The organism is Streptomyces lasiicapitis (assembly GCF_014646335.1).
GTDB lineage: Bacteria > Actinomycetota > Actinomycetes > Streptomycetales > Streptomycetaceae > Streptomyces > Streptomyces lasiicapitis.
This window is the reverse complement of the sequence record NZ_BMNG01000003.1, coordinates 393,560-451,230: the sequence shown is the minus strand read 5'-3', so window position 1 is coordinate 451,230 and position 57,671 is coordinate 393,560. Positions and strand designations below refer to the sequence as shown.

Annotated in this window: 43 protein-coding genes (1 of these 43 cut by a window edge); 30 read left to right on the top strand and 13 right to left on the bottom strand. The window is 73.8% G+C overall.

All coding sequences use genetic code 11. The features are described from left to right. The 9 genes from IEY91_RS07545 to IEY91_RS07505 all read left to right on the top strand — a co-directional run. Positions 1-234, top strand: the 3' end of a protein-coding gene (locus IEY91_RS07545) for a tetratricopeptide repeat protein (protein ID WP_189173320.1). The gene continues 2,019 nt to the left of window position 1, outside the view; the window shows 234 of its 2,253 coding nt (coding positions 2,020-2,253); its start codon lies beyond the left edge, outside the window; it ends in the stop codon at positions 232-234. Positions 235-243: 9 nt separating this feature from the next. Beyond that, entirely contained in the window at positions 244-6,612 is a 6,369-nt protein-coding gene (locus IEY91_RS07540) for a CHAT domain-containing protein (RefSeq protein WP_189173319.1), read from the top strand. Beyond that, entirely contained in the window at positions 6,609-6,983 is a 375-nt protein-coding gene (locus IEY91_RS07535) for a hypothetical protein (protein WP_189173318.1), read from the top strand. Before IEY91_RS07540 ends, IEY91_RS07535 begins: the two co-directional genes overlap by 4 nt. Positions 6,984-6,994: 11 nt before the next feature. Then, complete coding sequence (locus tag IEY91_RS07530; protein ID WP_189173317.1) at positions 6,995-7,513, top strand: nucleotide exchange factor GrpE; 519 nt, start codon at positions 6,995-6,997, stop codon at positions 7,511-7,513. Further along, the gene (locus tag IEY91_RS07525) at positions 7,510-9,651 is read left to right on the top strand and encodes an Hsp70 family protein (RefSeq protein WP_164319309.1); all 2,142 of its coding nucleotides are present in this window, start codon (positions 7,510-7,512) and stop codon (positions 9,649-9,651) included. Before IEY91_RS07530 ends, IEY91_RS07525 begins: the two co-directional genes overlap by 4 nt. After that, positions 9,648-11,696 (top strand): Hsp70 family protein, encoded by a 2,049-nt coding sequence (locus tag IEY91_RS07520; protein WP_189173316.1) that lies wholly within the window; start codon positions 9,648-9,650, stop codon positions 11,694-11,696. The genes IEY91_RS07525 and IEY91_RS07520 overlap by 4 nt, the downstream gene beginning before the upstream one ends. 127 nt (positions 11,697-11,823) lie before the next feature. Beyond that, positions 11,824-13,305 (top strand): methyl-accepting chemotaxis protein, encoded by a 1,482-nt coding sequence (locus IEY91_RS07515; RefSeq protein ID WP_189173315.1) that lies wholly within the window; start codon positions 11,824-11,826, stop codon positions 13,303-13,305. Further along, positions 13,302-13,802: a hypothetical protein gene (locus IEY91_RS07510; protein WP_229696770.1), complete on the top strand. Its 501-nt coding sequence runs from the start codon at positions 13,302-13,304 to the stop codon at positions 13,800-13,802. Before IEY91_RS07515 ends, IEY91_RS07510 begins: the two co-directional genes overlap by 4 nt. A 3-nt stretch (positions 13,803-13,805) precedes the next feature. Continuing rightward, the gene (locus tag IEY91_RS07505) at positions 13,806-16,052 is read left to right on the top strand and encodes a hypothetical protein (protein ID WP_189173314.1); all 2,247 of its coding nucleotides are present in this window, start codon (positions 13,806-13,808) and stop codon (positions 16,050-16,052) included. Positions 16,053-16,071: 19 nt separating this feature from the next. On the opposite strand, the gene IEY91_RS07500 is transcribed toward IEY91_RS07505, so the two are convergent. The 4 genes from IEY91_RS07500 to IEY91_RS07485 all read right to left on the bottom strand — a co-directional run bounded on the left by IEY91_RS07500 (position 16,072) and on the right by IEY91_RS07485 (position 21,753). Next, the gene (locus tag IEY91_RS07500) at positions 16,072-17,424 is read right to left on the bottom strand and encodes a protein kinase domain-containing protein (protein ID WP_189173313.1); all 1,353 of its coding nucleotides are present in this window, start codon (positions 17,422-17,424) and stop codon (positions 16,072-16,074) included. A 19-nt stretch (positions 17,425-17,443) separates the two neighbouring features. Then, a complete protein-coding gene (locus IEY91_RS07495; protein ID WP_189173312.1) occupies positions 17,444-18,364 on the bottom strand; it encodes a protein phosphatase 2C domain-containing protein in 921 nt (306 codons plus the stop codon). Next, positions 18,361-19,017: a vWA domain-containing protein gene (locus tag IEY91_RS07490; RefSeq protein WP_229696799.1), complete on the bottom strand. Its 657-nt coding sequence runs from the start codon at positions 19,015-19,017 to the stop codon at positions 18,361-18,363. Before IEY91_RS07490 ends, IEY91_RS07495 begins: the two co-directional genes overlap by 4 nt. 126 nt (positions 19,018-19,143) lie before the next feature. Beyond that, complete coding sequence (locus tag IEY91_RS07485; RefSeq protein ID WP_189173311.1) at positions 19,144-21,753, bottom strand: GTPase-associated protein 1-related protein; 2,610 nt, start codon at positions 21,751-21,753, stop codon at positions 19,144-19,146. 144 nt (positions 21,754-21,897) lie between these two features. Between IEY91_RS07485 and IEY91_RS07480 the strand changes: the two genes are divergently transcribed. The 4 genes from IEY91_RS07480 to IEY91_RS07465 all read left to right on the top strand — a co-directional run bounded on the left by IEY91_RS07480 (position 21,898) and on the right by IEY91_RS07465 (position 27,820). Then, entirely contained in the window at positions 21,898-22,722 is an 825-nt protein-coding gene (locus tag IEY91_RS07480) for an alpha/beta fold hydrolase (RefSeq protein ID WP_189173310.1), read from the top strand. Next, positions 22,719-23,990 (top strand): cytochrome P450, encoded by a 1,272-nt coding sequence (locus IEY91_RS07475; protein WP_189173309.1) that lies wholly within the window; start codon positions 22,719-22,721, stop codon positions 23,988-23,990. The genes IEY91_RS07480 and IEY91_RS07475 overlap by 4 nt, the downstream gene beginning before the upstream one ends. Positions 23,991-24,118: 128 nt before the next feature. Beyond that, on the top strand, positions 24,119-25,381 hold the full coding sequence (locus IEY91_RS07470) for a DUF1266 domain-containing protein (protein WP_189173308.1): 1,263 nt from the start codon (positions 24,119-24,121) through the stop codon (positions 25,379-25,381). Between the two features lie 132 nt (positions 25,382-25,513). Beyond that, the gene (locus IEY91_RS07465) at positions 25,514-27,820 is read left to right on the top strand and encodes an ATP-binding protein (RefSeq protein ID WP_189173307.1); all 2,307 of its coding nucleotides are present in this window, start codon (positions 25,514-25,516) and stop codon (positions 27,818-27,820) included. Positions 27,821-28,164: 344 nt separating this feature from the next. Here IEY91_RS07465 and IEY91_RS07460 read toward each other — a convergent pair whose 3' ends face one another. After that, positions 28,165-28,698, bottom strand: a complete 534-nt coding sequence (locus IEY91_RS07460; RefSeq protein WP_189173306.1) for a hypothetical protein — start codon at positions 28,696-28,698, stop codon at positions 28,165-28,167. After that, a complete protein-coding gene (locus IEY91_RS07455) occupies positions 28,695-29,948 on the bottom strand; it encodes a hypothetical protein (RefSeq protein ID WP_189173305.1) in 1,254 nt (417 codons plus the stop codon). Before IEY91_RS07455 ends, IEY91_RS07460 begins: the two co-directional genes overlap by 4 nt. Before the next feature lie 376 nt (positions 29,949-30,324). On the opposite strand from IEY91_RS07455, the gene IEY91_RS07450 reads away from it, so the two are divergent. After that, entirely contained in the window at positions 30,325-33,657 is a 3,333-nt protein-coding gene (locus tag IEY91_RS07450; RefSeq protein ID WP_189173480.1) for an AfsR/SARP family transcriptional regulator, read from the top strand. 280 nt (positions 33,658-33,937) lie between these two features. Here IEY91_RS07450 and IEY91_RS07445 read toward each other — a convergent pair whose 3' ends face one another. From IEY91_RS07445 to IEY91_RS07425, 5 genes are all read right to left on the bottom strand, one after another. Then, on the bottom strand, positions 33,938-34,420 hold the full coding sequence (locus IEY91_RS07445; RefSeq protein ID WP_229696768.1) for a hypothetical protein: 483 nt from the start codon (positions 34,418-34,420) through the stop codon (positions 33,938-33,940). 96 nt (positions 34,421-34,516) lie between these two features. Continuing rightward, positions 34,517-34,924, bottom strand: a complete 408-nt coding sequence (msrB, locus tag IEY91_RS07440; RefSeq protein ID WP_189173304.1) for a peptide-methionine (R)-S-oxide reductase MsrB — start codon at positions 34,922-34,924, stop codon at positions 34,517-34,519. Between the two features lie 13 nt (positions 34,925-34,937). Continuing rightward, positions 34,938-36,308: a UDP-N-acetylmuramate--L-alanine ligase gene (gene murC / locus IEY91_RS07435; RefSeq protein ID WP_189173303.1), complete on the bottom strand. Its 1,371-nt coding sequence runs from the start codon at positions 36,306-36,308 to the stop codon at positions 34,938-34,940. Between the two features lie 100 nt (positions 36,309-36,408). After that, positions 36,409-36,882 (bottom strand): indole-3-glycerol phosphate synthase, encoded by a 474-nt coding sequence (locus IEY91_RS07430; protein WP_189173302.1) that lies wholly within the window; start codon positions 36,880-36,882, stop codon positions 36,409-36,411. A gap of 193 nt (positions 36,883-37,075) precedes the next feature. Beyond that, positions 37,076-37,894: a pyrimidine reductase family protein gene (locus tag IEY91_RS07425; protein ID WP_164319342.1), complete on the bottom strand. Its 819-nt coding sequence runs from the start codon at positions 37,892-37,894 to the stop codon at positions 37,076-37,078. Between the two features lie 233 nt (positions 37,895-38,127). On the opposite strand from IEY91_RS07425, the gene zapE reads away from it, so the two are divergent. Continuing rightward, positions 38,128-39,222 carry a cell division protein ZapE gene (zapE, locus tag IEY91_RS07420; RefSeq protein WP_189173301.1) on the top strand — a complete coding sequence of 365 codons (1,095 nt, stop codon included), beginning with the start codon at positions 38,128-38,130 and terminating at the stop codon, positions 39,220-39,222. 115 nt (positions 39,223-39,337) lie between these two features. Continuing rightward, the gene (locus IEY91_RS07415) at positions 39,338-40,768 is read left to right on the top strand and encodes a PhoX family protein (RefSeq protein WP_229696767.1); all 1,431 of its coding nucleotides are present in this window, start codon (positions 39,338-39,340) and stop codon (positions 40,766-40,768) included. 18 nt (positions 40,769-40,786) lie between these two features. Here the strand turns inward: IEY91_RS07415 and IEY91_RS07410 are convergent, their stop codons facing one another. Then, positions 40,787-42,001, bottom strand: coding sequence for a methyltransferase (locus tag IEY91_RS07410; RefSeq protein ID WP_189173300.1), 1,215 nt, complete (start codon positions 41,999-42,001; stop codon positions 40,787-40,789). Between the two features lie 367 nt (positions 42,002-42,368). On the opposite strand from IEY91_RS07410, the gene IEY91_RS07405 reads away from it, so the two are divergent. The 14 genes from IEY91_RS07405 (at position 42,369) to IEY91_RS07340 (ending at position 57,221) form a co-directional block, all read left to right on the top strand. Continuing rightward, positions 42,369-43,268: a polysaccharide deacetylase family protein gene (locus tag IEY91_RS07405; RefSeq protein ID WP_373287901.1), complete on the top strand. Its 900-nt coding sequence runs from the start codon at positions 42,369-42,371 to the stop codon at positions 43,266-43,268. A 10-nt stretch (positions 43,269-43,278) separates the two neighbouring features. After that, positions 43,279-43,476, top strand: a complete 198-nt coding sequence (locus tag IEY91_RS07400; RefSeq protein WP_164319347.1) for a hypothetical protein — start codon at positions 43,279-43,281, stop codon at positions 43,474-43,476. A 236-nt stretch (positions 43,477-43,712) separates the two neighbouring features. Further along, positions 43,713-44,513, top strand: coding sequence for an aminoacyl-tRNA hydrolase (locus IEY91_RS07395; protein ID WP_189173299.1), 801 nt, complete (start codon positions 43,713-43,715; stop codon positions 44,511-44,513). Between the two features lie 208 nt (positions 44,514-44,721). Then, positions 44,722-45,405, top strand: coding sequence for an HAD family hydrolase (locus tag IEY91_RS07390; RefSeq protein ID WP_189173298.1), 684 nt, complete (start codon positions 44,722-44,724; stop codon positions 45,403-45,405). 201 nt (positions 45,406-45,606) lie between these two features. Continuing rightward, complete coding sequence (locus IEY91_RS07385; RefSeq protein WP_189173297.1) at positions 45,607-46,644, top strand: monodechloroaminopyrrolnitrin synthase PrnB family protein; 1,038 nt, start codon at positions 45,607-45,609, stop codon at positions 46,642-46,644. A gap of 10 nt (positions 46,645-46,654) precedes the next feature. Further along, a complete protein-coding gene (locus IEY91_RS07380; protein WP_164319355.1) occupies positions 46,655-47,728 on the top strand; it encodes a GHMP family kinase ATP-binding protein in 1,074 nt (357 codons plus the stop codon). Next, a complete protein-coding gene (locus IEY91_RS07375; protein ID WP_189173296.1) occupies positions 47,725-48,450 on the top strand; it encodes a class I SAM-dependent methyltransferase in 726 nt (241 codons plus the stop codon). The genes IEY91_RS07380 and IEY91_RS07375 overlap by 4 nt, the downstream gene beginning before the upstream one ends. Then, the gene (locus IEY91_RS07370; RefSeq protein ID WP_189173295.1) at positions 48,443-50,920 is read left to right on the top strand and encodes a pyridoxal phosphate-dependent decarboxylase family protein; all 2,478 of its coding nucleotides are present in this window, start codon (positions 48,443-48,445) and stop codon (positions 50,918-50,920) included. The genes IEY91_RS07375 and IEY91_RS07370 overlap by 8 nt, the downstream gene beginning before the upstream one ends. Next, complete coding sequence (locus IEY91_RS07365) at positions 50,917-52,494, top strand: glycosyltransferase family 2 protein (RefSeq protein ID WP_189173294.1); 1,578 nt, start codon at positions 50,917-50,919, stop codon at positions 52,492-52,494. Before IEY91_RS07370 ends, IEY91_RS07365 begins: the two co-directional genes overlap by 4 nt. A gap of 68 nt (positions 52,495-52,562) precedes the next feature. Next, a complete protein-coding gene (locus tag IEY91_RS07360; RefSeq protein ID WP_189173293.1) occupies positions 52,563-53,732 on the top strand; it encodes a hypothetical protein in 1,170 nt (389 codons plus the stop codon). Then, positions 53,729-54,754, top strand: a complete 1,026-nt coding sequence (locus IEY91_RS07355; protein ID WP_229696766.1) for an ABC transporter ATP-binding protein — start codon at positions 53,729-53,731, stop codon at positions 54,752-54,754. The genes IEY91_RS07360 and IEY91_RS07355 overlap by 4 nt, the downstream gene beginning before the upstream one ends. After that, on the top strand, positions 54,751-55,623 hold the full coding sequence (locus IEY91_RS07350; protein WP_189173292.1) for an ABC transporter permease: 873 nt from the start codon (positions 54,751-54,753) through the stop codon (positions 55,621-55,623). The genes IEY91_RS07355 and IEY91_RS07350 overlap by 4 nt, the downstream gene beginning before the upstream one ends. 13 nt (positions 55,624-55,636) lie before the next feature. Then, entirely contained in the window at positions 55,637-56,509 is an 873-nt protein-coding gene (locus IEY91_RS07345) for an ABC transporter permease (RefSeq protein ID WP_189173291.1), read from the top strand. Between the two features lie 19 nt (positions 56,510-56,528). Then, positions 56,529-57,221, top strand: coding sequence for a DJ-1/PfpI family protein (locus tag IEY91_RS07340; RefSeq protein WP_229696765.1), 693 nt, complete (start codon positions 56,529-56,531; stop codon positions 57,219-57,221). Here the strand turns inward: IEY91_RS07340 and IEY91_RS07335 are convergent. Beyond that, positions 57,169-57,671 (bottom strand): hypothetical protein (locus IEY91_RS07335; protein WP_189173290.1); only part of this gene is annotated, 503 nt, incomplete at its 5' end. The genes IEY91_RS07340 and IEY91_RS07335 overlap by 53 nt on opposite strands.

Genomic DNA, 57,671 nt, shown 5'->3' with positions numbered 1-57,671 from the left:
CCGCGCCAGCGCCGCGCCCAGCTCAGCCTCGGTATCGTGCTGCGCGTCCTCGCCCTGCGACGCTGGGGCTCGGGCAGCCTGTCCGGCGCCCGCGCCACCCTGGAGGAGGCCACCGAGCGCCTGACCGCCGCGCTCACGCACTTCCCCGACGACCCCGAGATCACGGAGGAACGGAACCGGGCACAGTCCGAACTCGACTTTGTACGAGGGCAGTTCGACGAGAGCGGGAGGTGAGCGGCGGCCGTGCTGCAGTACGAGGAACTACGCATCCGGGTACGCCCCATCGACGCAGCCCACTGCCTCGTGGCGGTCAGCGGTCCCGTCTGCACCCTCGGGGTGATCGCCGTGAACGGCGAACCGGCCGCGTTCCGCGCACGCTGGGACCGGCTCGTCGCCGCCGACCTCGGCCACGCGCCGATGGGCGAACGGCACACCGCGGAGCAGTTGCGGGACCTCGGGCGGGATGTGTACGGGTTGCTTTTCGGGGGTGGGGACGGGGGCGGGAGTGGGGGTCAGGGCGGGCCCCTGGGCACGTCCGCCGCCTCGGACGCGGAGTGCGGCCTCCGCGGCGAGCGCGGTCTGCGCACGGAGTACGGTCCGGGCACGGAATGCGGCCTGGGCACGGCCGACGGCCTCGACGCAGCCGGCAGCCTCGGCACGGGCGGCGACCACCTGGACGCGGATGGCGCCGCGCGGCGAGCCGGCGGCACCGGGGCCTGCCTCGCCCACGCCCTCGACTTCGCCCAGCGACTACGCCCCCCGCGCGCCCTGCGGCTCCGCTTCGACCTGCCGCCCGGCCTGCGGGAACTACCGCTCGAATCGCTGTGCGCGCCCGCCGGGCTCCCGCAGCAGTCGCTCGCCCTCGGCCCCGCCTACTCCCTCGCCCGCTCGCTGCCCGGCGGGCCCCTCGGCCGCCGCCTGCCGGACCCGGCGGACCAGCCGAGCCTGATCCGCCTGCTCGTCGCCTGCGCCTCACCGTCCGGAGCGGGCCGCCCCCTCCGCGTGGACACCGAACTCGCCGCGCTGCGGCAGGAGTTGCCGGAAGTCGCCGTACGTACCACGGTCCTCGAACGGGCCACGCGCGAACGCCTCGAATCGGCGCTCGGCGCGCACGGCGACCTGCCGACGGCCGTGCTGCTCATCGCCCACGGGACGTACGACGAAGACCTCGGCAAGGGCGTCGTACGCCTGGAGACGGAGGACGGCGGCGTCGATCCCGTGCCCGCCGATCTGCTCAGCGGCATTCTCCTCAAGGCGCCGCGGCTGCGGCTCGTCGTGCTCAACCTGTGTTCCGGGGCGGACAGTTCGGGCCCGGACGGCGTGCACGCGGAGCCGTTCTCGGGGCTCGCGCAGGCGCTCATCGGCGGCGGTGTGCCGGCCGTGGTGGCGATGCGGGGGCGGGTCAGCGACGTATCGGCGGGCCGGTTCAGCCCCGAGCTCCTGAAGGGCCTCGCGGCGAACCGCACCATCGACGAGTCCATGGCCGCGGCGCGCCGCCGCATCTCCCATCTGCCGCAGCACACCGCCGTGGAGTGGGCGACGCCCGCGCTGTTCCTGCACGAGGGGTACCGGCACGGGTGGCTGTTCAAGGCGCGGGAGGTACGCGACGACGACGGCGCGGTGGCCGACCCGCTGCGCTCGGGCGCGGACGCGCTGCGCGCCTACCACAACCCCATCGGCCACGTCGGCACGGCCACGCTGATCGACGCGGCCCGCTTCGAACGCGACCGCGGGGGTTGGCGGCAGGTCCAGCAGATCCTCCGGACCCAGACGCAGACGCGTTCGTACGAGGACGAGCAGCGCCAACTCCGCGACGAGGCGGCCTTCGAACTGGCCTGGCCGAAGCTGGAGCGCTTGTGCGCGGTGCTGGCGGCGGGGCGGGGTGGGGGTGGCGCGGGGGCGCCGGAGGCGCCGGGGGCAGGGGTGGTCGGCGCGGCGGGGGCCGCTGGGGTGGTGCCGGGGGGTGCGGCAGCCAACACAGCGGGGGCCGCCGCGCCGCCGAGGGCGATGGTGGCGGCTGACACGGCGGTGGCCGCCGGGGTGGCGCCGACGGAGACGGTCGCTGACACGGTGGCGGCTGCGGCGGCGCCGGGCGCAACGTTCGCCGACACGACAGCGGCTGCGGCTGCGGCTGCGGCGAGGACGGCGGAGACCGACGCCACGGCCTCGGGGTCGGGGTCGGGGTCGGGGTCGGGGTCGGCAGCAGCCCACAACGCGGCGTCGGCAGCCTCAGCAGCGCACGCGGCCCGCCCATCGGCGCCGAGCTCAGCGCCGGCCCACCCGGTCACGACCGACGCGGCGCTGCCGTGGTCGGCGACAGCCGACGGCGGGGCGTCGATGTCGGCGACAGCCCATGCCGAGGTCGGGGTGCCGAGGTCCACCGCGGCGCATGCCGGGGTATCGAGGTGGTCGACGGCAGCCGATGCCGAGGTGCCGAGTTCAACGGCAGCCCAGGCCGGGGCGCCGGCGGCCGCCCACGCCGAGGTACCGGGGACAGCCCACACCGGGGCGCCGAGGGCCACGGCAGCCGATCCCGTGGTGTCGGGCACCGCGGCCACCGCCGCGGCCACCGCGCTCGAAGCGGTGCGCCAGGCCCTGCCCGCGCACCGGCTGCCCGCCGCACTCGTCGACCGCGTCGACCGGCTGCGGCGCGCCGCCGAGCTGGCCGAACAGGCACGCGCCGCGGAGGCCGCCGCCGACTGGCCCGCCGCGATCGCCCTGTACGAACAGCTGGTCGTCGCGGCCCCCGACTCCCCCGCCGCCCGCACCCGCCTGACCGCGGCCCGCGCCGAACTCCGCCTCGCCACCACCCTCGCCACGGCCACCCACGCCCACCACCAGAACGACTGGCCCACCGCCGCCCACGCCTACGCCGAGGCCCTGACGCTGCGCCCCGGCGACCCGGCCCTGACCGCGCGGGCGGCGTACGTCAGCGGCCGGTCCGCCGAGAGCGCCAACGACTGGCAGGCGGCGGTGGCGGCGTTCGGGCACTGCGCGGACGCGACGCCCGCGCAGTCGACGTACGCAGACATCTCGGACGCGGCCCTGCGATGCGCCTACGCGCGCGGCCGCGTGGCGTCGGACGAGGGCGACTGGGCCACGGCGGTCAGCGCGTTCGGGGTGTGCCGCGAGGCAGTAGCCGGTGGAGGCGCGGACGGGTCCGGCGGGGCGGGGGAAGTCCCGGCGGGTGCTGGTCGTGCGGGCTCAGGCAGCACCGCACGTCACGACGTCACCCTGCGCTGGGCCTACGCGCAGGCGCGGCTCTGTCAGGAGCGGTCGGACTGGGGCGGCGCGGTGGCCCACCTCGCCGCGCTCCCGGCGAAGTTCGCCGACGTGCCCGTCCAACTCCTCTATGCGCAGGGCATGTTCGCCGACGCGCGGGGCGACTGGGAAGGTGTCATCGACGGCTTCGGCGGGCTTCCGGACGAGTACGCCGGTGGCGAGGTGAAGGTGCGGCGCCTCTACGCCCGCGCCCGCTCCGCCGCCGACCGCCGCGGCGACTGGACCGCCGTCTCCGCCCTCCTCGCCGACCTCCCCGACACTGCCCGCGACGGCACCGTCGCCCCGCTGCGCCGCAAGGCGGAGGGCCGCCGCGCCGAGGCCGGGGGCGACTGGGCGACCGCCTGCGCCGTCTACGCCCGCGCGTTCACCGGCGGCACCGTCCTGCCCCCGTCCACCGCGTCCATCGCGTCCACCGCGTCCACAACCACCGGCACGCGCCAAGCGCCCGCCGGGGCATCCGCACCCGACGGCTCGACGCCCGCCGACTCGCCTCACACCCCCGCCACCCACCTCACGCCCACCACCCCCGAACCCCTCCACCTCCACCTCTACGCCCTCGCCCGCACGCACGAACTCGCCTCCCGGTGGGACGACGCCCTGCGGTTGTTCCTCGTGCTGCCGGACGGCTGGGCCGACGTCGCCGTGCGGCGGCGGTACGCGCGGGCCCGCGTCGCGGAGCAGGGCGCCGAGGGGGCGCGGGACTGGCGGGACGTGGCCGACGCGTACGACGCACTCGCGGGCAAGGACGTCCCCCCGGGGAAGGGCTCTGCCTCAGGGAAGGACGCGTCCCCGAAGGAGATCGATCCCCCCGGGAGGGGCACACCCCCGCAGAGCGACGCGCCCCCGGGGAACGGGGACCCGGGCAGGGAAAGCGACTGCGCCCTGCGGGCGCGATACGCCCGCATCCGGGCCGCCGAAGCCGACGCCGAATGGACCGTCGTCGCCGGCGCCGCCGAAGCCCTGGGAACGTACCGCGACGCCCCCGCCCTCGCGGCCTACGCCCGAGGCCGCCTCGCGGACGCCCACCAGGAGTGGCCGCGGGCCGCCGAGGCGTTCCGGAAGTGTCCCGGTCACCGCGACTCCGCGGCCCATCTCGCGTACGCCGAGGGCCGGTTGCTGGAGGCGGAGGGGCGGTGGGCCGAGGCGGTCGGGGCGTACGAGCGGGCCGCGGGGCGGCTCGACCGGGCCGATGTGCGGCGGCGCCGGCTGCGACGCCTCATCGATCTGCTGCCCTGGGCCGACGGGCCCACCCACGCGCCCCTGGCCGCCGACCCGTTCGCGCTGCGCGACGAGACGTACCCCTATCGGGCGCTGCGCACGGCGGGCGTGCATCCGGGGGTGTCCATGGCCGCCGTGAGCGACGCCTCGTACACGCTCCTGGAGCGCGGCCGCATGTCGTGGTCCGAGCGCGTCGCCTGGGACCGGCTGCGGCTGCCGGGCAGGCGGCTGCAGGTGGACGCGCTGCTGTACCGGTGGCGTGATCCGGACGGGCTGCGGGCCGAGTTGGCGGGGCTGTCGCCGGACGACGAGCACGCCGGTCCCGCCTTCGTGGACGTGCTGTGCGAGCGGTTCCCGGACGACGCGCCGCTGCTGCTCCTGCTCGCGCGGGGCCGGGACGCGGCCACCGCCGAGTGGGCGCGGCGCCTTGCCGCCGCGCCGGGCGACATGGCCGTCGCGCACGGCCTCGCCGTCGCCCGGCTGTGGCAGGCGCAGGAGCTGGAGCAGAGCGGCGCCTGGGAACACGCCGTGCGCGCCTGGCAGTCGGCGCTCGCGCACTGGGCGACGCTGCTGAGCGACGACGTGTACTGGGACGGCTGGCGCGCCGAGCGGGCCGCCTGCTACGAACGGGAGCTGACCCACGAGGACATGACGCGGCTGCGGTGGGAGCTGAGCCGTCATCTGTTCGCGCTGCTGTCCACTTACGAGCAGCGGCATACGGAGCAGGGGCGACCTCAACAGGCCGCCATGTACGAGGTGTTGGGGGAGCTGCTTGAGGGAGAGCTCGCGGGGGCGCGGGTTCTCAACGACGTCGGCGGGCTTCCTGGTGTGCCCGGCGCCCGCACCGCCCTCGCCTGCGGGCCCCGCTACGTACGCCTCCTCGACCTCCAACTCCCCCTCGCCGAACTGGCCGCGGACCTCGACGCGGCGGCCAAGGACGGCAAGGACCCGGGCGAGTACGCGGTGCGCGAGCTGCGCTGGGCGTTCTCCGAGCTGTCGCGCAGCCTCGTGCTGTGCGCGGTGCACAAGTTCGAGCCCGCCCTGCGCGCCCTGCCCGCGTTCCCGACGCTGACCACGCTGCCCGCGGACTGCGCGGGCCCGGCCGCCGCCCCCGACCCGCGCCGGCACCTCGACTCCTGCGCGCACTGCCAGGACTTCCTGCGCCGCAATCCGGCGTACGTCCATCTGCCGCACCGGCACGCGCGGCTGCTCCAGGACGGTGTCGAACTCGCCGTCCGGGTACGCCTGGAGCTGTCCCGCACGGCGCTCGCCGACGGCGCGGGCGGGCTCGGCCGGGCCCTTGAGCAGTGGGAGCGGACGGTGACGGTCGCGCGCCGGGCGGGGATGACGGCCCGCGCGAAGAAGGCGCTCGTACGGACCGTGCTCGGCCGTGTGGAGGCCCTCATCGACGAGGAGCGGGCGCGCCGCGGCGACGTCCTGGACGAGGCGATCGCGCTGGTCGAGGCGGTGCCGCCGGTGCTTCACCCGCTGGAGCGCGAGGTCCGCGACCAGTTGGAGGGACGCCTCTCGTCGCTGTACTCGATGCGCGGCGTGTGGCGCGGCTACACCCGCACCAAGCACGGCATGCGCTCCGACGTCTACGGCGCGGAGGCCGACCTGCGCCGGGCCCTCGCGCTCAACCCCGCCTCCAACCACGCCCGCGACAACCTCGCCCGCGCGCTCGTCTTCACCCTGGACGCCCGCAGCGACGAACTCCCCGCCCGCCTCGGCCTGTTGCACGACGCCCTCGGCCTCCTCGACGTGGGCCTCGGCCAGGCCCTCACGCACAACTACCGCGAGACCCTCGGCGAGTGCCTGGAGGAGCTGGACCGGCTGCTCGCCACCGACCTGGGCGTCGTGGGCGTGGGCGCGCTGATGCGCAGCGACGGCGCGGAGGAGCCGCCCGACGAGAACGACCTGGCGTCCTGGGCCGCCGAGCTGACCGACCGCGCGGAGACCGAACTGGCGGGCGGCGACGTCCGCAAGGCCCTGCATCACCTGATCCGTGCCACCCGCGCCGACGTCATGGACGGCCGGGTGCGCAGCGCGCTGCTCGACGCGGTGAGCCGCTGGCTCACGGCTCTCACCACCGAAGGAGGCTCGCCGCCGTGATCAAGGACCCCGAGAGCGCCCCGGGCCCCTACGACGCCCTCGCCGAGGCCGGCGTGACCCCGTGGACCTCGCACGCGGACCTGCGGGACGTGCCGTTCGAGCTGCTCGCCCGGCACCTGATGACCCCGGCGACGCAGGCCGCGTGGGACGAGCTGCGCACGGTCCGTGGGCGGCTGCTCGTCGACTTGTTCCTGTACGACGTCGACCTCGACGCCGAACTCCCGGGCGCCGTCGAGGAGATCGACCGCGAACTCGACGCGCTCGGCGCCCACGAAGGGTCCGACGGCGCCGGGGAACCGCTCTCCGGGGAGCCGCTCTCCGCCGAGGCCGCCGCCCGGCTCATCGCCGACCTCGTCCGCTTCGACGTCTGACAGGGAGAGCCATGAACCCGATGGACCCGGATCCCGCCGCCCCGACCGCTGCCGCCGCCCTCGCCGCGTACGAGGGCTCGAAGGCGCTCGCCGCCCGCGACGCCGCGCACCGCGCGCACACCGAGCGGCTGCTCCTGGTGTGCGCGGACACGCTCGACGCCTGCGGACGGCTACTCGCCGAAGGGCCGGGCTCGGACCCGGCGGCGTACCACCACAGCATCGAACTCGTCGCGCGGCAGCTGGAGTCGGCCGTCGCCGGCGAGGGCCTGGAGGTGCTCGGGCGCGTCGGGGAGCGCGCGGACCCGGCCACGCACCACGTCGTGCGGGTGCGCGCCGCACCGCGCGGGGCGGGCGACGACGAGGTCCTTGAGGTGGTGCGGCGCGGGTATCGATACCGGGGGCACGTGCTGCGCGCCGCCCGGGTCGTGGTCGCCGCGGCCACGGGCCCGGCCGAAGGACCTTCGGCGGACGGGGCGACAGAGACCGGCGGGACGAGTACGCGAACCCAGGAAGGGACCACGCACGGATGAAGGCCATCGGGATCGACCTCGGCACCACGAACAGCGCCGTCGCCGCCCACGATCCGCACCGCGACGACATCGCGGTCCTCACCAACAGCAAGGGCGACCGGCTGACGCCGTCCGTCGTCGGCCTGGTGCGGCGCGACGGCAAGGAGCAGACGATCGTCGGCGACGACGCCCTCAACTGGGCGGTGCGCCAGCCCCGGGACACCATCGTGTCCGTGAAGCGGCTCATGGGCCGCGACTTCGCGGACACGTCCGTGGCCGAGGCCCGCGACCGGCTCAGCTACGAGATCGTGCCGGGCCCCGACGACGACCCGCGCGCGCACGTGACGCTCGGCGGCCGCACACGCACACCCGCGGAGATCTCCAGCGTCATCCTCGACAAGCTGGTGCGGGACGCCGCGCGCACCCTCGGCGAGCAGGTGACGCACGCGGTGATCACCGTGCCCGCGTACTTCCGCGACGCGCAGCGGGCGGCGACCCGGGAGGCCGCGGAGCGCGCCGGCCTGACCGTGAAGAAGATCATCGACGAGCCGACGGCAGCCGCGGTGGCCTTCGGCCTTCACAAGCCGGACGGCGCGCGCAGCCGCGTCCTGGTGTTCGACCTGGGCGGCGGCACCTTCGACATCTCCGTGCTGAACACGGTCAAGGACCGCGAGGGGAACAGCCAGTTCCAGGTGCTTCGGTCCGCGGGCGACATCTGGCTGGGCGGCGACGACTTCGACCTGGCGATCGTGGACCGGATCATCGCGTGGATGCGCGCGGAGCGAGGCGTCGACCCGTCCGGCGACAAGGAGTTCCTGTTCCAGGCGAAGAAGGCGGCCGAGGCGGCCAAGCGGGAGCTCAACGAGCTGCCGGAGACGTACATCGTGATCCCGGCCGCCTACCGCGGGCCCGAGGGCATCGTGGACGTCGAGATGGCGCTCACCCGCGACGAGTTCCAGCAGATGATCGCGCCCCTGGTGGCCCGCACCATGGACCTGGTCAAGGAGACCCTGTCCGGCTTCGAGCTGACGCCCGCCGACATCTCCGACGTGCTGCTCGTCGGCGGCGGCACGCTGACCCGGCCCGTGTACGAGGCGGTGGAGGCGTTCTTCGGCACCGACAAGGTGCGGCGCAACATCAACCCGATGGAGTGCGTGGCGTACGGCGCGGGCGTGCTCGCGGAGACCCTCGACGGCGTGGAGTGCCCGACTCCTGGGTGTTTCAAGGCCAATGAGTACTCCGCCCAGTTGTGCGCGGACTGCGGGGAGAGCCTGATCAACGGGCGCCCTGTGGGGTCGACGGGCCTGTTCGAGTCGACACCGATGGCCATGGGCATCGCCGCGGTCAAGGGCGCGCAGCGCGACGTGTTCGTGCAGATCATCCCGGCGGGCTCGCCCTATCCTCTGCCCGAGCCGCGCCAGCGCACCTTCCACGCGACGGACAGCCGGCTGATCCGGGTGCCGGTGTACGAGGGCGACAGTCATGTGGCGAGCGAGAACCACGAGCAGGGCGTCGTGGAGTTCGAGCTGCCGCAGGAGATCGAGATCAACTGCCATGTGGACGTGTCGTTCAACTACTCGGCCGACCGCATCATCACCGTACGGATCAGCGTGCGCGGCACCGACATGGTCCTGGAGGCGACACCGAAACGGGAGAAGCCCCGCACCCCGCCGCCCGAGACGGAGCAGGAGGTGGACAGCGCGGTGCTGCGCGAGGAGCTGGGGCTCGCCGTGCGGGAGGCCCAGCGGTTCCTGAAGCAGTACGGCGCGTACATCGAGCAGACGCAGGAGATGAAGGCGCGCCGCGACATCGGGCAGGCCGAGCGGGCCGTGGAGATGGGCGACAGCCGCGAGTACAAGCGCCTCACCGAGCTGCTGCTCGACGACATGTACCACCAGTGCGGGCTCGCCAGCCAGTTCCGGCAGGCCGAACTCGCCTCGGACGGGGCGCCATTGGAGACCGTCAAGGCCATCAGTGAGGCCGTCGAGCAGGTCAAGGCGGCCCACCGGCAGGGCAACCGCATCCAGACCGCCGAGCAGTCCAAGAACCTGCGCAGCATGATCGCCGTCGCCTATTCGGAGCGCGCGGTGGCGACGCTGCCCAGCAAGAAGGACTACGGAGGCATCCTCCAGGTGCCCGACGACACGGCCGGCGGATGACGGCAGCCAGGGCCGCGGCGGACCGCGTCAGCCTCGGCGTGGACTTCGGCGCCACGGGGGTGCGGGCGCTCTACGCCGGGCCGGGAGAGCGGGTGCACCGGCTCGACGTGCCCGCGCGCGGCTGGCCGTGGCTGGTGTGCGCGCCCGCCGGGGCGGGGGTCCTTCCGGTGGCGTTCCCGAGCCTGAAGTCCCTGCTGTCCGGGGGGCGTTCGGTGCCGTGGCGCGAGGGCACGGCCGACGCGGACACGGTGGTGACGCGGATGCTGCGGGCGCTGCGGGAGCGCGTCGAGGAGCAGGCGTCGGCGTTCGTCGCGCAGACCGTCATCAGCGTGCCCGCGTCCTTCCTCTCCTCGCAGCGACAGGCCCTGCGGGACGCCGCCCGGGAGGCCGGGCTCGCGCCCGTGCGGCTCATCAGCGACTCGATGGCCGCGGTCATGGGGCACACCACGGACCGCGACAGCGGCACGTTCCTCGTGTACGGGATGGGGTACGACGGCTTCGAACTCGGCCTGGTACGCGGCGTACGCGGGCACTGCCGGGCGCTGCGCTACGACGGCGCGACCACCTCGGGGGGCCGCGCCTTCGACGAGGCGGTGCTCGCGTCGGCGGTGCGGCTGCTGCGGGCGCACCGCGGGCCGGCGTCCGTGACGGGCGCCCCCGCGGAGGTGTGGCTCGGGCATCGCGAGCGGGCGCAGGCGGCGCGCCAGGCCTTGAGCGGCCCGGAGGACGCCGACGCCTCCGCGGCCACGGACTTCGCGGCGCTCACCCTCGACCTGGGGACCGGGCCCGCGCTGCGCATGGGTGTCACGCGGCCCAACATGGACGCGTTCCTCGAACCCCACGTCCGCCGCACCGTGCGGCGCGCGCAGACGCTGCTCGACGAGGCCGGGGTGGCCGGCGCGGACGTGGACACCCTGCTCCTCGTCGGCGGCGGCACGCGGATGGAACAGGTGCGGGCGGGCGTGGCGGGGCTCGGCCGGCGTACGGCGTACGGGGTGCCGGAGCTGCTCGCGCTCGGCGCCCTCAAGCACGCGGTACGCCTCGGGGGCGGCAGCGCGTCCTCCTCCGGATCCTCCGGCGCGGCCGCCCTGGAAGAGGGCCTCCTGGAGCCGGCCGACCCCCACCGCGACACCCTCGCCGACGCGCCCGCCCTCACGGCGACCCTGTTCCCGCCCGACGACCCGCCGGACCCGCGCCGCCGCGACGTCGCCCAGGCAAGGCACCTCGCCGAGCAGGGGCGCAGACAGGAAGCGGTGGCGCTGCTGCGGGACATCGTGGCGGAGGCGCGGGAGTTGTTGGTGGGCCTTGGGGCGGAGGTGGACGCTTCCAGGGACGCGGAGGCGTCCGCAGGAGCGAGGGGCGCTTCCGCGGCGGAGGCGTATCCGGGGACGACGTCCGGCGGCACCGGGACGTACGCGGGGCGGGAGGCAGCCGATCCCGCCGGGGTGCCGGAGCAGAGGGCGGAGCCCGAGCAGAAGCCGAATCCCGAGCCGGAGCGGAAGCCGGATACACGATCACAGTCGGAGCAGAAGCCGGAGCCGGAGCAGAAGCCGGACTCGGAGCCGGAGAGCGCGCCCACCGAGGCTCCCCCGGCGCCCATGAGCCGCCGTGCCGTACGCCAACTCTCCCGTGCCCGCGACCTGTTGGGCCTCGGCCAGTACGAGCACGCCGTCCAGACCTCCCACGCGGCCTGGCAGGAGGCCACCCCGCACGCGTCCCGCGCCGACCTGCTCGACGCGATGATCGACGTGCACTGCGCGGCCGCGATGGCCGACATGGCGCCCGAACGCTTCGCGGACGCCGAGCGGTGGCTGCGGTGCGCGTACGGCCACGATCCGACGAACGAGCGGGTGCGGGGCCTGCTCGCGCGCCGCACCTTCCGGCACGCCGAGGAACTGCACCGGATCGGTGCGCGGGATGAGGCGATTGAGGCCCTTGGCAAGTGCCTCACGTGGGACCCTGAACACCCCGGAGCCGAGGCGCTTTCGCGCCGGCTCGGCCGCGACGTCAGGAACCGGCGCGGCAGGGGGGACGTCCTCGACTGACGAGGCCCGCCAGTTCGCGTGCGAGACGGGCGAGACGGGCAAGACCCGTCAGTTCGAGACCGGCGTGACGGACGTGACGGACGAGACCGGCTGAACAGGCGTGACCGGCGAGACAGGGAGTACGCGTTTGACGCCCGCGGAACTGCTGGACAAGCAGGATCTCATCAAGCAGCTTCAGGACCTCGCGGGACGCCCGGCGCTCGCGCCTCGCGCTGCCGAACTCGGCGTGCTGGCCGACGACTTGACGCACAGCAGGCGACTCGACCGGTGGGCCGAGCTGGACCTGGTGCACGCCTACGTACGCCCGGAGAGCGTGACCATGGCCGACACCCGGCCGTCGGCGCGCCGCGACGGCCTCCTTGAGGCCGCGCTCGGCGTCCTCGTCTTCATCCCGCTGCTCATCACGTGGTTCGGGCTGCGGGACGCCGTGCGCGCGTACGGCGAACTCGCCAAGGACGACCGCGAGGAGGCCACGCGCCCCTTCCTCCAGTTGTGGCAGTCCGGCTTCGGCGGCCATCTGTCGCCGCTCGGGCGGTTCGAGAACGTGGCGCTGACCGCGGTGGTCCTCATCGCCCTCCTTGTGCTGCTCTCCGTCGTCCACGCGCGCGTGCGCTGGCGCGCCGACAAGGAGGAGGCGGAGCAGGAGACGGAGCGGGAGCGGCTGCTCGCCCGGCTCGCCTCCGTGCTCACCCGGCTCCAGTTGCTGCTCGCCCCGCACCGCAGCGCGTCCCCCAAGCAGTTCGCTGCCGAACTGACCAAGGCCGCCACGAAGATGAACTCCCTCGCCACGGAGGCGGAGAAGAACCACAAGGCGCTGAGCAGCACGGCCGGGGCGGTCACGAGCGCGACGACGTCGCTGCGCGACGCCGCGTCCCGGCTCACCACGGAGCTGCCGAAGCTCAGCGGGGCGGGGGACCGCATAGAGGCCGCGGTGCGCGAGAGCCAGGCGGCGACGGCCCGCGCGAGCACCTCGTACGCCGCCACGACCCAGGTCGTCGCCGACGCGCTCCAGGAACTCGTCGCCAAGTCGGAGTCGGTCGTCCGCGCCACCGAACAGGCCTCCAAGGCCCTGGTCACCAGCACCGGCCGCACCACTGACGCGGTCGACGGCATGCGCGAGGCCACCGAACGCTGGGACGCCGCCGCGGCCCACTGGCAGGACGCGGCGGCCCGCGTGGAGTCGGGCGTACGGACGCTGGCGGGGACGCCCGGACACAACGGCACGGCGCGTCCGGCGCCGGATCCTCACGGTCCGACGGCCCCTGCGTACGCCTCGGCGGAACCTGCGTACGGCTCGCCGGAACCCGCGTACGGCTCGTCGGCGTCCACGTCGGCCCACGATCCTTCGACGTCGGCGTACGCGTCGACGTCCGCGTACGGCTCCCAGGAACCCACGGAGCCGTACGGAACTCCCGCGCCGGGCCCCGGCAGCACCAACGGCACGCCCTTACCCGGACCCAGGGCCGAAAGCCCCCGCCCCGCGGCCGCCGACGAACCCAGGGACGCCGTCCCGGACGGCGGTTCCGACGTCGGCTCGCACCGCACCCGTGCCCTGCGCCCGCCGCCCCGGCGCCCCGCCGCTCCCCCGCAGGACGGCGGTGACGTGTGAGCCGACCACGGCGGCGCGGGCGTGGCGGGGGCCGGGTCGCGGGCGTCGTGCTCGCGGGGTGGCTCTTCGCCGACCTGCTGCTCGTACTCGCGCTGGTGTCGATGGCCGACCGGCCCGACCCGCTGGCAGCGCGCGACCCGAAGCCGTCCAACAGCGCGGACGCGTCCTCGAAGCCGAAGAAGCCGAAGCCCACGGGCCCGCGCTCGGTGGAGCGCAAGCCGGAGGAGTTCGAGGTGAAGGGCACGGACAAGGGCGCGCTCGCCGACCAGATCGGCCGGTCCACCCAGAAGTGGCGGGGCCGCACGGCCGCGCTCGTGCTGACCTTCGGCGGCGGCCGGGACGGCACGGTGTACGCGCACCGCGTCAACTCGCTGCTCGGCAAGGGCCGTCCGGAGATGTTCACCAAGAAGACGGCCACGGACGACTTCCACGACCTGAGCACCGACGTGTCGACGGCGCTGGTCCGCGTGTACTTCTTCACGGAGCCGGGAGGCTGACGGGTGGCGACGACCTGGCGGCCCGGCGTCCGCGCGACCGACAGCGGCACCCCGCCCCCGCTGCCCGTCCTGCCACAGTTCCCCGGCATGCGCGGCTACACACAACTGCGCACCGCCATCCGCGACTTGGGCTTCCGGCACGCCGCCGAGCTGCTGCGTGAACCGGGGCGGCAGCGCGCGGCGAGCGGTGTCTTCGGCACCCTGCCGAAAGCGGAGACGGACGACGGCTTCCGGGTCCTCGACGGGCTGTGGTTCCCGGGGCGCGGCGGCTTCTGGCAGCGCGTGGACGTGCCCTTCGTACGGCGCGCACGGGACGCCTGGCAGACCTCCGCCGACCCGCGGGCGCTCACCGCGGCGGCCGTCACGGACACCCTGGAGACGCTGGCGCGCGACGACCCGATGGGCCTGCGCCGGGTGGTCCTGTGGGAGCTGTGCTGCCTGCTGAAGGACGGGGCCACCAAGGGAAGTGGCCCCAACGGAGGCCGCACCGAGCAAGGCAGCAGCAGGAAGGGCGGCGCCAAGCAAGGCGCGGCGACCACCGCCGACGACGTCGCCGCCCTCGGCGTCCACCGCAGCGAGGCCCGCCTCCTGGCCGCCGCCGTCGACGCCGTGTTCCCCGCCGACGGCGAACCGCGCCGCGCGGCCGAGGAGTTCAACGACGTCTGGCCGAGCCTCCGGCTGCGCCGGGCCGAACACGTCGCGGACCTGCTGCCCGCCGCGCCGGACGACCACGTCCTGGCCGCCCGGCTCGGCGGTCTGCGGGCCCGCTCCGCGAAGGTGCGCTTCCTCGCGTACGCGGCCCGCAGGTCGCAGGAGTGCGGCGACCCGCGGGCGGCGTCCGCCGCGTGGCTGCGCGCGCTGCGGCAGGCCACGGACGCGCCGGAGCTGAGGGCGGGCCTGCTGCGGGCGGCCACCGCGCTGGCCGACGCGCCGTCCACCCCGGCGGAGGCCGCCGTCACGGTGACGAAGGACGACCGCCGCGTCGGCCTGACCTGGCGGACGGCCCACGCGCCCCGCACCCACCCCGCCCCCGTGACGTACACCGTCCTGCTCTTCCCCGACGGCGCCCCCGAGCGAGCCACCAAGGTCGCGGAGGTCACTCAAGTCGATCCGCAGGCCCAGGCCTTGACCGTCCATCACCCGGACGCCCCGGTGGGCCGCGCCCTGCGCTACGCCGTCCTGCCGCTGCGCGGCGACCGCGTCGCCGGGGTGCCGCGCGTCACCGCGCCCGTGGTCATCGCTCCGGACGTCAAGGACCTGACGGCCGCGCCCGTGCCGGGCGGGATCCGGCTGCGCTGGCGGCCGCACCGGGCGGCCGTCGAGGTCGAGGTGCGGCGCCACGGCCTGGCGGACGCGGGCCCGCCCCACGCGCCGACGGTCGTGCCATGCGCGGGCGACGGGGCCGTGGACTCCGCGGCGGCCGTGGGGACGTACACGTACGAAGTGAGATGCGGCTATCCGGCGCCGGGCGGCCGTCGTGCCTGGTCGGACGGGGTCCGGGTGACCGCCCGTGTCGAGGAGTGGCCGACGCCGGTCGAGAAGCTGACCGCCGAGCGGGTCGGCGAGGCCGGGGACCGCGTGCTGCTGCGGTGGAAGCCCGCGCGGCGCGGCCGGAGCACGCTGCTGCCGTGGCCGGAGGGGCCGGTCGCGGCGGGCACGGACGTGTCGGAGCGCTTCGCCCGCGTCGCCACCGGCCTCACGGCGGGCGGGGACGCGCCGGACCTGCGGCCCGAGGCGCCGCACCCGCGCTGGTGGGACGCGCCGGCCCAGCAACTCGAAGCGCCGCCCGTGCCACCGGCGGGGCGGCTGCGGATGACCGCGGTGAGCGTGCTCGGCGACCGCGCGGTGGCGGGCGCGAGCGTCGTGGTCGAACACCCGGATGCGGTAAGGGATCTGACGGTACGTCGTGTATCGGCGGACCGCGCCCGGGTGCGGTTCTCCTGGCCCGAACCGGCCGTCCTCGTCCTCGTCTCCTGGCACGACGCCACACGGGGCGTCGCCCACCGCGTGGCCCGCAGCAGGCATCGCGCGGAGGGCGGGGCCGTCGAGCTGGTGGTGCCGGAGACGGCGTGCACCGTCTCGGTCACCCCGCTGCCCCGCCCGGACGCGGTGGCCGTACCGACGCCGCCCGCGCACGCGGAGCTGCCCGCGCTGCCACCGCCGCCGCCACCGCCACCGCCCGTGGCCCCGCCGCCCCCGTCGTGGTGGGACCGCTGGCGCCGCTGGCTGCCCCGCCGGCCGCGGGCCTGAGCGTTCCGGCCCGGCCCCGCTACTCCTTGACCTCCGCCTCCACCCCGCCCCCGAACTCCAGGAGCAGCCCGGACTGCAGCGCGATGGTGCGGCCCGGCTCGATCTCGCGAACCGAGCCGTCCTCCTTGCGGACCGTCCACACGGTCTGCGTGCGGTTGGTCAGGCCGTAGCGGCCGCGCTGCTTGGGGTGTTCGGTGACCTCGCCGACGACGGCCCGGAAGTCGTGCCGGTCGGGGTCGCCGTCCAGGTGGTGGGCGTAGACGCGGGCGCTCGGGTCGAGGCGGATGCCGCGGCGGGTGCGCAGCGTGGTGCCGGTGGCGGTGACCAGTTCCAGGCGCGGCGGGAGCTGGAGGGGCTGCCGGCACTTCCAGCAGTCCGGCGCGGCGCCGTCGGGCTGCGTCAGGTTCTGCTTGCCGCACTGGCGGCACTGGGTGATGGCGTCGAGCACCTGGCTGAGCGCGTCCCGCCACTGCGTCTCGCGCACCCGCTTCGCGGGGACCTTCAGGCCGTCGGTGAACGTCTGCGCGAACAGGTCCCGCAGGATCTGCGGCAGCGCCGCCCACGTGGCGATGACGGTCGGCTGCTCGCCGACGACGGGGCGGTTGCGGGTGTCCACGGGGTCGTACACGAACACGGGGTCGGTGCCGTACAGCTTGCGCTTCGCGGCCTCGCCCATGCAGTGGATCCGCATGGCGAGCGCCCCGTTGAAGGGGTGTTCGTTCATCAGGATCAGGAAGAGCAGTACGGCGAGGGAGTGCAGGTCGGTCTGGGTGCCGGGCTGTGCGCCGCGGTCGCCGCGCACCAGCTCGGGTGCCATGAAGTCCATGGTCCCCGCGACGCCCGCGGTGCCGCCCTCCACGACCGCGTTGTCGTTGTCGCAGACCAGGACGTCGCCGGTGCGCGGGTCGAAGAAGATGTTGCCCCAGTTGATGTCGCGGTAGGCGATGCCCTTGGAGTGCAGCGCGCGGTAGGCCTCGACGGTGTGCAGACAGACCGTGACCAGCGTGCGCATGGTCGCTTCCTTCACACAGTCGTCGCGCTTGAAGAGCGCGGGCAGTTCCTGGAAGCGCGCGGGGCGTACGTCCATCAGGTAGCCGAATCCTGGCTCCTTGCCGTCCGGATCCATGACGATGGACTCCGGCCACAGGAAGCGGTCGTCGTCCCAGCCCTTCTCGATGAGCCCTTCCAGGATGTGCCGCTGGCGGGCGTCGGCGAGCTGCGGGTAGTACCACTTCACGGCGCGGTCGCCGCGGGGCGTGGCGACGCGGTACACCTCGCCCTGGCCGCCGGAGCCGAAGAGCTCGCCGACCGTGACCCGCTCCCCCGCCTCGGTCACCAGCTGCTTCCCGCTGGCGAGCATGCCGTTGCTCATAGGGTCCCCGTTCCTTCCCTCATGCCGGTGTCGTTCCTTCCTGCGCTGTCTGCTCGGGCGCGCCGTCATGCTCCGCCGCGAAGGCCGCCACGAGTGTGGTGTCGTCCCCCGAGTACCTCGCCGCCCGCTCCAGCCAGTCCTCCAACTGCTTCTGTACGGCGGCCACGCCCTGCTGGGCGGCCCGTTCGCGCACGCCGGTGGCGAAGTCCAGGAAGCCCTGGTGGTCGGCGAAGCTCTTGGAGAGGCCGTCGGTGGACAGCAGCACGGCCGGCGGCGGTCCGCCGGTGATGGGCTGCCAGTGGGTGCGGGTCTTGCGCCAGGGCTCCGGCTCGCACAGCGAGTCGGTCTCGTCGCCCATGTCCGGACCTGTGGACAGCGGTGTGTGCGGTACGCCGCCGTCGTCGATGACGACTATGTCGCCGTCGCCCAACTGCCAGCACAGCAGCATCTGCCGGGTCAGTACGGCGCCGATCAGCGTGCTGCCGTACGCGGTGAAGTCCCAGGTGCCCGCGGCCCCCTGCCGCTCGAAGCGTTCGCGGGCCGCGGCGCGGCGGGCCGGAGAGGCGCCGTGCGCGGGCGCGTTGGCGTCGTGCAGCAGGGCGCGCCGCTGCCAGCGGTGCCCGACGGCCTGCGGCAGGCGCCGGGCCTCGGCGCGCAGGCCTGGCCAGAGCGCCGCGTCCGCGCCGACCCGCACCGCCTCGTGCGCGAACGCCTCCGCGCAGGCGGTGAACTCCTCGACGGCCCAGCGGGCGCCCATGTCGCTGCGGAAGTGCGGGGCGGAGCCGTGGCCGTCGGCGACCGCGAGCACGACGGCGCGGCCGCCCGCGGTGGCCTTGGCGGAGCAGCGGTCCTGGCTGTACTTCTTGGCCACGCCCTTGACGGCGCCGCGCAGCAGTTCCCAGTCGCCCGCCGGGGCGGGCGTCTCGCGGACCGCGGTCACCAGATCTCGTCTTCTCCGTCCTTGGTCAGCGGCGGGCCCACCGGTGTCGCGGGCCTGGCGTCCTCGATCTTCGGGGTGGACGCGTCCTTCACGACGGCCGTGGACATCCAGCGGATGGCGGCGGCGAGCTGCCGCGGGTTCTTGGCCTGGAGCGGCTCCAGTTCGGGGTTTCCCAGGAACTCCTTGAGCATGCTCTTGTCCGCGTCGTCCCCGATGGCGACGGCGACGCGCACGGCGCGCTTGCCCCACGGCGTGCTGTCGATGGCGCGCAGTCCGGCCCGCCAGTCGTCGGTGGGCTGCCCGTCGGAGGCGAGCGCGAGCACCGGGGGCAGCGCGCGCTGGGGCATCGGCGGGGTGTCGAGGGCCCCGGCCACGAGCTTGAAGGCGGCGCCCATGTCCGTGCCGCCGTACGTGTGCACGTCCTCCCAGGAGAAGCTGTCCACGGGGGTCGGCTCGCCGACGTGCCAGCTCGCGCCGCTCGCGAACGAGATGGCCCGCACGAGCAGCGAGGCCGCGGGGTTGGCGTCGGCGGCCTGCTGCATCTCCGGGATGGCCTCGCGGATGGCGAAGTTGAGCTGTCCGATCTTGCCGTTCACGCTCATGGAACCCGAGCAGTCGAGCATCCAGATGAAGTGCACGGGGCGGCTCGCCATGGCGCCGCCGGGGAAGTTGTCGGCGGCCTCGCTGCTGCCGCTGACGCTGTTGGTTCGGCTCACGCTGGTCCTCTCCAGGTGGATCAAGTCGGGTCTGTGTGGGGGGGTGTTGGGTGCCGGGGGGTCCTACCCTTCGCGGAGGCTGTCGCGCCAGGCGTTCCACTCCCGCAGGCGGTTCTCGCCCTCCGGGAGGTTGGCGATGACCGTGGCCACGTCGCTCAGGGCACGCTCGTCCAGGCCCCGCACGACGGGCACGAGGATCTCGCGGAGGAGTTCCTCGGACACCTTCCGCCAGTACGGGTCGACGCCCTCCTGCCGCGCGGGCCGCCACAGGAAGTAGTACGCGCAGATCTCGGCGGGCTGCCGCGGCAGCGCGTGGTCGAGCTCGTCCCGCTTGCCCTCGTCGAGCATGAACTGCCGGTAGGGCTTGAGGAGTTCGGGTCCCGAGGAGATCAGGTACCGGTACAGGGGCGAGCGGGCCAGTTGGTCCGCGGGCGCGCGGACGAGCGCGAGCGCGACGTACCGGCCCACTCCGTGGCGCACGCTGTCGGCCAACTGCTCCGCGTCGACCTGGAGCGCCCTCAGCTGATGGACGCCCTGCGGCAGTGACACCCTGTGGTCGGCCAGGTCCTGGGCGAGGATGAGCAGACTCGCGGTGGCGCGTTCGCTGCGCTTCAGGTGGGGGTCGTGGAGCAGCTCGCGGGCGAAGGAGACCGTCTCCTGGTCGACCCGTTCGGGCGCGGTCACGACGGCCTTGACGTGCCGGCCGAGCCGCGCCTGGACGAGCAGCCGGACGGTGCAGGCGCGGACGACCCTGGGCAGTTCGGCGGGGGCGGGCGCGCCACTGCGCCAGACGAGGCGCCACACCAGCTCCAGCGTCTGCGCGTCGGTCACCTGCCGCTCCGGAAGGAGCTCCGTGAGCCTGCTGAACAGCTCGAAGCCGCGCAGTCCGTCGCCCCGGCCGTGCCAGCGTGCGGCGGCCTCGGCGAGGCGCAGCGGCAGCGGGGAGTTCTCGTCGAGGTGGCGGCGCAGCCAGTCGCCGTGCTCGGACGCGGCGAGGTCCCGCAGCAGGTCGAGGCGGCGGACGCCGCTTTCGTCACCGAGCAGTTTCAGGACGCGCCGGGTCAGCGGGGCGAGCCCGACTTCTTCCAGGACGTGTACGGCCGCCGCGCGGGCGCGGTCGTCGGTGTCCCGCAGGTCGCGGGCGAGCCGGGACATCGCCGCGGTGAGCCCGCGCCCGCCGTCGGCCCCGACCGCGAACGCGATCCTGAGCGGCTCCACCCAGGCCGCCGGGGGTTCGAGCAGGGCGCGCCGCAGCGCCTTGTCGGCGTCACCGCCGTACTCCGCGCGCAGCGCCCGCTTGGTGTCGTCACTGAGGGGCAACTCCGCGCAGACGGCGGCCAGTTCGCCGGAGAGTTCGGGCGGGGCCACGCTGTTCAGCCGCCGCCGGGCCAGGGCGAGCGCGAGGGGCGCGGCGGCGGCCGGGGCGTGCGCGTGCAGATCCTCGCAGAGGGCGACGAGACCGGGGAGTGGGCCGTCGTCGCTCACGGGTGCCGTCACGACCAGCGTGACCAGGGCGTCGACGGCTGCCCGTGCCTGGTCGGCGGGGAGCGCGGCGAGCTCCTCGGCGGAGAGGAGGCCTGCTTGGAGGAGCGGGGGGACGAGGCGGCTGGGTGAGAACGGGTCGGGTTCGGGGTCGCTTTCGGCACTGTTCGCTTCGGCGCTTGCTTTGGGGTCGCGTTCGGCACCGCTGTCTTCGGCGCTTGCTTCGGGGCCGCGTAGGGCAACGCTCGCATCGGCACTCGCTTCGGCACCGCTGGTTCCTGCCCCTGGCAGCGCCACCCCCGCCGTCCACAGCCGGGCCGTCCACGTCGCCCACACGTCGGTGAGGGGCGGGCTGCCGGGGCCGCCGAGGCCGTCGTGGACGCGGTAGTGGTGTGCCAGCGCGGTGGCGTCGTAGCGGTCGAAGGCGGCGTCGGGCCCGATGCCGACGATGTGCTGCGGGGCGCGGCCGGGGTCGGCGGCGCGGGTGGCGAACGTCAGCGAGGGGACGTACGAGGGCGGCAGCGAGGCGCAGGCCAGCGCGATCCAGCGGGCGACGGTGTCCGGACTCTCCTCGGCCACGACGAGCTGGCGTCCCGCGGGGTCGTCGAAGAGGCGGCGTACGTCGGCGAGGAAGGGGGCGACGCGGTGCTCGTGGGCGCGGGCGAAGGCGACGAGTTGCTCGCGGGCGAAGGGACCGCCGGCGCCGGGGATTTCGTCCCCCGAGTCGCGGAAGTCCCCGGCGTCCCCGGAGTCACCGGAGTCACCGGAGTCACCGACGCTCCCGGAACCCCCGGAGCCCCCGGAGCCACGCACCGCGCCCGTCGCGAGCAGCGTGACCGGCCACTCCTCCACGAACCGGGCCGCCTCGGGCCCGGTGAGATGGATGGCCCGGACGCCGCGCCCCGCGTCGACGGTGTGGCACAGCAGGCTGGCGCCGTCCGGCAGCCTGCTGAAGCTGAACCGCGCCTCGGGCCCGAGCCCGCCACCGTCAGGCCCGCACCCGGCCCCGACGGCCAGCTCCACCCACTCGGCGACCTCCGCCGCGCGGACGGGCTCGGCAGGCTCATCGGGCGCGGCGGGCGACGGGGCGTCGGGCGCCGAATGCGGGACGGACTCGGGCACGGCGACCAGGCGGACGGTTCCGGTGACCGGCTCCTCGTCGAGCCGGTACTTGAGGTGGCGGATGGCCATGCCACATTGTGACCATCCGTGGGCGCTGCTCGCAGGCGGTCCGTCAACTTCCCCCGCGCACCCTGGGTTTCACCCTTCACACTCCACCCGGTCAGAACGCTCGCACTCTTGCGCGCCCCCTCACCCGGGGCCATCGTGGCCGTCGTGACCGCCTTCATCCTTCCCCATGAGCTGCACGGCGACGGCGCCCACAAGGTGCTCGCCGTGCACGGCTGGTTCGCGGACCGCTCGGCGTACGCGCCGGTGCTCCCCGACCTCGACACGGACGCGTTCCAGTACGCCCTGGTGGACCTGCGCGGGTACGGCGAGGCCAAGGACGCCGTCGGCTCGTACACCACCGCCGAGGGCGCGGCGGACCTCCTGGACCTGGCCGACCGGCTCGGCTGGGAGCGGTTCTCGCTCGTCGGGCACTCGATGGGCGGCAAAGTGGCGCAGCGCGTGGTGGCGCTCGCGCCGCACCGGGTGCGGCGGCTCGTGGGCGTCTCGCCCGTACCCGCGTCCGCGCTTCCGTTCCCGCCCGAGCAGTGGGAGCTCTTCGCGTCCGCCGCACATCTCGCGGACAACCGGCGCACCATCATCGACCTGACGACGGGCGGGGTACGTCCCGCCGCGTGGCTCGACCGCATGGTCACGCGGTCGCTCGCACGCAGCGACGTCAAGGCGTTCCGCGCCTGGCTGGACTCCTGGGCCGGGGAGGACTTCCACGACCGGGTCGAGGGCTGCCAGGTGCCCGCGCTCGCCGTCGTCGGCGCGCTCGACCCGGCCCTGCCGGCGGACCTGATGCGGCAGACGTGGCTGACGTGGTTCACGCGCGGCGAACTGGTGGAGCTGCCGGGCGTGGGCCACTACGCGGCGGACGAGGCGCCGCTGGACCTGATACGCGCGGTGGAGGACTTCCTGCGGGCGGACGACGCGGCGGCGGAGACAGCTGGGGCGGAGGCGTCACAGCCCCCGGCCGCGGACGCATGACCACACCCCAACACCCTTTGCCCCACGTCCCGGACGTCTTCGATCCTCGTCTGTACGCCCATTCCGTGCCGTACGACCGCTACCGCACCCTCCGCGACCACCACCCCGTCGCCTGGCAGGAGGAGCCCGCGGTGCTCGGCTGGCCCGCCGGGCCCGGGTTCTGGGCGGTCACGCGGCACGCGGACGTGACGGCCGTGCTCAAGGACTCGGCAACGTACTCCTCGCACCTCGGCGCCACCCAGATCCGCGACCCGGACCCGGCGGACCTGCCGTTCATCCGCCGCATGATGCTCAATCAAGACCCTCCAGTTCACGGCAGGTTGCGCACCCTGGTGAGCCGCGCGTTCACGCCCCGCCGCGTCGCCCGCTTCGAGGCGGTGGCACGCGAGCGCGCCCGCTCCCTCCTGTCCGGGGCGGTCGACGAGGCCCGCGCCGGTGACGGCACCTGCGACCTCGTCGCCACGGTCACCGACGACTACGCGCTCCTGAACCTCGCGGACCTGCTCGGCGTACCGAAGAGCGACCGCGGACTGCTGCTGCACTGGACGCGGCGGGTGATCGGCTATCAGGACCCGGACGAGGCGGGCGAGCCGGTGCTCGGCCCCGACGGGCGGCCGGTGAACCCGCGGTCCCCGGCGATGCTGGCGGACATGTTCGCGTACGCCGTCGAACTGGCCGCGCACAAACGGCGCCACCCCGGCGACGACATCCTCACGGCCCTGGCCACCACGCCCGAACTCACCACCGCCGAGCTGGAGATGTTCTTCTTCCTGCTGACCGTCGCGGGCAACGACACGGTGCGCGGCGCGGCGCCCGGCGGGGTGCTCGCGCTGGCCGGACACCCCGGTGAGCTGCGCGGGCTGCGGGAGGGGACGGCCCCCGTGGCCCTGGCGGTGGAGGAGCTGTTGCGCTGGCATCCGCCGGTGCTGAGCTTCCGGCGTACGGCGGCCCGGGACACGGAGCTCGCGGGGCGGCGGATCCGGCGCGGCGACAAGGTGGTCGTCTTCCACGCGGCGGCCAACCGCGACGAGCGGGCGTTCCCCGAGCCCGACCGCCTGGACCTGACCCGCGACCCGAACCCGCACGTGTCGTTCGGAGACGGCCCGCACGTGTGCCTGGGCGCACACTTCGCCCGCCTCCAACTGGCCGTGTTCTACGAGGAGTTACTGGAGGCCGTGCCCGTCCTGCACCCGGCAGGACCACCGCGCCGCCTGGTCTCGCACTTCATCAACGGCCTCAAGACACTGCCCCTGCGCGTGGTGGACTGACCACCCGCGGACGGCGGCCCCGGCCACCGCGTCGGATACGGTTCGATCCGGAAACGATCATCACGAACCCGAACTGAATCCGAACCCGAACCCGAACTGAACCCGACCCGGAAGCGAGAAGCGGGGCCATGTACGCGGCAGCCGAAGACGAGTACCACGACGACCTGTTCCCGGTCGTCCCGGCGCCGCAGGACGGCACCCGCTGGCAGGCGCCCGCCGACCTGGAGGAGCACCTGTACGAACTGGTCGAGGCGGAGGACGGCTACGGCTATCTGCGGGCCCTGGCCGTCGAGGGCGTCTACCGCCCGGTGCTGCTCACGGACCTCGCCGCGTCGCCGGACGCCCCGCCCCTCTTCAGCGTCGAGGTCCCCGACGGCCGCAGGGTGGCGCAGGTGTACACGGCCGGGTTCCTGCCGCGCCCGCATCCGGACGTCGTGTACGAGTACGTCACGCTCGGCACCCTCGCGCGCGAGTGGCCATCGGACATCGACGTCATGGTGGTCAACACGCAGACGCCGTGCGAGCAGTACTACCTCACCACGGACGAGGAGCGGGAGGTCTGGGCCGACCTGCACGACGAGCACCACCGCGAGGGCCGTATCGACGACCGCGTCGACACCCGCCGCACCGGCGCACCGGACGGCCAGGTCCTGCGGGGCCTCGCCTGCGGCGCCCACCTCTGCTTCGCCAACGGCGCGCCCTGGAACACCCTGGACTGGCACGGCGCGGGCTACAGCAACGAGGTGGCGCGCCTGGAGGAGTGGTGGGGCGTGCGCGACCGCGAGGAGTGGCGGGGCGTGCAGGACCGCCTCCTCGACCGTGAAGTCAGCCCGTGGTACTGGGACTTCGTCCTCGGCGCCCGCACCGCCGTCATCGCCGAACAGGGCACGCCGGTGGACCCGGAGCTGTGGCGCCGCTGCGTCGAGGTGACGCTGCGCAACCGGGTCGTGGAGACCGGCGGCCCCGACACCCCGCACCGCCCCGGCGACGACCCGGAGCTCGACCAGTTCGTCCGCGCGATGCGCGACCTGGTCGGCAAGGTCATGCGCTACGAGGCCCGCTTCCGCGCCGACGGCCTGCTCCCGCCCGACGGCCTGGTCGCCACCGTCGCGGCCTGGGACCTGGGCCGCGCCTCGAAGATGGCCCGCTGGGGCCGCGGCGCCCGCTACGCCACCCACGCCGAGCTGCTCACGGCCCTCGAACGCGCCGCGCACGGAGCCCAGTCGGCGTACACCTCCTGGGAGGACTTCTCCGCGGGCTACGTCCTCGGCCGCTGCCTGCACTTCGACGAGGAGGAGTTCGGGACCTGGTACACGTCGGTACTCCGAGCCCATCGGGCACTGACGACGGACCCGGACAGCCCGTGGCTGCAAGTGCCCTTCCACGACTGAGACTTGGGCTGATTTCGGCCGCCCCCGTTGTCGCCTTCGCCTCACCGCGGATACCGGACGCGTGTACGGAAAGACTGGCCTGACAGGGGCCGGTTCGCGCGGAGCCGGAACGCGGGCGGAGGGGGTGCTCGGGTGCGGGGGCAGGAGCAGGGCGGCCACAACGAACTGGGCGGGACGGTGCACGGTCCGGCCGTGCAGGCGCAGACGGTGTACGGCGGCATCCACATCCAGTCGCCGCCGGCCGCCGCACAGCCGCAGCATCCACCGTGGCAGTTGCCGCCCGCGGCCCGCATCACCGACCGCACGGCCGAACTCGGTCTGCTGGAACGCCATCGCCTGCGGTCGGGCTCCGCCGGTCACGGAGACCACGCGGGCCTCGGGGGCCATGCGAGCCTCGGGGACCGCTTGGGCCAGGGAGGCCACACCCTGGTCGCGGTCAGCGGCCTCGGCGGCGTCGGCAAGACGGCGCTCACGCTGGCCTGGCTGCACGCGCTGCGCCCGCACTTCCCCGACGGCCAGCTCTACGCCGACCTGGGCGCCCAGTCGCCGGGCGGTCCCGCCGACCCCGGCGAGGTCATCGGCCGGTTCCTGCGCGCCCTGGGCGTACCTGCCGCCCAAGTGCCCGCCGGTCTTGCCGAACGGGCCGCGCTGTACCGCTCGTTGACGGCGAGCCAACGCCTGGTGGTCCTCCTGGACGACGCCGCGTCCGCCGCGCAGGTGCGGCCGCTGCTGCCGGGCGGCCGCAGCGTCACCGCCGTGACCAGCCGCTGGCGAATGCCCGGCCTCACCGTCGACGGCTGCCACTCGGTGCGCCTTGAGCCGCTCGGCGTGGACGAGGCCGTGGAACTCCTTGCCGCCACGCTCTCCGACGACCGCGTGGCCGACCAGCCCGAACAGGCCCGCGCCCTGGTCGAGTTGTGCGCGGGACTGCCACTCGCGGTGCGGGTCGCCGGGGCCCGGCTCGCCTCCCGCCCACGACGCGGGATCACCACCATGGTCCGCGCCCTCACCGAGGAACACGACCGGCTGGAGGAACTGGCCATCGACGGCGACCACAACGTCCGCGCGACCCTCGACCTCACCTACCAGGAACTCCCCCCGGACGCCGCCCGCCTCTACCGCCTCCTCGGCCTCCACCCGGGCACGGAGTTCAGCGACGCGGTGGCCGTCGCGGTGCTGGCGGAGCCCGGCCCGAGTGCCGGAGCGGACCCCGACCCGGGTGCCGGACCCGACCCCGGCCCGAGTGCCCCCGCCGCACCGGCGACCGCCGCCTCCTCCTCCCACGCGTCCCGCGCCCTCTCCCTGCTCGACCTCCTGCACGACGCCAATCTGCTCACCGACGCCGACGCCCACGAGGACCGGCACCGGTTCCACGACCTCGTACGGCTGCACGCGGCGGCGAAGGCCGCGCAGGACGAGTCGCCGTGGGCGCGCGCGGCGGCGCTGCGGCGGATCGCCGACCACTATCTCGCCACGGCGACCCAAGCCGAGCGGATCGTCGACCCGCAGCACCGCACGATGGCCCGCGACCACGGCGCGGGCCCGGTGCTCACGGAGGACTTCGGCGAGGGCACGGAGGCGGCCCTGGACTGGCAGGAGCGCGAACTGCCCAACCTGATGGCGGTGATACGCCGCGCCCGCACCGCCTTCCCGACGGTGGGCTGGCAGCTCGCCGACGCGCTGTGGCCGCTGTTCCTGCGCCGCAAGTTCTACGAGGAGTGGCGGGCCGCGCACCAGGAGGGGCTGGCCGCCGCCGAGGAACTGGGCGACACGGCGGCGCAGTGCCGGATGCTCACCTCCGGCGGCGTCGGCGAGCTGGGCATGGGCTGCCACGAGCGCGCCCTGGAGATGTTCGAGCGCGCGGCACGCCAGTTCCGCGCGGACGGCAACGCGCTCGGCCACGCCCGCACCCTCAACTACCGCGGCCTCGCCCACCAGCGCCTGGGCCGGCTCGACGAGGCCGCCCGGTACTTCACGCGGGCGGCGGAGGCGCTGCCGGGCGTCGGCGACGTCCGCGCGGGCGGCCTGGGCCGCCTCAACCTCGCCGACGTGGCCCTCGCCCGGAGCCGCCCCACGGAGGCGGCCCGGCACGCCGCCGCCGCGCACACCACGCTGCGCGCGGCGAACGACACGTACAACGCCGCACGCGCGGCCGTCCTCCTCGGCCGCGCCCACCTCGCCCGCGGCGAACCCGACCTGGCGGAGGCCGAGTTGACGCCGGCGCTCATCGCCCTGCGCGCGATGTCGGCCGCGTACGAAACAGCCCGCGCCCTGCACGCCCTCGCGGAACTCGCCGAACACCGCGGCACCCCGGCCCCCGCCCGCGCCCTCTACGGCGAGGCGCTCACGCTGTACGCGGAGGCGGGCCGAGCCACGTCCCCGGACGCACGGGCGGCCGAGACCCGCCTGAACGCATTGGCCACACCACCGCCCCAGTGAACGACACCCGGACCCACCAGCCCGAGCCACACCCCCGGGCACCGGACGACCCAAGCCCGCCCGAACACGTCGGCCACACCACCGGACCAGCGAACGACACTCAGGGCCGCCAGACCGAGCCACACCCCCGGCCCCGGACGACCGAAGCCGCCCCAACGCCTCGGCCGGACCACCGGCCCAGTGAACAGCGCCCGGGCCCACCAGACCGAGCCACACCCCCGGGCCCCGGACGACGACCCAAGCCCGCCCCAACGCCTCGACCGCACCACCGGCATAGTGAACACCACCCTGGGCCCCCACCCCGAGCAGGCCTCCGGACCGCCACCCACCCCGGGCGGGACCCCCTACCAGCCCAACCGCACCCCCACCCCGCAAACCACCCGCGCACCCGCCAACCCCCGCGGCGGCAGCCCCGCCACGAGGAACGCGTGCGCCAGGGACGCCCACACGGGCCACGGCACACCCGGCCGCGCACCCCGCGCTCCCCAGGCAGGCAAGGCCGTCCGCAGGACAAGCGCCGCACCCCGCGGCCCCATCCGCACACGGCACACCCCGCCGTGGTGCGCGGCCACCACCAACGCCCCCGGGTACCGCGCGCCAAGCCTCACCGCATGCCACGGCACCGCGGACTCCGCGTGGAGTACGTCCCCAAGCCGAGCCCAGTCACCGGCACCGGCACCGGCATCAGCACCAGCGATGGGCACCTCCACCCGCACATGCTCGTCCACGTACTCCGTACCGAGCCGGCGCAGCACCACCCGCACCCGCTCGACACCCCGCGCCTCCGGCGTCGCCGTCACGACCGCCGTCAGAACCGGGGCCGCGACAGGGGCGACGACCGGGACCGCGACCGGAGCCACCACCGCCCGCACCGTCATGACACGACGCTCCCCGGCTCGTCGTACTCCACGACCCGTGGCAGCCGCGCAGGCTCCGTCGCCGGGAAGCCGGCGGGCGCGCGCAGCCGCAGCTTGCGGTAGAGCAGGGCGCGCATCCTGCGGGCGAAGCGGCCGGGCTCGGAGGTGATGCGGGCGGCGACGCGTTCGTGGAGGTCGGCCCGGTACGTCGCGGCGGCCCGTTCGAGCTGGCGCCGCACCGGCTTGGACTCGTGCAACCGCGGTGCGAACGAGCCGAGTTCGGCCATCGGGGAGCCGGGATCCACGTCACCGTCCGGCAGACAGGCGAGCAGCACAGGCCGCCCCGTCATGGCGCCGTACAGCGAGACGGACCCGTGGTCGCCCACGACGAAGTCGGCGGCTACGAGCGCCCCGACCCAGTCGGCGCGGTGGCTGACGACGGCGAGCCCGCCGCGCCCGAGCCCGGCGAACCAGCCGCGCACCTGCCACTCGCTGTGGGTGTGCCACACGTGCGGATGCAGCAGCACGGCCACCCGGTAGTCCTCGGGCGGGAGTTCGGCCACGATCCGGTCGAGCAGTTCCTGCCCGCCGCTGCCGAGCAGCGAGCCGGGGCCCCAGGTGGAGCAGACGAGGACGAGCCGCTGCCCGGCCCGGGTCCGCAGGGCCTGCCGGTACAAGGCGCGCGCGGGCCGGCTCGCGGTGACCCGGTCGAAGCAGGGGTCACCGACGACCTCGGCGACCGGCAGCGCCTCCGGGCACTCGCGGCCGAGCCGCTCCAGTTCCTCCCGGTGGGCGAGGACGACGGCCTCGGGGACCACGGACCCGTCGCGTACGAGCCGCTGCCTGCTCAGCCCGTACACGCCCCGCGCGGCGACGGCCCCGCCCCGCCGGGCCCGGACGATCTTGTTGTGTCCGGCGCCGTGCGGCAGCACGACCACCGGCGCGTGCAGTTCGTGCAGCCCGCCGTGGCCGGCCGCGAGCGCGAGGTCGAAGACGGTCTGCACCGCCTGGCTCCAGGGCAGCACCAGGACCTTGAGCTCGTCGAGGAAGTCGGCCACTCCACCGCTGAACACGTCGGGCGCCGCGGTGAAGAACACCTGCACCCGCCAGTCGCCCTCCAGGAGCCGCACCGCGTCGAGGAGCCGCCGCCCCGACGTCACCGTGTGCACCACGGCGAGCACGCGCCTGCGCACCGGGCGGGTGGCCCAGCGCTCTACGTCCGGCCGCACGGGCACCGGATGCCCGTGCGCCTCCAGCATGGTCACGCTCATCGTTCCGTTCCCCCGGTTCTCTCCGTCGTGTCGGGTCGGACGACGGCAGCGTGCCCCGGGGACCTGGATGGCCGGGTTGCAGGAACCCTGCACTCCGAGTGCCCACTGACGACGGCATACGCCGTCACACCGGCTCACACCGGAGCGCACGCCGTGGCCTCCAACTACACTTCGCGGAGCGGTAGTTGAGGTTCCACCGGGGCCCACAGGGAAAGTCTTGGCCATGGATCCACTCCATGCGCCCGGCACGCACCCGTGCGCCTCTCCCCGCTCCCCCTGACGCCGCGACAACAGTGAGCAGAGTTACGCACGAATGTGCGGAACTGCCGACGGCGGCGGCGCGAAGCACCCGCCGGGCACGCACCCAGCGGGGGTGATGGTGGACTTACTGGCGCTGGGACCTCTCGAACTCTGGCAGGACGGCCGGCAGCACGAGCTCGGGTCCCCGAAGGAGCGCTGCGTGCTGGCCGTCCTGGTGCACGCCCGCGGTGAACCGGTCTCCCTCGACGCCCTCATGGACCGCGTCTGGGACGACGAGCCGCCCCGCACGGCCCAGGACACCCTGCAGAGCTATCTGTCGCGCCTGCGCAACCGCCTCGGCCGGGCGGCCGGCGAACAGGCCCTCCTGGAGCGGTACGCCCCGCGCCTGTACCGGCTGCGGGTCGCCCCCGACGCCGTCGACCTGCTGCGCTACGCCAGGCTGCGCACCGACGCCGCGGTCACCGCCCGGCAGGGCGGCAGGCAGCGGGCCGTCGAGCTGTTGCGCGCCGCCGAATCGCTGTGGCGCGGCGAGCCGTTGACGGAGTTCACCGGCTCCTGGGCGCGCTCGGCCCGCGCCCGGCTCGTGGAGGACCACCGCCATGTCCGCGAGGCCCGCATCCGGCTTGAGCTCGAGCTCGGCCGGCACGCCGACCTGATCGGCGAGCTGCACGAGCTGGCCGCCCAGAACCCCCTGGCCCAGCGGGTGATCGCCGCCCTGATGCTGGCCCTGTACCGCTCGGGCCGCGACGACGAGGCCCTCGACCTCTACCGCGCCACCCGCGCCCGCCTCCACGAGGGCCAGGGCATCGAACCCGGCACGGAGCTCCAGGAACTCCACGTACGCATCCTCGAACAGGACCGCACGCTGATGACGCCGGCGGCCCCGGAGAGCGGCGGGGCTCCGGGCCCGAGCGGGGCCGGACAGGGCAGGCCGCCCCATGTTCCTGACGCGCGCGCCGAAAGGCCCCCCAGCGGTCGCCGGGCAGCGGACGACGCCCCCGCGGACCGTCGCCCCACGGCGGAGGAGCCGCTCACCAACTTGCCCCGCGACATGGGCCACTTCACCGGCAGGGCGAGCGAACTGCGCATCCTCCTGGGCGTGTCGGGGACACCGAGGGCACTCCCCCTCACCGTCGTCCACGGCATGCCCGGCGTCGGCAAGACCGCGCTCGCGCTGCACGCCGCGCACCGGCTCACCGAGGCCTGCCCGGACGGCCGGTTCTACGTCGACCTGCGGGGGTACGGCCCGCTGCCTCCGTACGACCCCGCCGAGGCGCTCGCCGTGCTGCTGCACGCCGCCGGGGTGCCCGGCGAGCTGCCCGGTTCGCTCGACGCACGAGTGACGCGCTGGCGCGAGTGGACGGCGCGGCGCCGTGTCCTCGTGGTCCTCGACAACGCCCGCGACGCCGACCAGGTCCGCCCGCTGCTGCCCGGCGCCGCGACCTGCCGGGCCGTCGTGACGAGCCGGAACCGGCTCACCGGCCTGGCCGGCGCGACCCCGCTGTACCTGGAGGTGCTCTCCACCACGGAGGCCGCCACCCTGTTCACACGTGTCGCCGGGCCCGGCCGGCTGCCCGCCGACACCTCGGCGCTCACCCGCACCGTGGCCGCCTGCGGCCGCCATCCGCTCGCGCTCCAGCTCCTCGCCAGCCAGTTCCGGCACCGCGACTCCTGGAGCCTGGACCACCTCACGGACCGCCTGGTGCAGGCGGCCGACCCGCTCGACGAGTTCGACAGCGACGCGGTGGCCTCCGCCTTCTCCCTCTCGTACGCCGAACTGACCCCGAAGGCGGCCCAGTTGCTGCGCCGCCTGGCGCTGCACCCCGGCCCCGACATCACGCTGGGCGCGGCGACGGCCCTGGCGGCGGACGCACCGGACCGGGAAGAGGGCCGCGAAGGCGGCGCACCGGGCCGGGAAGCCGATCAAGACCCCGCCCACGCGGCCCGCACCCGCAAGACCCTCGACCAGCTCCTCGACCGCAACCTCGTCGAGGAACCCGTGACCGACCGCTACCGCCTGCACGACCTCACCCGCGCCTTCGGCCTGCGCATGGCCACCCGCGACGAACCGCACTCGGCCCGGCGCGCGGCGCTCACGCGGCTGCTCAACTGCTATCTCACCGGGGCCTACCGCGCGGCCGTCCGCACCGACCCGCACCACCGCATCCTGCCGCCAGGACCACACCTGACCTGCCCGTACGCACCGGACTTCGGCGACGCGGACGAGGCCGCGGCATGGCTGAGCGTGGAGCGCGGCAACCTCCTGGCCGTCGCGCGCACGGCCGCCGCGGAGTCCCCGGAGCACGCGGCGCTGTTCCCGCACGTCCTGGCCAAGTCACTGCGGCTGTGGGGCACTTGGGACCTGGCATCGGAACTCTTCGAGGCGGCGGTATCCGCGGCACGCACGCGCGACGACCAGGTGGCCCTGGCCCGCACCCTGGTCGAACACGCCGACGTCCTGACGCAGAAGGACCACGGCAAGGCCCTGCACCGGGCGACCGAGGCACTCTTCCTCTTTCAGGAGTTGAACGACGTACGCGGCCGGGCGGACGCCCTCCTGCAGTCCGGCCGGGCGCACTTCGCGGCGGGCCAGGGCAGCACGTGCCTGCGGGTGCTGCGCGCCGCGCACACGCTGTACCGCCAGGTCGAGGACCCCTACGGCCAGGCGGACGTGGCCAACATGATGGGGGTGGCGCTGCACTCGGCGGGCCGCCACCGGGAGGCCCTGGACCAGTTCCGCACCGTGCTGCGCGTCCACGAGCGCACCGGTCATCTGTACGGCCAGATGCGCGCCCTCAACAACGTGGGCGAGGTGTACCGCCTCGACGGCCGGCACGAGGAGGCCCGCACCCACTTCGAGCGTTCGCTGCGCCTGGCCCACAGCGTCGGCGGCCGTCAGGAGCGTGCGAACCTGCTCGCGAACCTGGGGAGCGTCTGCCAGGACACCGGCCGGGTGGAGCAGGCCCTCACGTACTTCCGCCGCGCCCTGGCCAGCTACCGCGCCGCGTCGGACGCGCGCGGCGAGTCGGACACCCTCATCAGCCTCGGCTCGGCGTACGCCGCCAACAGCCGTCCCGGTGAGGCGCTTTGGCACTTCGCCGAGGCCGAACGCATCGCCAGGAGCATCGGCAGCCCGCTCGACCTCCAGGCCGCGCTCCTCGGCACCGGCACGGCGCTGCGGCAGCTCGGCCGCTACGAGGCGGCGCTCGACGCGCACCACGAGGCGCTGCGCATCGCCCGCGAGGCCGGCAGCCCCCTGGGCGCGGCCCGCGCCCTCGACGGCCTCGCCCGCACGTCCCCGCACACACAGAACGCGTCCTCCGCCAGGGGTTTCGCGGAGGACGCGCTGGAGTTGTACGGTCGGCTCGGCTGCGCGGGGCGGGCCCGGGATCTCCGGCTGGCCCTGGCGGAGCCCGGGGAGACTAGCGCCGCCCGATCAACCACATGAAGATCGAGTCCTCTCCGGTCCCGGCAGCGGGAGCGGTGGGGCTGGTGGTGCGTCGTGCCATGTTCACGCGTCACTCCGTCTTTCTAGTACTTGAATGAACGGATACCCCCGAGTTGACGCACACATTAGCGAGCTGAACGCTCAAGCGGAACACTGGATTCATCATTCATCACGGCGCACAGGGGCGTACGACCGGCGCTCGAACGTACACCCGTAACGCGCCCCCGTCCCGCCCCGCACACTCCTCGCGCGCCCCACTCAACTCGCGCACCGCGCACCGCTACCGCCCCACCACCGTCCCCGGCGGCACTTCCGCGTCCTTCGCCTTGTCCCCCGCCGCGAGCTGATCGGCGTAACCGGCCTCGCTCCACACCAGCCTCTTGAACTGTTCCGGCGTCAACACCCCACGCCACGGCTCCCCTTGGGGGCAGAACACGGACTCGCAGCCGCCGCAGTAGCGGGCGGGCAGCCAGAAGTAGTCGGCGCGCGGCAAGCCGGCCCGCTCGACGGCCTTCTCCCGGGCATCGTCACGCACCACGAAGAGCGTCCCGACGAGCAGCGCCACGGCGAGCACGAGGCCGCCGCCGATGTACAGCGGCTTCTCCTGGTCCACGCCCATGTAGGCCCAGCCGAGCGCGAGCCCGACGAGGACGATGCCCTCGGCGAAGTGCAGGAAGCCGTCCCAGTCCTTGTCAGGACCCTTGGCGAGTCGCGTCGGCAACTCCTTGCGGAAGGCGCCCTTGCCGTGGATCGCCTCCCGCACGGCGGTCACCTCGTTGCCGCCACAGCCAGGACATATCACTCCAACCAGCCCTTGGGCCCCCGCAGTTGACATGCCCTCACGCTACTCGCGGACGGTTCAGCCCTCGTCGGCGGCCAGCCGCAGCGAGATGGAGTTGATGCAGTACCGCTGGCCCGTCGGCGTCGCGTAGCCCTCGCCCTCGAAGACGTGGCCGAGGTGGGAGCCGCAGCGGGCGCAGCGCACCTCGGTGCGGACCATGCCGTGGGTGCGGTCCTCGATCAGCTCGACGGCGTCGGTGTCCTTCGGGTCGTAGAAGCTCGGCCAGCCGCAGTGGGACTCGAACTTCTCGTGCGACGTGAAGAGCTCGGCGCCGCAGGCGCGGCAGGAGTAGACGCCCTTGGTCGTGGTGTCCGTGTACTCACCGCGGAACGCGGGCTCCGTGCCGGCCTGGCGCAGCACCTGGTACTCGGCGGGAGTCAGCTCCGCGCGCCACTCCTCGTCCGGCTTCTCGATGTCGTACGACATGACTCTGAACCCCTTACTTCGACAGCTCGGCGAGGATCCGCGGGCCGAGGTCCGTGACGTCGCCCGCGCCCATGGTGAGAACGAGATCGCCCGGCTTCGCCATTCCCGCGATCTCCCGCACCGCGTCCGCCCTGTCGCCGGCGGCGAGCACCTCGGCGCCCGCCGCGCGGGCCGCGTCGATGATCAGGGCGCTCGTGATGCCGGGGATCGGGTCCTCTCGGGCCGGGTAGATGTCGAGGACGACGGAGGAGTCGGCGAGCGCGAGGGCCTGTCCCATCTCCGTGCCCAGCTCCTGGGTGCGCGAGAAGAGGTGCGGCTGGAAGAGGACGAGGATGCGGGAGTCGCCGGCGGCGGACCGCATCGCCTCCAGGTCGGCCGTCATCTCGGTCGGGTGGTGCGCGTAGGAGTCGACGACCTGCACGCCCGCCGCCTCGCCCTTGAGCTGGAGGCGGCGCTTGACGCCCGTGTACGACTTCAGGGCGGCGGCCAGGTTCCGGGACGGGATGCCGAGCGCGATGCCCGCCGCGAGGGCCGCGACCGCGTTGTTCGCGTAGTGGCGTCCCGGCACCGAAACCGTGAAGGTGAGCAGCTTGCCGTCGAGGAAGACGGTGACCTCGCTGGTCAGACCCCGCGCGGTGATCTTGTGGATGCGCAGGTCGGCGGTCTCGGACTCGCCGTACGTGACGACCTTCAGCTGCCCCAGGTCCCGCAGGCGCCTGGTGAGCTCGACCGCGCCCGCCTGGTCCGCGGAGACGACCAGGGTGCCGCCGGGGACGATCTTGCCCGCGAAGGTCTCGAAGGACTCGTAGATCTCGTCCATCGAGGCGTAGTTGGCGTGGTGGTCCAGCTCCACGTTGAGGACGATGGCGACCTCGGGCGTGTACTTGTGGAAACTGCGGTCGCTTTCGTCGGCCTCGGCGACGAAGATGTCGCCCGCGCCGTGCAGCGCGTTCGAGCCCGGCACGTCCAGGTCGCCGCCGATCGCGTACGACGGATCGAGGCCGAGGGTGGAGAGCGTGACCGCGAGCATCGAGGTCGTCGTCGTCTTGCCGTGGGTGCCCGCGACGGCGATCGGGCGCCGGCCGTCCATCAGGGAGGCGAGCGCGTCCGAGCGGTGCACCACGGGGATGCCGAGCTCCGCGGCGCGGGCCAGCTCCGGGTTGTCGGCGCGGATCGCGGAGGACACGACGACGCAGGTCGCGTCGGAGGCCAGGTGCTCGGCCGCGTGCCCGATGTCGACGCGGGCGCCGAGGGCGCGCAGGGCGTCGGCGGTGGCGGAGTCCTTGGCGTCGCTGCCCGCGACCTTCGCGCCGCGCTGGGCGAGGATCTTCGCGATGCCCGACATTCCGGCGCCGCCGATGCCGATGAAGTGCGGTCGGTCCATGGCGGTGGGCATACGAGTTCTCTCCGATGGTGTGGCGGTGACGTGCGCGGGGCCAGCCTACTGGGCCCCGCCGTCCCCCGTTTTCCGGCCTTCGCGCAGCTTAGGACTCGCTGTGCGCGAACAGTTTCAGGACCGGTACGCCCACCTTGTGGCGGGCCCGTGAGGCCCAGTCGCGATGGAAGAACTCCTCCACCAGGTGCGGCTCGGTCAGGACGATGACCTCGTCCGCGCCCAGGTCGTCGACGGCCTCCTGGAGCACGTCCAGCGGGTGGGCCTCGACCAGGCGGCCCTCTGCCGCGCTGCCCGTGGCCCGCAGTGCCACGAGGGACACCTGAAGGGCGCGCTCGGCGGGCTCCACCGCCTCCTGGCCCTCGGGCACCTCGCCCTCGCGCACGGCGTCGTCGAGCTCGCCGAGCGCGACGTCGTCGATCGCCCGCAGCAGGCGGTCCGCCTGGTCGCCGCGGGGCTGAAGCAGCACATGGAAGGTGACCGGCTCGTCGCCGTGCAAGGTGGTGACGAACTCCACGTCGGCGGACGTCAGGGCCTTCTCGATCATCAATACGCTTGTGAACACGACGGGCGTCCTTCTCCTCCGTGGGCCTCCGCAGGCCTCCGTGGACCATCTGCCGACCGAGCGTCCGGCCCCCTGCGGAAACCATCCTGCCCCCGCCGGAGCGGGGGTTGCGAGATTTAGTGTGCCCCGCGAAGGCGAAACGGAACGGGATATTCCGCCGATTGTCAGGCCGATTGTCAGAAGGGTCGCCCGGTCACAGGCCCCGCCGGTACCGGGTGAACAGGAACCCGGCCTCTTCCAGGATGGACGCCAGTACGAATCGCTCGGGCGCCGCGAGTCCGGGCCCGCCCGCGATGCGCTGCGCCCCGCCCGCGGTCAGCATCGGCGACACCGTCAGGCACAGCTCGTCCAGCGCCTGTGCCGCCACGAACTGGCCGAGCAGCCGCGGCCCGCCCTCGGTGAGCAGCCGCGTCAGGCCGCGCTCGGCCAGCGCGCGCACCACCCGGGCGGGGTCCGCGCCGGCGCCCTCGCCCGCGGTCACGACCTCCGCGCCCGCCGCGCGCGCCGCGGCCATCCGGTCGGAGGACGCGGCGGCGCCGGTCACCACGTACGTGGGCGTGAGCGGGGCGGTGAACAGGGGCAGCGAGAAGTCCAGGTCGAGGCTCGCGCTGACCACCACGATCGCGGGGGCCGGGGCCTGGCCCGCCGCCGCCCTGCGGGCCGCGAAGGCCTCGCGGGCGCGGGCCGGCCGGTAACCCTCCTGGCGTACCGTTTCGGCGCCGACCACGACGGCGTCCGCGAGCCCCCGCAACGTACCGAAGATCCGCATGTCGGTGGCGTTGGAGATGGGCTGGGAGCGGCCGTCGTGCTGGGCGGCGCCGTCGAGCGTCGAGACCATGTTGGCGCGCAGCCAGGCGCCGGTACCGGCGGGGTCGAGGGGTCCGGCGGGATAGGCGTACGCGTCGGCGAGCTCGTCCAGGGACCACTCGCGGTCCGCGACCACCTCGTCGGGACTGGTCTTCGCCGAGGTCGGCGCGGCTGTGTGGTCGGTCACAGGGAACAGGCGTCGCATGCCGCGCAGTCTTACACGTCACCGGGACGGCTCTAGGACGTGTCCGATGGGTCCGGTCGGCTGCGTTCGGGGTGCCTGCTCAGTGTGGCCGAGCGGTGTCTGGTGCGTGCGGCTGCAAGGCGGAGGAGGGCGACGACGCGGAGCGTCGGCAACCGACGACAACGCCGCAGACGTGCGTGCCAGACACCGCGACGCCGACAGGACCCATCGGACACGCCCTAGAGTGGAGAACCGTGTCAGCCACCACCTCCGCCGCCGGGCCGAGCCCCATACCCGAAGCGGCCCCCGTATCCCTGAGCGCCCGTGAGCCGCAGGTGCCCGCGGACCGTCTCGTCGCCGAGATGGTCCCGCCGCCGCGGTTCAGCACGGCCCGCTTCGACACGTACATCCCGGACCCGGGACAGCCCAGCCAGAGCGAGGCCGTACGCGTCCTGAGCACGTTCGCGGCCGGGCTCGGCGGGGCGCATGCCACGGGGTCGGGCAAACGGCGGTGGTTCGCTCGCGCGAAGCAGACGGTTCCGGCCGGGCCGCGCGGCGTCTATCTGGACGGTGGCTACGGCGTCGGCAAGACCCACCTGTTGGCCTCCCTGTGGCACGCGACGCCGGCCGAGCCCGCGCTCAAGGCCTTCGGTACGTTCGTGGAGCTGACCAACCTCGTCGGGGCGCTCGGCTTCCAGCAGACGGTCCGTACGCTCGGCGGCCACCGCCTGCTGTGCATCGACGAGTTCGAGCTGGACGACCCGGGTGACACCGTGCTCGTGTCGACGCTGCTGGGCAAGCTGGTCGACGCGGGCGTCGCGCTCGCGGCGACCTCCAACACGCTGCCGGGCAAGCTGGGCGAGGGCCGGTTCGCCTCGGCCGACTTCCTGCGCGAGATCCAGGGTCTGTCGGCCCACTTCAAGGCGTTGCGCATCGACGGCGAGGACTACCGCCACCGCGGTCTGCCCGAGGCCCCCGCGCCGTACTCCGAGGAGCAGGTCACCAAGGCGGCGTACGCCACCGAGGGCGCCAGCCTCGACGACTTCCCGCACCTGCTCGACCACCTCGCCCGGGTACATCCGAGCCGGTACGGCGCCCTGACCGACGACCTCAAGGCCGTCTGCCTCACGGACGTCACCCCGGTGCCCGACCAGTCGACGGCACTGCGCCTGGTCGTCCTCGCCGACCGCCTCTACGACCGCGAGGTCCCGGTCCTCGCGTCCGGCGTCCCGTTCGACAGGCTCTTCAGCGAGGAGATGCTGAACGGCGGCTACCGGAAGAAGTACTTCCGGGCGATCTCGCGCCTGACGGCACTGGCGCGGGACGCGAAGGGGCTCGTACAGAGCTGAGCGGGCCGTTGCGGCGCCGACTGATCGCGTACGTGTTCAAACCCTCGTGCGAGCGGGGTGTGCGTGCTACACACATGCGGGTCATGTTTCCTGTCCGCCAGCAGGAGGTTGCCCCATGTCAGACACAGAGCTGTCCGAGACAGAGCTGCCCGAGACAGTGCGGTCCGGCGCCGAGCCGTCCGCGACGACCAGACGCCAAGTACTCGCCCGCACCGGAGCGTTGGGGGCGTCGATCGCCTTCACCGGCGCCCTGTCGGAACTCTTCGCGGGCACCGCGACCGCGGCCACCCAGGGCCGCACGGGCTACGGCCCGCTCGTGCCCGACCCCGACGGTCTGCTCGACCTGCCGAAAGGATTCCGCTACCAGGTCCTCTCCCGCGAGGGCGAGCCGCTGCGCTCGGGCGAGGGCAAGGTCCCGAGCAACCACGACGGGATGGCCGCGTTCCGTGGCCGACGGGGCGGAGTCCATCTCGTACGCAACCACGAGAACCGCGCCACCGCGAAGCTGGGCGTGCCCACCGTCAAGGGCCTGACGTACGACCCGGCGGCGAAGGGCGGCTGTACGGCGCTCGCGCTCGACCGGCACGGCCGGGTGGTCGACGAGCGCGTCGCGATCGCCGGCACGGCCGTCAACTGCGCGGGCGGCCCGACCCCTTGGGGCACCTGGCTGACCTGCGAGGAGACCGAGGACAAGGCCGGTACGAGCGGGTACACGAAGGACCACGGCTTCATCTTCGAGGTCGACCCGGTGGATCCGCGGCGCACGGGAGCCGTGCCGCTGACCGCCATGGGCCGCTTCCAGCACGAGGCGGTCGCGGTCGACCCGTGGCGCGGGGTGGTCTACGAGACCGAGGACGCCTTCCAGAAACCCTTCGGCCTGTTCTACCGCTTCCTGCCGAACAAGCCGGAGGGCGGCCGGGGTTCACTGCGCGCGGGCGGCCGCCTCCAGGCGATGCGGGTGCCCGGCGTGCCGGACCTGTCGGCGATCCAGGAGACCGGCGCCACCTTCGACGGCATCGAGTGGGCCGACGTGCCCGACCCGCTGGCCGCCCAGACCCCCATCCGCCACCAGGACTTCGGCCCGAAGGGCATCACCCACGCGCAGAAGCTGGAGGGCTGCTACTGGGGCGGCCGGTGCGTGTACTTCGTCTCCAGCTTCGCGCACAGCGCGGAGGGCTCGGCCGCCGACCACTTCGGCCAGGTCTGGCGCTACGACCCCGCGCGCCGCCGCCTCACCCTCGTGATCGTCTTCGGCCCCGACACCGACATCCAGCTCCCGGGCGAGTCCCCGGACAACATCTGCCTCGCGCCGAGCGGCGGCCTGATGGTGTGCGAGGACGGCGGTGGTACGCAGCATGTGTACGGCGTGACGCGGGGCGGCAAGGTGTACGCGATGGCACGCAACGCCCAGAACCTCGGCACCCCTGAGGAACCCGAGTGGGGTGAATTCGCGGGCGTCGCCTTCTCCCCCGACCACGACACGATGTACGTGAACTGCTACACGCCGGGGACGACGTTCGCCGTGACGGGGCCCTGGCGCAGGTAGCGGCCCTGCCCTGTGGGCTCAGGTGGCCGGGGCGAGCCGCCACAGGGAGGTGACCTCGGCGGCGCGGGCGGCGTGCAGGGGGTCGGTGGTGTCGCTCGCGCGGGGGTGGACGGGCTTGGCGTCGAGGCGGTCGACGACGCGCAGCCCCGCCGCGTCGAAGGCGCCGACGAGCTCGTCCCGGGTCCGCAGGCCGAGGTGTTCGGCGAGGTCGGAGAGGATCAGCCAGCCCTCGCCGCCCGGTTCCAGATGGGCGGCGAGCCCGTCGAGGAAGGCGAGGAGCATCGCGCTTCCGGGGTCGTAGACGCCCTGTTCGACGGCGGAGGTGGGCTTGGCCGGGAGCCAGGGCGGGTTGCACACGACGAGTGCGGCCCGCCCTTCCGGGTACAGAGCACCGCTGTCGACGACCTCGACGGGCTCGCCGATTCCCAGCCGCTCGACGTTGTCCCGGGCGCACGCGAGCGCGCGGGGGCTGCTGTCGGTGGCGACGATCCGGTCGAGGCCGCGGTGGGCGAGGACGGCGGCGAGTACGCCCGTTCCGGTGCCGAGGTCGAAGGCGGTGGCCTCGGGACGCTGGGCGGCGGCGGGCAGCGTGGCGGCGGCGACGAGGTCGACGTACTCGCCCCTGACCGGCGAGAACACCCCGTAGTGCGGGTGGATGTGGCCGCCGATCGCCGGGATCGGCACGCCCTTCTTGCGCCACTCGTGGGCGCCGATCACGCCGAGGAGTTCACGCAGCGACACGACGGTACGCCGCCGGGGCGGGCCGTAGGCCTCCGTGCAGGCCGCCCGGACGTCCGGGGCGCGGCGCAGCGCGAGGCCGTGGTCGTCCTCGAGCACGACGAGCAGCATCCCGAGCACACGGGCGCGGTGGCCGCGGGCCTGGCGGTGCCGGTGGAAGGTCTCGGCGGGGGTGGCCCCCGGCTTCGGCGCGAGCCGGTCGAGCCGACGGCCCAGGGCGCGCAGCAGTTGGCGGGCGCCCTGGTAGTCGCCGCGCCACAGCAGCGCGGTGCCTTCGCAGACCAGGCGGTAGGCGACGTCGGCCTTCGTCCGGTCGTCGGCGACGGTGACGCGGCGGGGGGCGGGGATGCCGCTTTCGGAGTGCCAGTGGGCGGTGAAGGTGAGGGGTTCCGGGGCGGTGCCGGAGTCGACGGGGCCGCCGTCACGGCCGTTGCCGTCGCCTCCGCCCGGCCGGGGCTTCGTCCGGACGGCCTCGGTCCAGGTGATGTCGGACATCGGCGGCTGGTCAACTCCTCGTGGGCGCGGGTTCGGGCCCCGGGGCCATGGAGCGACCGGGAAGCGCTTCAGGACGATTACACAGCCGCTGCCCCCTGGCAAACCCGGACTTCCCGCCCCCCGGGGGCTCCACCCCCGGACCCCCGTATCGGCGCTCCGCGCCTCGTCCTCAAACGCCGGACGGGCTATGTCTCCCACCCGCCCTTTTAGCCCGTCCGGCGTTTGAGGACGAGGCCGTCCAGGCCGACAGCGGGGGTCCAGGGGGCGGCAGCCCCCTGGTTACGGGAAAGGGGCGGGACTGGGGCGCCCCGCGAGGGTCCCGCCCCGCCTACCCCGCCCACCCCATTTATACGGTTATCGTCACGAAGTGATCACTCGCAGCCGCATGTGGACCACCCTCGCCACCCTCGCCACAGCCACCACCCTCCCCCTCACAGCCTGCTCCGCCCCCCAAACCCCAACACTCCACCCACCGGCAGCCCCAGCCACCCCGCCCAAGAAGCACACCCCGCCCACCCTGGCCCCCGGCCCCCAGGGCCAGACCCCGGTCTTCAAGAGCGCCCCCCGCACCAGGGGAACCGCCAAGGCCCCACGCACAGTGGCCCTCACCTTCGACGCCGACATGACGGCAGACCAGGGCCCCCGAGCCGCCGCGGGCGAACACTTCGACAACCCCGCCCTGGTGAACACCCTGCGCCGCCTGAAGGTCCCGTCGACGTTCTTCATGACGGGCCGCTGGGCGGAGGAGTACCCGGCCCAGGCCAGGGCCATCGGCGCCGACCCCCTCTTCGAGGTGGCGAACCACTCGTACAGCCACTACGCGTTCACGAGGGACTGCTACGGCCTGCCCACCGTCCCCGCACACGCGATGCGCACGGACGTGGACCGCGCCTTCGCGGCCTTCCGCAAGGCGGGCGTCAAGCGTCCGCTCCCCTACTTCCGCTTCCCGGGCGGCTGCTACGACCAGCGGGCACTGCGCGCACTCGCCCCGGCCGGTGTGACAGCGGTGCAGTGGGACGTGGTGGGCGGGGACGCGTTCGCGACGGACCCCGGGGCGGTGGCGCGGCAGGTGCTTGACGGGGTACGGCCGGGCTCGGTGGTCGTCCTGCACTGCACCCGCAGCGCGGCCCCGGCGACGGAACGGGCGGTACGGACGATCGTCCCGAAGCTGCGCGAGCGCGGCTTCCGCTTCGTACGCGTCTCGGAACAGATCGCCGCGGCACGCACGCCGCAGTCCACGCGGCCGGCAGGAGCGACCCAGAACTAGGCTGGCGCACATGGCCGACGACGACTACTGCGCCAACGATCGCGCCCCGGGCCCACCGTCCGGCGGCCCCCAGCCGACGGACGGCCCGCCCTTCGCGGAGTGCGTCCTGTGCCGCAAGCCGACGGAGTACCCGGAATCGCACAAGGGCATCACCCTGTGCCCGGTCTGCGAGTGGCAAGAGGCACAACGCACGGCGTGCTCGGGCTGAACCACGACACCCCAGCCCGGCGCGGCCGCCCTCAACCCCGCCGCGAGCACACCCCGCACGAAACCCCCACCGCCACCACCGCGGCGTACCGCCGTCCGACCCCGTCGAGCCGCACCACGTACTCACTGTCCCCGCGCAGGCGCATGTGTCTCGTCCTCGCGCACCGCGCCAGGGGCCCCACGCAGCACGGTCCCACCGCCCTCAGGGCCGGCTCGTCCCCCTGGCAAACTGGACGGGTGACCAGCAACGAGCTCCGCCCGGAGACCACCCCGGACACCTCCGGCACCCAAGACACTCCGGACGCCCAGGACACCCCGCAGGACGGGCAGAGCGCCTCCCAGCCGCACCCCTTCCGTCCCGACCGCACCTCCCGCGACGAGGCCCCGCAGTTCGTGCTGCCCCTGGTGGCCCGGATCGAGCGCGCGGCGCCGCCGGCCCGTACGGACGCGCTGGAGACGGCCGCCCGCGCGGTCCTCGCGATCCTGAGTGACGAGCGGGCGCTCGGTGAGGGCGAGTGGGCGCAGGCGATGCGGGACTGGCAGGACGCGCGCATCCGCAAGGTGGTGCGCAGGGCGCGGGGTGCGGAGTGGCGGCGCGCGGAGGCGCTGCCGGGCATCACGGTGGCGGGCAAGTCGGCCGAGGTCCGTGTCTATCCGCCGGTCCCGCTGGACGGGTGGCCCAAGGACCTGGCTCGCCTCCAGGTCTCGGGCACGGATCTTGACGACCCGGAGCCCCCGCTGGACCCGGACCCGTCCGCGCCGGTCCTCTGGCTGAACCCCGGCGTCACGATGTCGGCGGGCAAGGCGATGGCCCAGGCGGGCCACGGCGCCCAACTCGCCTGGTGGGAGCTGTCCGACGCGGACCGCGCGGCCTGGCGCGACGCCGGTTTCCCCCTGTCCGTCCGCACCGCCCCCGAGTCCCGCTGGCCCGAACTGACCGCGAGCGGACTGCCGTTGGTCAGGGACGCGGGCTTCACGGAGATCGCCCCGGGCTCGTGCACGGTGGTCGCCGACCATCCGGCGCTGCGGCGGGCCTGAGCCCCGTAGCGTCTCCACAGCCCCGCCGCGGCTCGACCGCGGGTCGCGGCTCGACCGCGGGTCGCGTCTCCCTATCACCGGCCCGGAATCACAATCAAGGTCTTGAAGGGCATGCCCTTCCGGGTTACGTTTTCCTGGTCCAGACCAACGGGGGGTCGGGAATGGTGTCCTTTTTGGGGTGCGATTCCGGAATAGGGGAGGGCGTCGCATGAGCGCGATCGGCTGCAGAGCGGAACACTCGCCGTCGCAGCGGCTCATCATTCTCGATTTCGACGGCGTCCTTCTCGACACCGAACGTGTCGCCATCGAAGCGTGGGAATCCGTGCTCGATGAGGCAGGCGTCGATCTGCCGGACGGGATACCCGCACACGCCGACGGGACGCTGGCGCGCGACTCCATGGACGAGGCGCTCATCTCCGCCCTTGGCCAGGAGACGGCGCGCGAGCTCTGGGACAGGTTCGAGCGCGAGAACCAGCGGCGCGCGGACGAGGAGCCGCTTCCGCCGGCCGCGCGGTCCTTCCTGGGCCACTGCCTCGACAAGGGGCACCGGCTCGCCGTCGCCTCCAGCAACTCGCACATCTGGGTGACGGGCCACCTGGACCGGCTCGGCATCAGTTCGCACTTCACCTCGGTCACCTGCGCCGATGACACCCTTCCGCCGAAGCCCGCCCCGGACGTCTATCTCGCCGCCCTGCGGCACGACGGGTCTCCGCGCGGCGGGTGTCCGCCCCACCAGGCGCTGGCCGTCGAGGACTCCTTCGCCGGCCTCGCCTCCGCGCACACCGCGGGCGTTCCCGCCGCCTGGGTCACCTCCCAGCCCGCCGGAACGCGCCCTCCCGTGCCCGTGAGCCATCGCGTTCACGCGCTCGACGAGCTGAATTCCGCACTCTGAACCTCGCCTGAATTTCGCCCGATTTTCCCGACCTTCTCTGCTTTTCACTCACCTTCTCTGACGCTCTTTTACGTTCCCGTATCTGACGCGTCTTGACGTCTCGACGCCTTGGCGTCCCGACGTTCCCAAGACCGCCACTCCGGCACATCAGAGGTCATTTCCTTGAATCTCGCCACCGACATGAGATCTCTGGACCAACGCGTGAGCGAACTCGATCCGCTGCGGTTCTCAGAGCACATCGATGAAGTACCAGGGCTCAACGAGGACGCGGACATGGGCGGCCTGGAGCGCCTTGCGCGTGCGCTCCTCGACCGCGTGCCCGAAGCCGTCACCGACGAGGAAACGGCCAGTGCCGCCCTGCGCGACCTGGGCTTCGTCCTGGCCTCGATCGAGCGGCACGGCATGGACCACCGGTCCCTGCCCGGCGCGGAGGAGACGCTGCTCAAGCTCGGCGGCCTCGTCGACGAAGTGCCGCGTGACAGCGTCTACACGTACGCCCTGCGCAATCCCGGGAACGCGCTGCGGACCTTCACCGGCATCCCCCAGGAGGTCCTGTTCATCGAGGAGGTCCGCAGGGCGGGCATCGCCCTGCGGCCGGCCGTCGACCACCTCATGGCCGCGCTGCCGCTCCCCGCGCGCGACCCCCTCCTCGTGGAGCATCTGGCCGCCGCCACCGAGGCGTTCAAGGTGTTCGCGGACGCCCTGCTCACGGTGAAGCGGAACATCACGCCGGAGGTCTTCTCCACGCGGATGCGGCCCTACTTCCCGCCGATGACGGTGGGCGGCACCGTGCTGTACGCGCCGGGCGGCGCCCAGATGACGCCACTGCTCGTCGACATGGCGGTCCTCAGGCCGGAGCCCGGCGACCCCAGACAGAAGTGGTACGAGCAGTACCTCGACGAGAACCTGCTCTACCTGCCCGCGGCCTACCGCGCGGCGGGCGACACCATCCTCACGTACCGCCCCCTGCTGCCCCGCCTCCTGGACGAGGCCACGGGCGACGCCACGGCGCCCGTACTGGCCCAACTGCGGCTGCTGATGCGAGAGATCCTGCACTTCAGGCTGCCGCACCTGCAGCTCGCCCGCGCCAACATGCGCATACGCCCCGACGGCTCCCTCGGCAGCGGCGGCTACACCACCGACTCCCTCGACCACCTGGTCGAGCTGACCACCGAGCGGCACCAGCGGCTTTCCGACGCCTTCGCGGCCGCGCCGCCCCTCGACCACGCCACGGCATAAGGCGGAAGAGATGTTCACGTCCTTCGCACCGGGAACCATCCACCACCCGCTGACCGCACCGCTCGGCCCCCTCAAGCCCGCGGACGAGACAGCGATCCGCTATCCCACCCGCCTGAACGCCATGGCGCTCCAGCCGGGCGCCATCGCGGGCGACAACAACCTGATCTACGACGCGGGCGAACTGGTCTTCTCCGTCGCGCGGTTCCACCGTGTACGGCTGCGCAGGCTCGCCCCCGGCGAGGGGCTCTCGCTCGACCCGGCCGTCGCGCGGCCCGCGCTCGTCGAGCACGCCGCCCGCATCATGTGCGCCGCTCTCGGCGTCGGCTGCGACCTGTACGTGAGCGTGGACAGCGACCCGCTGCCCGTGCACGCGGGCTTCGGCTCCAGCAGCAGCCTGATCGCCGCGGTCGCCACCGCCGTCAACCACCTCCACGGCAACCCCGTGGACCGCGCGGACCTGCTGCCCTTCCTCACCAGCAACCACGGCGAGGAACACACCGAGGGCAGCGACCGGCTCATGCCCGTGCAGTGCATCGGCGGTTCCGCCGCCTCGGGCCTCTACCCCGGCGGCGTGCAGGTCGTCGCGGGCCGCAGCACCGTCGTCCTCACCGCTTCCGTACCGGAAGGTCTTTCGCTGGTCATCGGCGTGCCCACCGCGCTGCGAGAGCGGTCGACGGACGAGCTGATGGCCGCCGAGATCGACCAGTTCGACCGCTTCCGCGCGACCGGCGAGCGCTGGGCGCCCACCATCGCCTTCCGGATGCTCCACGAGGCCATGCCCGCCGCGCTGCGCGGCGACCTCGGCCCGCTGGGAGACCTCGTCTTCGACTACCGCTTCCGCATGGGAAGCATCGAGAACTGCTCCTTCTCCCACCCCGGACTCACCGAACTCGCCACGCGACTGGAGCCGTTGAAGACCGACGGCACGGCGACCGTCCTCGCCCTGTCGTCCGTCGGCCCGGCGTTCTTCGCGCTCACCGCCGACCCCGACACGTGCGAGTCCTTCTTCGCGGAGCACGGCATGCGCGTCATCCGGGCCCTCCCGCACAACGGCACCTACGAAGAGATCGAGCCCACCCGATGACTCTCCCCGCCACCGCGACCGAGCGCGCCGCCGCGTACTGGAACGCCCCGGAGACGGTACGCGACTTCGCCGCCCTCACCGCCCAGCCCTACCTCGTCGAGATCCTCTCCCGGTACGCCGATGACCTCACGGGACCCGCCCTCGACCTCGGCTGCGGCGGCGGGCGCAACACCGTCGCCCTCCTCGAACACGGCTGCGCCGTCGTCGCCGTGGACCTGCACGAGGCCATGGTCGAGGCGACCCGCGCCGCCACCGCCCGCTTCCCCGAAGGCCGGGTCACGGTCCGGCGGGGCGCGGCCCACGCCATCCCCGCCGACGACGACACCTTCGCCCTCGCCGTCTGCTACGGCGTGCTCCACAACGCTCCCACTCCCCAGCAATTCGCGGCCTGCATACGGGAGTTGGCGCGCGTACTGCGCCCCGGTGCCGTACTCGCCCTCAACACCTTCACCTCCGACTCCCTCGACCCGCAGTTGCGCCCCGGGGAGACGGCCGGCCAGTACGTGCTGCCCGACGGCGTTCCGATGACGCTGCTGCCCGCCGAGGAGGTCCTGGCGGGGCTGGCCACCGTGGGGCTGCGGCCCGAGGGTGCCGTGCACACGTACGTACGCGATCTCGACGTCGGTCCGCGTGCGGTGCTCCGCTGCGAGCTGCGCCGCGACGCGGGCGGCGGCAGGGGCGAGGGCACGGGCGGCAGCGGGGGTGTGAACCGGGATGCCTGATCTGCACGACGGGTCGACCGAGTGCGACCCGTTCCCCGAAACCGCGCTGCCCACCGACGAGTTGGCCGCCGTCCTGGCCGACCGGCTCGCCGAGGTGCCCGAGTGGCGGTCCGCGAAGGACCCGGTGCGGCTCGGCTTCGCGATGAGCGAGCCGCACCCCCTCGCCCTGCACGCCGCCGGCATGTTCGCGGCCCGCAACCCCAACAACGTCGGCGTGCACACCCGCTTCGGCGACGGCGTGCGCGGCACCCGCCGGCTCGAGCGGGAGGCGGTCCTCGCCCTGGGCGGCCTGATGCGCGCCGACTCCGCCGACGGCTATCTGACCAGCGGCGCCAACGAAGGGACGCTCGCCGGTCTGCGCGTGGGCCGCAACGCCCTGCGGGCCGCGGGCTGCCGCCGGGTGCTCGTCATCGCCTCCGCCCTCACCCACCACTCCGTCGCCAAGGCCGCCGAGATCCTGGACCTGGGCTTCAAGGCCCTTCCCGCCAAGCCCAGTTGGGTCCTCGAACCGGCCGCCCTGGAAGAGGCCTTCGACGCCCTTGAGGCCGACGGCGAGGACACCGGCGTCATCGTCGTCTCCACGGCGGGCTACTACAACACGGGCCTCACCGACCCGGTCGACCGGATCAGCGCGCTCCTGGGCCGCCGCACCGACGCGCCGTCCCGGCTGCGGTTCTTCCACCACGTCGACGCCGCGCACGGCGGCATGATCCTGCCGTTCACCGCGCCGGACATCCCCTTCGACTTCCGCAACCGCTTCGTCCACTCGATGGTCCTCGACCCCCACAAGTCGGGTCTGATGCCCTACAGCTGCGGGGTGTTCCTCTGCCGCAAGGGCCTGCTCGGGCACGGGGCGATCTCCGCTCCCATGTCCGGCTTCGTGGACGAGACGGTCACCGGCTCCCGCTCGGGCGCCACCGCCGCCGCGCTGTGGTCCCTGGTCTTCGGGCTCGCCGCCGAGGGCTACCGCGAGACGTTCCGCGGCTGTCTCGACCTCAGGGGGCGCCTCGGCGACGTCATCCTGGCGGCGGACCCGGACGCGGTGCTCCTGCCCTCGCCCGGGAACACCGTCCTCGTCGTGGGCTTCTCCACGGAGGGCGGGCACCTCCCCGGCGCGCTCAGGGAGCACTACCGGCTCGTCGGCAACGCCCTGCCCTGGACGGACGCCCAGGGGCGCGTGACGGACCGTCTCTTCCACCACTTCTACGTGATGCCGCACATGACGGTGAGTCATGTCGACGGGTTCGGGGCCGATCTGGCGGCCGCCCTCGCCGCGCCCGTCGGTCCAGAGGGGCGTCCCGCGCCCGTCACGGAAGCCGAGCGCGCCACGACCGAGCCGCCCGTGCCCGCCGAGCTGAAGCACCTGCGCGGCACCAGCGCCTGCCTGCGCCATCTCGTCGTGCACCCGCCCCAGCGCCGGGACCCGGACGACTACCCGCACGCCTACTCCTTCCACACCTTCCGCAACCGCGCCGAACTCGGCGAGCAACTGCGGGTGGAGACCTGGCCGCCGTCCACCGACACCGAGGCGCAAGGTGGCGGCGAACTGCTCGTCTACGCACCGGACTTCGACGCACCCTTCGCCAACGAGCTGTTCGGCGTCCTGTCGCCGCGCAAGTTCTCGCTGGAGGTCCTGGACCGCAACCAGCAGAAGCTGTCCCTGGTCGGCGCCGCCCACCTGTCCGTCTTCGAGGACGCCGATGAGCGCCCGCACACCCCCGTCCTGCTCGCCAACTTCCACGGCGACGGCGGCTTCCGCTCCGCCGAGTACAAGTGGGGGGACCGCTGGCACGCCGACGAGCTCCAGGTGTTCGAGGACTCCCTGGTCGTCAAGGTCGGCAAGGACGCCCGCAGCATCCGCCGCACCGGCGACGACTACTCCTTCTCCATCGACACCTCGCTGGAGCTCAGGGTCACGCTGACCGACGGCGACGCCCCGCCGCGCCTGGAGCGGGTGGCGCAGCACACCGACCCCGCGCTGCCGCGCCGCCGCCACCTGCTGCGCGGCCAGTACCAGCGCTTCCCCAACCGGTTCTTCGACGTCATCGTGTCGCTCACCGTCGGGCGCGGCTTCACCGGCACGGTCGGCACGGACGACCTCCTCGCCGAGGCACTCCAAGGCGGCCCGCTGCTCGCGCGCTCCGCGGACCTCGGCCTCGCGCGGGTGCTGCCGCGGTTCGCGGAGGGGCGGCTGGTCACCGGCCTCGAAGAGGTGCGGGGCGAAGGCTCGTACGAGATGTCCGTCGACCTCGGCCTGGGTGCCCGCCTGCGCCGGGAGCTGGAGGGCATCGACGTCACCGAACCCGAGAACCTCGAACCCCGGGACGTGGTCGCCTGGGCCGAGCGCCTCCACCCCGTCGCCCGTCGGCTGCAACTCGCGGCCGTCGACCGCGACGGCGTCCGGCACCCGCACTGGCCCACCGGGGCGAGCGGCGGCAAGGCGTCCGCGGTGAGGGGCAGCACGGCATGAACACCCTCGCAACAGCCGTACTGTGGACCGTACTTGGCTGGGGAGTCCTCCTCACCGGCCGGGCCGTCGTCACCGCACGCGCGCTCCAGGCCGCACGCCGCACCCCCGTCCCCGCGCCGGGCGAGGGCGCGCCGCACGTCGCCCTGCTCATTCCGGCGCTGCGGGAACAGGACCTCCTGTCCGAGGTGGTGGGCGCGGTGGCCCGCCTCGACTATCCGTCCGAGCTGCTGCACATCGTCGTGATCACCACCGAGCGCGAGGAGCGCGACCGGCGGGATCACCTCGCCGAACTCCCGGACCTGGAGCGGCTCCTGCGCGCGGCACCGGACGACGCGACCGCCGGGGCGCACCTGTCCGGCATCGTGCCGTCCTCCCGCGCCCGCGACGTGGCGGCCCGGGTGCGGACCGCCACGGAGCCGTCGCGGGTGCTGCGCGACGAGATCACCGCCACCCCCACCACCCGGGACGTGGCCTCGGCACTGCTTCCCGACATCGCCGCCCGTCATCCCAAGACCGCCTTGCACCACCTGCACTATGACGAGCCGTCAGGCGCGAAGAGCAGTCAACTGGTGTACGCGGTCGAGCGACTCGGCGACCTGCTGCCCCGGGACGCCGTCCCGTCCCGCACCTACGTCGGCGTCTACGACGCGGACTCCCAGCCGGACCGCACCACGCTGCGCCATCTCGCCCACGAGACCGACAAGGCCCACCGCGCGGGACACGCCCCGCCCACCCTCGTACAGCAACTGCCGCTCCAACTGCGCCGCCCGCACGCCGCCCGCCCCGGCGTAGCCGACCTGGTGCTGCGCGCCCACGCCGTGGCCGACCTGCGCCGCCGCATGGGCGTCGAGGCGCACCGGCTGCGGGCCAGGGCCCGGCTGCGCGCGCTGCGGCTGCCCGACGGGCTGCGCACGGCCCTGGCCCCGGTCGTCTACGGCATCGGCGCGGGCCTGTTCGTCCGCCACGACAAACTGGTGTTGATCGGCATGTACGAGGAGCCGGTCGACGACCTCCTCGTCGGCTACAAACTGTCGGCCGCCGGAGAGAGCGCCGTGGTGCTTCCGGTCCACAACCTCGTGGACCGCTACGCCCGGGTCGGTGCGCTCGCGAAGGCGTACAGCCTCGTCGCCCTCGGCAGTGTGGCGGGCTGTCTGCGGCTGCTCCGTGATCCCGCGCTGCGCGCCTACGGGCCGCGCAACACCGTGACGCTCGTCAAGGAGGGTCTGGACACCGTGTGGTGGTTCCTGGGGCCGCCCTGCGTGGCCGCCGCCGTCGCCGTGCTGACCGTGAACGGCGCCCACCGGCCGCTCCTGACGTGGGCCGTCGCGGCCGCCGCGTATATGGTCCTGCATGCCCTGATCAGCATGAGTCTCGCCACCCGCTTCCTGGAACGCCACGAAGGCGCCCGCGCGCGGGCCGAACCACCGGTCGGCGGCGGGGCGCCCGGACTGCTGCTGCCCCTGATGCTCCTGCAACCGGTGCTGCACTGGCTCGGCCCTCTGCGCCTCGCCACCGCCCGCGCCCTCGGCCCGCTCGCCCGGCGCCCGCTCGCCATGGGCAAGACGGAACGCTGACCCCGGCCCACCCCCGACCGACCACCGACCCCGCTCAACACCCGTACGACGCAAAGGATCTCCCCACCGTGAACTCCCCCGCCGCCGCCCCCGAGCACCACGCCCAGGGCACCGACACCCCAGAGATCCGCCTGTCGACCGTGGTGATGGCCCACCCGCGGCGCGCGGACGCCGCCCGCGCACTGTGCGCACGCCACCCCGAGCTGGACGCCCGCCTGATCACCGACCCCGACCCGGACGGGCCGCCCTCCGCGCTGCGCACCGCCCGGCTCGCCTGGCAGTCGGTCGCCCCCGGCGCCACCCACCACCTCGTGCTCCAGGACGACGCGATCCTCGCCCCCGACTTCGCCGCGCGCGTACGGGACTTGATCGCCGCCCGGCCCGCCGCGTCCCTGAGCCTGTTCACGGAGTGGGGCTCGCGCACCGCCAACGCCGTGCGCGTCGCCGCCCTGCGCGGCCACGCCTGGGCGCCCGTCGTCGACGACTACCTGCCCTCGGTCGCCCTCGTGCTCCCCGCCGAACTCGCCCTCGGCTTCGAGGAGTACGCCACCGCCAAGACGGCCCAGGAGGACACCGACGACGTGGCGCTCCTCGGCTACCTCGCCGCCGCCGGAACGGAGACCGTCGTGCCGGTCGCGGGCCTCGTCGACCACGCCAACCCCGCGAGCCTCGTCGGCAACGACGTGATGGGGCCGCGCAGCGCCGCCTGCTTCCCCACCACGGCCCCCGCTCTCCCGCAGGGCCCGCAGGAGCTCGTCCGTCTGGACACCGTTCCGTACTTCTGCTGGTGGGAACAGCTCGCCGTCGCCTACGTGCGCGACGCCTCGGCCCCCGACGGCTGGCGGCGCGTCCCGGCCGAGGACGCCCTCCTGGAGCGCGGCATCCCCCGCGCACGCGTCGTCGAGGCGTTGCGCGAGGCGCTGGACCGGTTGCCGCACCGTGGCTTCGTACACGACCGGGTCAGCGACGTGCTGCTCACCGAGATCTGGACGACTGCCTACGCCCTGGGCGTGGTGACCCACGAGAGCGGCGGTGCGCCCGACTTCGCCGCCCCCCTGGCCCCCGCCGCGCTCGCCACGCTCGCGCCCGGCGCGCTGCGCCGCGTGGTGCCCGCGGGATGGCTCGCGGGCGTGGGCGAACTGCTCGCGCCGCTGGTGGCGGACGGCGTGGCGCGGGGCGCGGAGGCGAGCGCGGGCACGGACGCGAACACGGGCTCGGGCACGGAAGCGGGCGCGTGAGCGCGCCGCCCCCGGCCATCCGCGTCGACCGCGTCACCAAGACCTTCCGCAGCTGGGAAAGCACCGAGGGCCGCTCCTGGAAGCGGCCCTTCCAGCGGCGGCGGGCGCGGCGCACGGCGGCGCTCAGCGAGGTCGGCATGACCGTCGAGACGGGCGAGTTCATCGGGCTGCTCGGCCAGAACGGCGCGGGCAAGTCCACGCTCATCAAGGTCATGACCGGCCTGCTGCTCCCGGAGTCGGGCACCGCCCGCCTCTACGGCCTGGACCCCTACGCCGACCGCGAGCGCAACGCGCACACCATGGGCGTCACCTTCGGTCAGCGCACCCAGCTGTGGTGGGACCTGCCCGCGCACGACTCCTTCACGATCCTGCGCGACATCTACGGCCTGCCCGAGGCGGAGTTCCGCGCCACGCTCACCGAGCTGAACGACGTCCTTGCCCTGTCGTCCTTCTGGGACACGCCCGTGCGCTTCCTCTCGCTCGGCCAGCGGGTGCGCTGCGATCTGGCGGCGGCTCTCCTGCACCGGCCCCCACTGCTGTTCCTCGACGAGCCGACCATCGGCCTCGACGTCCTCGTCAAGGACCAAGTACGCACCCTGCTCGGCGACTTGGCGCGCACCGGCGACCACACGATCGTGCTCACCACCCACGACATGGCGGAGGTGGAGGCCCTGTGCCGGCGCCTCGTCGTCATCGACGCGGGCCGTGTCGTCTTCGACGGCGAGCGCGGCGAACTCGCCGGGGCGGCGCACCACCGGCGCACCGTCGTGGTGGAGTTCGAGACGCCGCCCGGACCGCTGAGCCTGCGCACCGCCGAGGTCGTGTCCGCCGACGGCACGACCGTCCATCTGCGCCCGCACCCCGGTGCCGAACAGCGCCAGGTCACCGACGAGTTGCTGTCCGCACACTCCGTACGCTCCGTGGTCTTCGACGGCACGAAGGTCGAGGACGTCCTGCGCACCCTGTACGCGCGCCGCCCGGAGACCGCCGCCGCGGCGGCCCCCACGGGAGGCCCGGCATGACCGCTCCGGGGCCCGAGTCCTTGGGAATGCAGGCGTCGGCGGGAGATCGGGCGACGGCGGGACGTCGGCGATCGCGCGCCCACCGCCTCGCGGCGCTGGTGCCGCGTACGGAGTGGGCGTACCGCCCGCGCATCGCGGCGACCGCGTTCATCATCGTCACCCAGGTCTTCCTCTATGTCCTGCTGTGGCGCGCCCTGTACGGCGAGGGCGATGACACGGTCGCGGGCATGGACGTCACCCAGGCCGTGACGTACTCCGTCCTCGCCACCCTCATGGGCACCGGCCGCGTCATCATGGAAGGCGCGTCCCAGGAGACCGCGCAGAGCAAGATCCGGGACGGATCCGTGGTGTTCTGGTTCACCCGGCCCGTCTCCGCCCGCCGCTACTGCGCCTGGCGGGGTCTCGGCGAGAGCCTGTACGCCACGACCTGGCTGCTCTCGGGCCTGGCCATCGGCCTGGCGACCGGCCTGGTCGCCGCGCCGCCCTCGGCCGCCGCAGCGTCGGTCGCCACTCTCTCGTACGCGCTGGGCCAGGGCGTCTTCTACCACCTGGCGCTCCTGGTGGACCTGACGAGTTTCTGGACCATCACCAGCTTCGGCATCAACCGTCTCGCGGCGTTCGCGCAGACGCTGCTCTCCGGCGCGCTGATCCCTCTGTGGTTCTTCCCCTCGTGGTTCACCGCCGTCTCCGGCCATCTGCCGTTCTCCGCGACCGTGCATGTGCCCGTCTCCCTCTACACGGGCCGCATCGCGGCCGCCGACGCCTGGCCCCAGCTGCTCGAACAGGCCGTGTGGTGCCTCCTGTTGGCCGCCGTCGGCCGCCTCGTGTGGCGTCGCGCGGCGCGCCGCCTCCTCGTCCTGGGTGGTTGATCCGATGTCTCCGATGTCTGCGATGCCCCCTTCCCCGCGCTCCGGCCACGTCAAGCCGCTGGTGCCGGAGTCGCCCGTGCGCCGCCCCGTGGGCCGTATGCGGCTCGCCGCGGTCATCCTGCGCGCCGGTGTTCGCAGCCAGTTGGCCAACCGCGCGGACTTCGCCATGGCCATCGCCAACGGAGTCACCTACCAGGTGACGGTGCTCCTGTTCGCCACGGTCATCTTCGGCCGCTTCCCCTCCCTGGCCGGCTGGGGAGTGGGCGAGGTCCTGCTCATCAACAGCATCCGCATGCTGGGCCACGGCCTGTACATGCTCTTCTTCGGCAACCTCGGACTGCTCCCCCATCTCTTGCGGGACGGACGCTTCGACGCCTTCCGCACCCGCCCGGCCCCCGTGCTGCTCCAGGTCTTCACGTACGAGGCTCCGGTGAACGCCGTCGGCGACCTCGTCGTCGCGTGCGCGTCGCTCAGCGTGTGCCTGTCCCTCCTCGACGTCGAGTGGACCGTGGGCATGGTGGCGTTCCTGCTGGCGGCCGTCGTCGGCGCCCTGGTGATCGAGCTGGGCCTGAACCTGCACATCGCGGCGCTCGTCCTGCGCTTCCGGGGCAGCGAGTCCCTGTTCTTCTGGCTGGACAGCGTGTCGGGCACCTTCGGCAACTACCCGCTGGGCCTGTTCCCCTGGGTGCTGCAGGGTGCCTTCACCTTCGTCCTCCCCATCGCCTTCGCGGGCTTCTACCCCGCGGCATGGCTCACGGGCCACGCCGACACGGCGCCCTTCTCCGCGGCCCTGGCCTTCGCCTTCCCCGCCGTCGCGGCGGCCCTGCTGTGGTCGGGGCTCGCGTGGTGGCGGCGCGGGGTGGCGTTCTACGCACGCAACAACTGACGGAAGGCACATCCAAGTGGTGGCTACTCCGCGGCGCACGGACATCGTGATCCCGCTCTTCGACCACTTCGAACCGCTCGACGCGATCGGGCCGTACGAGATCCTCGCGTACGTGCCCGGCGCCACCGTACGGTTCGTCACGGCCGAACCTGGCCTCGTCCAGGACGTGTTGGGCTCCCTGCCCGTGCACGTCCCGACCGGGTACGCCGAGGTGGAGCAGTGCGACGTCCTCCTGATCCCGGGCGGTGGCAGCTTCAAGGCCATGGTGGACGACGCCGATTTCCTCGGCTGGGTGCGCCGGACGCACGCCGGCACCCGCTTCACCACCTCGGTCTGCACCGGTTCCCTGGTGCTCGGCGCGGCCGGCCTCCTCGACGGCCTGACCGCCACCACCCACTGGGACGCGGCCGCCGACCTGGAGTCGTACGGCGCCGTCTACACCCCCGAGCGGGTGGTCCGGCAGGGCAGGGTGATCACCTCGGCCGGGGTCTCCTCCGGCATCGACATGGCAGTCCGCCTTGCCGCCCTGCTCACCGACGACGTGACGGCGCAGGCCATCCAGCTCTACACCGAATACGACCCACAACCACCCTTCGACACCGGCTCGGTGGCCAAGGCCCCGCCCGAGGTGCTCGAACGGGCCCGCGCTCTGAGCCCGCCTACTTCACCTTCCCCGCGAAGATCGCCGGCTCCGCCTCGAAGTCCGGGGTGACCTCGATCTGCACGTACGTCTGCGACTTGGGCAGTTCGCAGGCGAGGGTGGCCGTAATGGAGCGGCCGGGGCGCAGATGGGTCTGGGGCCGGCCGTCGAGGCCGTACTCGCTGTCGAAGATCTCCTCGCCGCCCCTGCCCTCGTCGCCGTACTGACAGAGGACCGACAGTTCGCTCACGTCGATGACCTTGGGCGTGCTGTTCTTGAGCTTCAGGGTGAACTTCACGTACAGGGTCTTCTCCGGGGAGGCGTACGCGCCCGAGACGCCGCGGGAGAAGGCGGCGAGGGACACCTGGTTCTTGTTCTCGTAGACGGCGGTGCCGGTGAGGCCGAGGGTGTCGTCGTCGGGCTCGGGGGCCGACTCGGGCTCGGACTCGGCCTCCGGCTCCGCCGAAGGGGAGGCGTCCGAGTCCGCGGGGGCCGCGCCGGCCGTCACGGTCTCGGTGACCG

Coding starts and splice junctions, on each gene's coding strand:
- IEY91_RS07380 (WP_164319355.1), top strand. CDS start 46,655: ATGTTCACGTCCTTCGCACCGGGAACCATCCACCACCCGCTGACCGCA.
- IEY91_RS07455 (WP_189173305.1), bottom strand. CDS start 29,948: ATGAGCGTGACCATGCTGGAGGCGCACGGGCATCCGGTGCCCGTGCGG.
- IEY91_RS07490 (WP_229696799.1), bottom strand. CDS start 19,017: ATGGCGAGCCGCCCCGTGCACTTCATCTGGATGCTCGACTGCTCGGGT.
- IEY91_RS07410 (WP_189173300.1), bottom strand. CDS start 42,001: ATGTCCGACATCACCTGGACCGAGGCCGTCCGGACGAAGCCCCGGCCG.
- IEY91_RS07375 (WP_189173296.1), top strand. CDS start 47,725: ATGACTCTCCCCGCCACCGCGACCGAGCGCGCCGCCGCGTACTGGAAC.
- IEY91_RS07475 (WP_189173309.1), top strand. CDS start 22,719: ATGACCACACCCCAACACCCTTTGCCCCACGTCCCGGACGTCTTCGAT.
- IEY91_RS07350 (WP_189173292.1), top strand. CDS start 54,751: ATGACCGCTCCGGGGCCCGAGTCCTTGGGAATGCAGGCGTCGGCGGGA.
- IEY91_RS07345 (WP_189173291.1), top strand. CDS start 55,637: ATGTCTGCGATGCCCCCTTCCCCGCGCTCCGGCCACGTCAAGCCGCTG.
- IEY91_RS07460 (WP_189173306.1), bottom strand. CDS start 28,698: ATGACGGTGCGGGCGGTGGTGGCTCCGGTCGCGGTCCCGGTCGTCGCC.
- IEY91_RS07450 (WP_189173480.1), top strand. CDS start 30,325: ATGGTGGACTTACTGGCGCTGGGACCTCTCGAACTCTGGCAGGACGGC.
- IEY91_RS07390 (WP_189173298.1), top strand. CDS start 44,722: ATGAGCGCGATCGGCTGCAGAGCGGAACACTCGCCGTCGCAGCGGCTC.
- IEY91_RS07365 (WP_189173294.1), top strand. CDS start 50,917: ATGAACACCCTCGCAACAGCCGTACTGTGGACCGTACTTGGCTGGGGA.
- IEY91_RS07400 (WP_164319347.1), top strand. CDS start 43,279: ATGGCCGACGACGACTACTGCGCCAACGATCGCGCCCCGGGCCCACCG.
- IEY91_RS07530 (WP_189173317.1), top strand. CDS start 6,995: ATGAACCCGATGGACCCGGATCCCGCCGCCCCGACCGCTGCCGCCGCC.
- IEY91_RS07370 (WP_189173295.1), top strand. CDS start 48,443: ATGCCTGATCTGCACGACGGGTCGACCGAGTGCGACCCGTTCCCCGAA.
- IEY91_RS07470 (WP_189173308.1), top strand. CDS start 24,119: ATGTACGCGGCAGCCGAAGACGAGTACCACGACGACCTGTTCCCGGTC.
- IEY91_RS07500 (WP_189173313.1), bottom strand. CDS start 17,424: ATGAGCAACGGCATGCTCGCCAGCGGGAAGCAGCTGGTGACCGAGGCG.
- IEY91_RS07520 (WP_189173316.1), top strand. CDS start 9,648: ATGACGGCAGCCAGGGCCGCGGCGGACCGCGTCAGCCTCGGCGTGGAC.
- IEY91_RS07485 (WP_189173311.1), bottom strand. CDS start 21,753: ATGGCCATCCGCCACCTCAAGTACCGGCTCGACGAGGAGCCGGTCACC.
- IEY91_RS07415 (WP_229696767.1), top strand. CDS start 39,338: ATGTCAGACACAGAGCTGTCCGAGACAGAGCTGCCCGAGACAGTGCGG.
- murC (WP_189173303.1), bottom strand. CDS start 36,308: ATGGACCGACCGCACTTCATCGGCATCGGCGGCGCCGGAATGTCGGGC.
- IEY91_RS07525 (WP_164319309.1), top strand. CDS start 7,510: ATGAAGGCCATCGGGATCGACCTCGGCACCACGAACAGCGCCGTCGCC.
- msrB (WP_189173304.1), bottom strand. CDS start 34,924: ATGTCGTACGACATCGAGAAGCCGGACGAGGAGTGGCGCGCGGAGCTG.
- IEY91_RS07425 (WP_164319342.1), bottom strand. CDS start 37,894: ATGCGACGCCTGTTCCCTGTGACCGACCACACAGCCGCGCCGACCTCG.